The organism is Chromobacterium sp. IRSSSOUMB001 (assembly GCF_023507765.1).
GTDB lineage: Bacteria > Pseudomonadota > Gammaproteobacteria > Burkholderiales > Chromobacteriaceae > Chromobacterium > Chromobacterium haemolyticum.
On record NZ_JALCYU010000005.1, the window covers coordinates 112,799 to 170,469 of the forward strand.

At 64.7% G+C, this 57,671-nt stretch carries 47 protein-coding genes (2 of these 47 running past the window's edge); 15 read left to right on the forward strand and 32 right to left on the reverse strand.

The genetic code is table 11. The annotated features are described in order from the left end of the window. The 14 genes from MOV80_RS08195 to cmk all read right to left on the reverse strand — a co-directional run. Positions 1–9,865, reverse strand: the 5' portion of a protein-coding gene (locus MOV80_RS08195; protein ID WP_249604993.1) for a LysM peptidoglycan-binding domain-containing protein. 1,829 nt of this gene lie to the left of the window's left edge; 9,865 of the gene's 11,694 nt are visible here — the first part of the coding sequence; the start codon lies at positions 9,863–9,865; its stop codon lies off the left edge, out of view. A gap of 14 nt (positions 9,866–9,879) precedes the next feature. Further along, positions 9,880–13,422, reverse strand: a complete 3,543-nt coding sequence (locus MOV80_RS08200; RefSeq protein WP_249604994.1) for a hypothetical protein — start codon at positions 13,420–13,422, stop codon at positions 9,880–9,882. Then, on the reverse strand, positions 13,419–14,108 hold the full coding sequence (locus MOV80_RS08205; RefSeq protein ID WP_043590085.1) for a hypothetical protein: 690 nt from the start codon (positions 14,106–14,108) through the stop codon (positions 13,419–13,421). The genes MOV80_RS08200 and MOV80_RS08205 overlap by 4 nt, the downstream gene beginning before the upstream one ends. A 93-nt stretch (positions 14,109–14,201) precedes the next feature. Beyond that, complete coding sequence (locus tag MOV80_RS08210; RefSeq protein WP_043590086.1) at positions 14,202–14,903, reverse strand: hypothetical protein; 702 nt, start codon at positions 14,901–14,903, stop codon at positions 14,202–14,204. A gap of 385 nt (positions 14,904–15,288) precedes the next feature. Continuing rightward, on the reverse strand, positions 15,289–16,284 hold the full coding sequence (gene rfaD / locus MOV80_RS08215; RefSeq protein ID WP_081575495.1) for an ADP-glyceromanno-heptose 6-epimerase: 996 nt from the start codon (positions 16,282–16,284) through the stop codon (positions 15,289–15,291). Between the two features lie 54 nt (positions 16,285–16,338). Then, positions 16,339–16,917, reverse strand: a complete 579-nt coding sequence (locus MOV80_RS08220) for a DUF924 family protein (protein WP_043590089.1) — start codon at positions 16,915–16,917, stop codon at positions 16,339–16,341. Between the two features lie 36 nt (positions 16,918–16,953). Beyond that, positions 16,954–17,916: a D-glycero-beta-D-manno-heptose-7-phosphate kinase gene (rfaE1, locus tag MOV80_RS08225; RefSeq protein ID WP_052051925.1), complete on the reverse strand. Its 963-nt coding sequence runs from the start codon at positions 17,914–17,916 to the stop codon at positions 16,954–16,956. Between the two features lie 8 nt (positions 17,917–17,924). Then, positions 17,925–19,244: a UDP-glucose/GDP-mannose dehydrogenase family protein gene (locus MOV80_RS08230; protein WP_039756698.1), complete on the reverse strand. Its 1,320-nt coding sequence runs from the start codon at positions 19,242–19,244 to the stop codon at positions 17,925–17,927. A 3-nt stretch (positions 19,245–19,247) separates the two neighbouring features. Further along, positions 19,248–19,985: an orotidine-5'-phosphate decarboxylase gene (pyrF, locus tag MOV80_RS08235; RefSeq protein WP_019104283.1), complete on the reverse strand. Its 738-nt coding sequence runs from the start codon at positions 19,983–19,985 to the stop codon at positions 19,248–19,250. Positions 19,986–20,080: 95 nt separating this feature from the next. Then, complete coding sequence (lapB, locus tag MOV80_RS08240; protein ID WP_039756704.1) at positions 20,081–21,241, reverse strand: lipopolysaccharide assembly protein LapB; 1,161 nt, start codon at positions 21,239–21,241, stop codon at positions 20,081–20,083. 120 nt (positions 21,242–21,361) lie between these two features. After that, entirely contained in the window at positions 21,362–21,655 is a 294-nt protein-coding gene (locus tag MOV80_RS08245) for a LapA family protein (protein ID WP_019104285.1), read from the reverse strand. Between the two features lie 136 nt (positions 21,656–21,791). Further along, positions 21,792–22,106: an integration host factor subunit beta gene (locus MOV80_RS08250; protein WP_019104286.1), complete on the reverse strand. Its 315-nt coding sequence runs from the start codon at positions 22,104–22,106 to the stop codon at positions 21,792–21,794. Between the two features lie 7 nt (positions 22,107–22,113). Further along, complete coding sequence (gene rpsA, locus MOV80_RS08255) at positions 22,114–23,805, reverse strand: 30S ribosomal protein S1 (RefSeq protein WP_085951937.1); 1,692 nt, start codon at positions 23,803–23,805, stop codon at positions 22,114–22,116. Between the two features lie 92 nt (positions 23,806–23,897). After that, entirely contained in the window at positions 23,898–24,566 is a 669-nt protein-coding gene (gene cmk / locus MOV80_RS08260) for a (d)CMP kinase (protein WP_019104288.1), read from the reverse strand. Positions 24,567–24,797: 231 nt separating this feature from the next. Here cmk and aroA point away from each other — a divergent pair, with 231 nt between their 5' ends. Beyond that, a complete protein-coding gene (aroA, locus tag MOV80_RS08265) occupies positions 24,798–26,090 on the forward strand; it encodes a 3-phosphoshikimate 1-carboxyvinyltransferase (RefSeq protein WP_118268043.1) in 1,293 nt (430 codons plus the stop codon). A 118-nt stretch (positions 26,091–26,208) separates the two neighbouring features. Further along, positions 26,209–26,628: a nucleoside triphosphate pyrophosphohydrolase family protein gene (locus MOV80_RS08270; RefSeq protein ID WP_039756701.1), complete on the forward strand. Its 420-nt coding sequence runs from the start codon at positions 26,209–26,211 to the stop codon at positions 26,626–26,628. A 183-nt stretch (positions 26,629–26,811) separates the two neighbouring features. On the opposite strand, the gene MOV80_RS08275 is transcribed toward MOV80_RS08270, so the two are convergent. Further along, entirely contained in the window at positions 26,812–27,444 is a 633-nt protein-coding gene (locus tag MOV80_RS08275) for a methyltransferase domain-containing protein (RefSeq protein WP_081575490.1), read from the reverse strand. Positions 27,445–27,593: 149 nt separating this feature from the next. Beyond that, positions 27,594–28,223, reverse strand: coding sequence for a LysE family translocator (locus tag MOV80_RS08280; protein ID WP_019104292.1), 630 nt, complete (start codon positions 28,221–28,223; stop codon positions 27,594–27,596). A 208-nt stretch (positions 28,224–28,431) separates the two neighbouring features. Between MOV80_RS08280 and MOV80_RS08285 the strand changes: the two genes are divergently transcribed. Continuing rightward, positions 28,432–29,850, forward strand: coding sequence for a PLP-dependent aminotransferase family protein (locus tag MOV80_RS08285; RefSeq protein WP_249604995.1), 1,419 nt, complete (start codon positions 28,432–28,434; stop codon positions 29,848–29,850). A 1-nt stretch (position 29,851) separates the two neighbouring features. Here MOV80_RS08285 and MOV80_RS08290 read toward each other — a convergent pair whose 3' ends face one another. Beyond that, positions 29,852–30,796 (reverse strand): L,D-transpeptidase, encoded by a 945-nt coding sequence (locus tag MOV80_RS08290; protein ID WP_233423297.1) that lies wholly within the window; start codon positions 30,794–30,796, stop codon positions 29,852–29,854. A 322-nt stretch (positions 30,797–31,118) separates the two neighbouring features. Between MOV80_RS08290 and rlmD the strand changes: the two genes are divergently transcribed. Next, on the forward strand, positions 31,119–32,657 hold the full coding sequence (rlmD, locus tag MOV80_RS08295; RefSeq protein ID WP_019102536.1) for a 23S rRNA (uracil(1939)-C(5))-methyltransferase RlmD: 1,539 nt from the start codon (positions 31,119–31,121) through the stop codon (positions 32,655–32,657). Between the two features lie 258 nt (positions 32,658–32,915). Further along, positions 32,916–34,100: a nucleoside transporter C-terminal domain-containing protein gene (locus MOV80_RS08300; protein WP_043590100.1), complete on the forward strand. Its 1,185-nt coding sequence runs from the start codon at positions 32,916–32,918 to the stop codon at positions 34,098–34,100. A 42-nt stretch (positions 34,101–34,142) separates the two neighbouring features. On the opposite strand, the gene MOV80_RS08305 is transcribed toward MOV80_RS08300, so the two are convergent. Next, the gene (locus MOV80_RS08305; RefSeq protein WP_019103704.1) at positions 34,143–35,039 is read right to left on the reverse strand and encodes a LysR substrate-binding domain-containing protein; all 897 of its coding nucleotides are present in this window, start codon (positions 35,037–35,039) and stop codon (positions 34,143–34,145) included. A 96-nt stretch (positions 35,040–35,135) separates the two neighbouring features. On the opposite strand from MOV80_RS08305, the gene MOV80_RS08310 reads away from it, so the two are divergent. From MOV80_RS08310 to MOV80_RS08320, 3 genes are all read left to right on the forward strand, one after another. Then, complete coding sequence (locus MOV80_RS08310) at positions 35,136–36,326, forward strand: M20 aminoacylase family protein (RefSeq protein ID WP_081575487.1); 1,191 nt, start codon at positions 35,136–35,138, stop codon at positions 36,324–36,326. A gap of 79 nt (positions 36,327–36,405) precedes the next feature. After that, a complete protein-coding gene (locus MOV80_RS08315) occupies positions 36,406–37,584 on the forward strand; it encodes a porin (RefSeq protein ID WP_249604996.1) in 1,179 nt (392 codons plus the stop codon). 75 nt (positions 37,585–37,659) lie between these two features. Continuing rightward, positions 37,660–38,967, forward strand: a complete 1,308-nt coding sequence (locus tag MOV80_RS08320; protein WP_249604997.1) for an MFS transporter — start codon at positions 37,660–37,662, stop codon at positions 38,965–38,967. A 45-nt stretch (positions 38,968–39,012) separates the two neighbouring features. Here MOV80_RS08320 and MOV80_RS08325 read toward each other — a convergent pair whose 3' ends face one another. Then, positions 39,013–40,230, reverse strand: coding sequence for a 6-phosphofructokinase (locus MOV80_RS08325; RefSeq protein ID WP_081575508.1), 1,218 nt, complete (start codon positions 40,228–40,230; stop codon positions 39,013–39,015). Positions 40,231–40,530: 300 nt separating this feature from the next. On the opposite strand from MOV80_RS08325, the gene MOV80_RS08330 reads away from it, so the two are divergent. Continuing rightward, entirely contained in the window at positions 40,531–41,292 is a 762-nt protein-coding gene (locus MOV80_RS08330) for an alpha/beta hydrolase (protein WP_249604998.1), read from the forward strand. 42 nt (positions 41,293–41,334) lie between these two features. Here MOV80_RS08330 and MOV80_RS08335 read toward each other — a convergent pair whose 3' ends face one another. From MOV80_RS08335 to MOV80_RS08355, 5 genes are all read right to left on the reverse strand, one after another. After that, entirely contained in the window at positions 41,335–41,844 is a 510-nt protein-coding gene (locus MOV80_RS08335; RefSeq protein WP_085951928.1) for a GNAT family N-acetyltransferase, read from the reverse strand. A 63-nt stretch (positions 41,845–41,907) separates the two neighbouring features. Beyond that, the gene (locus MOV80_RS08340) at positions 41,908–42,660 is read right to left on the reverse strand and encodes a LytTR family DNA-binding domain-containing protein (protein ID WP_019103696.1); all 753 of its coding nucleotides are present in this window, start codon (positions 42,658–42,660) and stop codon (positions 41,908–41,910) included. 29 nt (positions 42,661–42,689) lie between these two features. Continuing rightward, complete coding sequence (locus tag MOV80_RS08345; RefSeq protein ID WP_019103695.1) at positions 42,690–43,595, reverse strand: histidine kinase; 906 nt, start codon at positions 43,593–43,595, stop codon at positions 42,690–42,692. Continuing rightward, positions 43,588–43,890 (reverse strand): hypothetical protein, encoded by a 303-nt coding sequence (locus MOV80_RS08350; RefSeq protein ID WP_019103694.1) that lies wholly within the window; start codon positions 43,888–43,890, stop codon positions 43,588–43,590. The genes MOV80_RS08345 and MOV80_RS08350 overlap by 8 nt, the downstream gene beginning before the upstream one ends. 154 nt (positions 43,891–44,044) lie before the next feature. Next, a complete protein-coding gene (locus MOV80_RS08355) occupies positions 44,045–45,757 on the reverse strand; it encodes an ATP-binding cassette domain-containing protein (protein ID WP_249604999.1) in 1,713 nt (570 codons plus the stop codon). Between the two features lie 509 nt (positions 45,758–46,266). On the opposite strand from MOV80_RS08355, the gene MOV80_RS08360 reads away from it, so the two are divergent. The 5 genes from MOV80_RS08360 (at position 46,267) to MOV80_RS08380 (ending at position 50,298) form a co-directional block, all read left to right on the forward strand. Continuing rightward, positions 46,267–46,995, forward strand: a complete 729-nt coding sequence (locus MOV80_RS08360) for an IclR family transcriptional regulator (protein ID WP_019103692.1) — start codon at positions 46,267–46,269, stop codon at positions 46,993–46,995. A gap of 25 nt (positions 46,996–47,020) precedes the next feature. Further along, complete coding sequence (gene hutG, locus MOV80_RS08365) at positions 47,021–47,962, forward strand: formimidoylglutamase (protein WP_043590103.1); 942 nt, start codon at positions 47,021–47,023, stop codon at positions 47,960–47,962. A 106-nt stretch (positions 47,963–48,068) separates the two neighbouring features. Continuing rightward, positions 48,069–49,274, forward strand: a complete 1,206-nt coding sequence (gltS, locus tag MOV80_RS08370; RefSeq protein WP_019103690.1) for a sodium/glutamate symporter — start codon at positions 48,069–48,071, stop codon at positions 49,272–49,274. A gap of 8 nt (positions 49,275–49,282) precedes the next feature. After that, complete coding sequence (locus MOV80_RS08375; protein WP_019103689.1) at positions 49,283–49,867, forward strand: HutD family protein; 585 nt, start codon at positions 49,283–49,285, stop codon at positions 49,865–49,867. A gap of 68 nt (positions 49,868–49,935) precedes the next feature. Next, positions 49,936–50,298, forward strand: coding sequence for a VOC family protein (locus MOV80_RS08380; RefSeq protein WP_019103688.1), 363 nt, complete (start codon positions 49,936–49,938; stop codon positions 50,296–50,298). 64 nt (positions 50,299–50,362) lie between these two features. Here the strand turns inward: MOV80_RS08380 and MOV80_RS08385 are convergent, their stop codons facing one another. From MOV80_RS08385 to MOV80_RS08395, 3 genes are all read right to left on the reverse strand, one after another. After that, positions 50,363–51,349, reverse strand: a complete 987-nt coding sequence (locus MOV80_RS08385) for a DUF1176 domain-containing protein (RefSeq protein ID WP_249605000.1) — start codon at positions 51,347–51,349, stop codon at positions 50,363–50,365. An 81-nt stretch (positions 51,350–51,430) separates the two neighbouring features. Further along, positions 51,431–51,802 (reverse strand): VOC family protein, encoded by a 372-nt coding sequence (locus tag MOV80_RS08390; RefSeq protein ID WP_107731973.1) that lies wholly within the window; start codon positions 51,800–51,802, stop codon positions 51,431–51,433. Positions 51,803–51,881: 79 nt separating this feature from the next. Continuing rightward, positions 51,882–53,291: an MFS transporter gene (locus MOV80_RS08395; protein ID WP_249605001.1), complete on the reverse strand. Its 1,410-nt coding sequence runs from the start codon at positions 53,289–53,291 to the stop codon at positions 51,882–51,884. A 154-nt stretch (positions 53,292–53,445) separates the two neighbouring features. Between MOV80_RS08395 and MOV80_RS08400 the strand changes: the two genes are divergently transcribed. Next, complete coding sequence (locus MOV80_RS08400; protein ID WP_161524058.1) at positions 53,446–54,360, forward strand: LysR family transcriptional regulator; 915 nt, start codon at positions 53,446–53,448, stop codon at positions 54,358–54,360. A gap of 12 nt (positions 54,361–54,372) precedes the next feature. Here MOV80_RS08400 and MOV80_RS08405 read toward each other — a convergent pair whose 3' ends face one another. The 5 genes from MOV80_RS08405 to MOV80_RS08425 form a co-directional block, all read right to left on the reverse strand. After that, entirely contained in the window at positions 54,373–55,152 is a 780-nt protein-coding gene (locus tag MOV80_RS08405) for a PhzF family phenazine biosynthesis protein (RefSeq protein WP_118268056.1), read from the reverse strand. Then, the gene (locus MOV80_RS08410) at positions 55,149–55,859 is read right to left on the reverse strand and encodes a PAS domain-containing protein (RefSeq protein WP_249605002.1); all 711 of its coding nucleotides are present in this window, start codon (positions 55,857–55,859) and stop codon (positions 55,149–55,151) included. Before MOV80_RS08410 ends, MOV80_RS08405 begins: the two co-directional genes overlap by 4 nt. Positions 55,860–55,870: 11 nt before the next feature. Then, the gene (locus MOV80_RS08415; protein ID WP_019101245.1) at positions 55,871–56,296 is read right to left on the reverse strand and encodes a DUF2000 domain-containing protein; all 426 of its coding nucleotides are present in this window, start codon (positions 56,294–56,296) and stop codon (positions 55,871–55,873) included. Continuing rightward, entirely contained in the window at positions 56,289–56,834 is a 546-nt protein-coding gene (locus MOV80_RS08420) for a GNAT family N-acetyltransferase (RefSeq protein ID WP_249605003.1), read from the reverse strand. The genes MOV80_RS08415 and MOV80_RS08420 overlap by 8 nt, the downstream gene beginning before the upstream one ends. Positions 56,835–57,003: 169 nt before the next feature. Then, positions 57,004–57,671, reverse strand: the 3' portion of a protein-coding gene (locus tag MOV80_RS08425; protein WP_081575470.1) for a GntG family PLP-dependent aldolase. It continues 352 nt past the right edge of the window; the window shows 668 of its 1,020 coding nt (coding positions 353–1,020); its start codon lies beyond the right edge, outside the window; its stop codon occupies positions 57,004–57,006.

The following is a 57,671-nucleotide window of genomic DNA, read 5'->3' on the forward strand; positions in this document are numbered from 1 at the left end:
GGAAGAAGGCTTCGCGAATCGCGTCCAGTTCCCTCTGGTCCGCGCTCTCGTCGCGGAACACCGGAATCATCGCGCTCTTCAAGGCTTGGGCCAGCGCTTCTTTCGCGTCCAGCAGTCCCTGCATCGCGTTGTTGCCGGTCAGGCTGCGCAAGATCTGCGCCGGCGCGACATAGGCCGGCGACAGCAATTGGTCAATGCGCGCCAACGAGGATTGCAGCCATTGATCCAGATCCACGTCGGTGAAAGCGCGCGGCTCGGCCGGGTCCTGCAGGCTGATCACCTTGCCCGTGCGGTAGGGAATGATGGCCGCGTCCAGCTTGGACGCCAATTGATTGGATACCGGCCTGGGCGCGAACTGCTTGGGTTGGCCCGGATTGAGCAGACGGTAGGAGATGCCCTGCGCGGCGTCCCGTCCCAACTGCACCGCCCACAAGGTCATGCCGGAGCCGCCGGTGAAGGCGTTGCGATCGCTGCCGGTGGCCACTTGGTAACGCGGCCCCTGCGGAGTGGACAGCGCTTGCTCGAAGCGGGCAGCAAACTGCTTGAGATCGCGCTGGGCGCTCGCCGCGGCCTGGTCGCCTTGCAGCGGGCCGGTGGACGGCGACAACAGCGTGCCCGCCTCGGCCACGCCGGACACCGCCGCCAGCGCGCCGCTGACCAACTGTGGTTTGCGGCTCAAGGTCAGGCTGGCGTCCAAGCGGAAGATCTGGTCGTCGTTGATCTGCCCGGACTGCAGCGGCGCGCTCAACTCCAACAGCGGCTGGAAGCCGGCGGCTCGCTCTTGGTGGCTGCCGCTGCTGTTGGGCAGCAAGCTGTTGAGCCAGGCGTAGATGTCCACCGCCCAATTGACCAGCGCAGCCTGCTGCGAGGGCTCCAACAACGCGGCCTCCGGGCAGACGCTGCTGCTCAGCTCGATGCCGAGGCCGTTGGGGTCTTGCAACTGATACAAGACCTTGGCGTAGATGGCGATGGCCTGTTCGATGCGCTGCCGACCGCCGGCGTCCAGCGCCTTGGCCGCGTCCAAATAGGGCTGCTGGTCAAAGGCCAGCGACACCTTGAGCCCCGCCTTGCCGTCTTGCAAGGTGGCGAACAGGTAGTCGTTGGCCACAGACGGCCATTGACCGATGCCCAACACGCTGTCGGTATAGCCGGTCAGCTGCGGCGGGAAGTTGTATACGCGCGCCTCGGCCGGCGGCGCGTCCAGGTCGCTGAGGATGCGGTTGCCAAACAAATCCAGCCAGGCCAGTTCGATTTGCAACAGACCGCCCACGCCCAGGTAGGGGCTGCCGCTCACCGCAGGCGAGGCCTGGCGCTGCACCGGCGGATGCCGGTACAAACCGGGATACGGCACGGTGCGGACATAACGCCACGGTTCGTCCTCGTTCGCGGCGCGCGGCGCGCGCACTTTGTCGGCAGGGCCGTTGCCGTCGATATTGCCCGGACCGGTGGCCACGCCGAAATTGCTCTCTTTGAAATCGTCGGTCAGGCTGTTGCGGTAGCCGAGCAAATTGAACAGATTGGCCAGATAGATCCAGCCCCAATCGGCGCCGTCGGCCCTGTCCGGCACCGGCGGCGCGGCCTTGCGCTCCAGTTCGATGCCGGCCACGCCGGCCTGAGTAGTGGCCGACACATCGAACGGCCCCAACTCGACCTCAAGCGCGGTTTGGGCCGGGAACAGGCCGGGCGTGCGCGCATTGGCTGCGGCCAAGCCGGCCAAGGGCGCCTGGAAATAGGCCGAGACATCGTCCAGCGTGGAGAACACAGCGCCGTTGGCGTAGCGCCGGCCCACGGTCACATCGACCTCGGGCAGACGCAAAGCGGTATAGCTGACCAACGGGCCGCTCCAGCTGGCGCGATACGGGTTGGCCTGCTTGATCGCGTCTTCGGTGGTGAAGAAATGCTCGGCGATGCGCGCCAGGTCCCCGCCCGGGGCCGCGCCAGTCGGCGCGACTTGATAAACGCCGCCATGCACGCGCAACACGGCGCCGTCGCGCAACGGCCGCCCGGCGTTAAGCCGGGCCAGACTATCGACCCGGCTGTAATAGCCGGCGGCGACGCCGTCCAGCGTGGCCGCGTCAGCCAACGGCGCGGTCTGTTCCCGCCGCAGCACCGCGGTCGCCACCAGCGCCGCGGCGCTGGCGTCGAAGGACTCATTGGTGGCCAGCACGTTCATCCAGTTGCCCACCGCCTGCCCTTCGCCCTCGTCCGCGGCAAACAGCGCCAGCACCGCCAGTTCGGCTTCGCCGCTGTCGTTGAACACATGGTCCGGCAAACCGGACAGCGTGCCGCCGGCTTGCAAACCCTGGCTGTAGCTGAGGAAAAAGCCCCCCTGACGGGTGATACTGGCTTCCCACAACAGCCGCAGAAAATCGTCCGGCGCGCCGATCAGATTGGGGAAGGCGTTCTCGGTGAGCGCCAGCGCGCGCAAGCCGTTCTGCGCCGGAGGACGGGTCTCGGTGGACAGATTGACCTTGGCGATGCCGGCCAGGCTGGCGGCCGGGTTTTCCATCTGCCAACCGGCCACCTCGCTGCCGGTGGCGGCAGGCCGGTACAGCACCAGCAGTTGGCTCAAGCCCGCGCTCGGCCCCTGCAATTGGCTGAGCACGCGCTCCAGCAACACGATTTCCTTGTCCGGCGCGCCGATGATTTCATACAGCCGCTGGCTGCTGGGATTGTTCGTCAGCGGCTGAGTGCGACGCACGCCGAAGGGGATCAGCATGCCAAAGCCGTAATTGAGCAAGGGCTGCTCGCTGACGCTGCCGGTGGCGGCGTCGGTGCGCGCCAGCTGCGGCGCGAAACGCGGCAACACGCCTTGCTCCAGCGGGGTGTTGATCAGCGAGTCCGGCAGGCTCCACAAACGCGGTTCGGCCACCTCCGGCGCGCGGGCCTGGCGCGGCAGCGCCACCGGCGCCGCGCACTGCCAGGGCTGGGAGCTGGACAGCGGGAAGCGCGAGGCCTGGGCCTCGGCGTCCAGCAATGGCCGGATCGCCCGCGTATCCGTGCGCAAAGGCTGCCCGGTGGCGGTGGCGCGCACTTTCACATAGCGCAGGTAATCGTCCTGGCTCACTTCGAAACTGGCGCTGGCGCTGCCCGGCGCGCCCAGGCTGAGCCAGGTTTCGGCGGCGCCTCGGCTCAGCGTGAAGCTGAACTTCGCCCCCTGCGCCGGGTCTTGCAGCGCGGGCAGCGGGAAGGCCTGCCCAGTCAACGCGAACAGACCCAGCTGCGCCGGGTAGTCGTAGCCGCCCTGACCGTTGGGCTTGACGAACAGGCCGGGCGATTTCGCCGTCAGGCCGGCGGTGGGCAGCCGCAAACCGTTGAGGTAGTAACGCGAAGCCATCGCGCCCAGGTTCTGGAACGCCAGCGTGCGCAGCGCTTCGTCGATCAACTCGCCCACCTGGAACTGCGCCAGTTCCGGGATGTTCAGATTGGGATCGCTGTCATGATCGAACAAACCGGCGGCCGCGCCGTTGGCGCCGGCCAGCAGATCCAGGCTCACGCCCAAGCGCGCGGAAATGCCGGCCAGAGTGTCTCCAGCGGCCACCGGCTGCGAGAAGGCCGGCAACGCCAGTATCGCCAGCGACGACAACAGGTCCGCGCGCCGCAGCACGTCGCTGCCTTGCAGTAGCGCGTCCAGCGATACGCCCAGCCCGGCGGCAATGCCGGTCAGCGAATCGCCGTCCTGGGTCAGGTAGACCTTATCGCCCAACACGATGCGTTGATTGGCGGCCAGGATGCGCGCCTCGTCGGCGTTGGCCCGCGCCAGTTGCTCGCCGTTGAAGCCGCCGCCAAACAAGGACTGCGCGGCTACTTGTTCGAAGCTGAGGCCGCCCGGCGTTTGCCAGCGCATGCCCTCCACCGTCAACGGCCGGGCCCCCGCCGCCAGCGGATGCTCTTGGTTGGCGACGAACAATTGTCCGGCGCTGAAAGCGTCGTCGCCGGACAGTTGGCCGGTGGCGTTGACCCAGTCGACGATCTCGGCCACCGTCTGCGCCGGCTGAATCACCAGCTTGAAGTTGCCCAGTCCATCGCGCAGCGCTTGCAAGGCCTGTCGCGCCAGCAGGCAGAAGTAATCGCCGAAGATGTAGCTGGCGATGGAGGCGCCGGTGCCGGACTGCATCCGGAGGGCCGCGGCCGTCGGCGCGCCGCCGCCTTCCACCTGTACCTGCAGTTGCTGGAAATACTGGCGCAGCAACAGCAGGTAGTCGGTCTGGCTGCTGTTGTATTGGCCGAACACGTAATCGTAGCCGGATGCGCCGGCGTAACTCGGCACATTCAGGCGCACGCCGGGAGGCGCCGGGAAGAACACGCCGTGGGCGTTGGCCGCCGCCGAAGCGGCGAAGCAGATCGTCGCCTGCCGCGCCAAGAAGGCCTCCACCTGATCGGCCGGAATCGGCAGCGGTTGATCCGGATTGGAAAAGTACTGCAGCGCCTGGTTTAGGAAGTCGGCGCTGACCACTTGCTGGTTGAGCTGGTCCGGGCTCATCGCGCCGCTCATGCCGGCGGCCAATACCCATTGCAGCACCCTCACGGCCAGGTCTTCAAAGCCGTCCTCGCCGCCATTGGCGGCCAACCTGGCGTTCAGCGCCGGGCGCTGGCGCGCGCGCGCCAGCGCGGCATGCGCCAGCCGGCCTTGCTCGGACCCGCCGTTGCGGGCCGCCGCCAAGGCGCCGCCGGCCTTGACCGGTTCCGGCGTGGCGAGGAAGAAAGCCGCCACATAGCATGGCAATTGCTCGGCCGCGGTCTTGGCCTGATCGCCGGCCACGGTCAGTACCGGCACGGTCCAACCCGTCAGTTGCAAGAGCTGCCCCGCTTGCAGATTGCCCCAGGCCGGCTGATAGCCGGCGGCGTTGGCGGCCAGCCGCGGGCCGGCTCCGCCGCTCTGCCCCAGCGCGCGGCGCAGCCGACGCGCTTCCAGTTCAGCCGCCGCGTGGCGCGCGGACAAACCGCCGGCCAAGGCCAGCGTCCGCATGCCGTTGCCAGGCAAGGTGCGGCCCCAGGGCGGATTGTTGCCGGCCGGGTTTTTCAGCACAAACGTGGCTTGCACCGAGGCCGAGAACGACAGGCCTATGGTGATGGTGAACAGGCCCAGATTGATCTTGACGTCTACGCTGACCTCCACCGAGGCGTTGGCGCTGATGGGGATGTCCTGATAGGCGATGTAGCTGAGCCGCACGTAGATCTTGATGGCGATATTGACGTCGGCGCGGATGATGGCGAAGTCTATGCTGCCGTACAAGCGGCCCTGCACCCCGGCGGTGCCGATCAGCGAGAAATAATAGCCGTCCTGCAATTGGTCGCGGCCCTGGCTGGGCGTGGCCTCGCGGTAAGGCAGCCAGCGCGCCAGCACGCCTTCGATCACACCGAACACCGTCAGGCTGAACCCGGCGCGCAAAATCCCCAGCTCTATGGATTTGCCCAGACCAAGCTGAGCGCCGAAGCCGAACACCAGCACCGGATTGAACCACCCCCGTTCCGACACCGGCACCAGATTGGTGGTGGCGCTGCTGAGCTTGCCGAAATAAAAGCCGGCCGAACCCAGCACCGGGATGCCCGGCGCCACGATCAGCTCTATGGTGAAGGAACGGGCGAAGTCCTGCCGCCACGGAAAACCGATGTCCACCTGGAAATCGCCGTTGGTGTACAGATTGATGCCAAACTCCGGCAGGGTGATCGTGGCCACCCCGATCTGGAATTTGCGCATCAGATTGGGCAAGGCGATATTGGCGGAATAGCAACCCACGGTTTCCGATACCTGGCGATAAAGTATCTGGAAATCCAGGCCGGCGAAAATCTTGGCCATCGGCCCGGCCAGCGCCACGCGCAGCGCGTACAGCGTGGGGTCGTTGAACACCATGGACAGCTGCAGCAGGTATTCGTCGGCCTCCTCGTCGGCCGCGGCCGCCTCGCGGGCGGTGATCAACTGCTGGCTGCCCTTGGCCGCCGGCGCTTCCTTGTCTTTCTGGGTTTTCAACACGCCGAAGTCGAAGGCGATGAACCAGGAGTTGTCGGGAGCGAACACCGGCTGCCCTTTGCCGCCCACCGGCACCTCCGGCGGGTTAGGCACTTCCAGGCTGCGCAGCTTGGCGATCACGCCTTGCACCGAGGTCTCCTCCACCAGGCCCGGCACGGTGACGTGCTGCCCCAGCGCCAGCAGACGCAGGTCCAGATACTTGTTGCCGCCGCCCGGAGGCGCCGGCGTGGTTTCCGGCTTGGAGGGGTCCCAGCTGAGCGCGTCGCCGGACTGCCAGACGAAACTGCCCTGCACGGTGATTTCCACCTTGGCGTCCTTGACCTGCGGATCGTATTTCAGTGCCACGCCCTTGAGCGTGAAGAAGCCGAAATCCACCGGGCCGATGCCGATATTGAAGCCCACCTGTTTCTTGCTGAAGTTGTACACCAGCTCAAGGCCGCTCAGGCTGAAGGAGTTGAGCACGTTCCAGGGCGCGGCCAGGCCGAACTCGGCGCCGGTGGCCCAAGACACGAAGGTCTCCACCATTTCGCCAATGGACTTGTTGTCCAGTTTGAAGGTGGCGACGGTGTCGCCCTGTTTGTCGGTCGTCACGGTGGCGAGCAGGGTCAGCCAGCGCAAGCTCAATTCCTGTTTGCCGGGAGCGAAGTTATAACTGACCCCCAGCTTGATGTTCCACAGGGTCAGGTCGGCGCCGATCTCGCCATAGGTGCCCGGCACCTGCGGCGGATCGTCGCCCTCGGTGTTCAGCGGAGCCAGCCCCAGCCGCTCGGCGGCCTTCTTGCCCAGATAGCCCAGCTTCAGCCGGCCGGTGACGCTGACGTCGGGCAAGGCGGAAATCGGCACCCAGACGCTTGCGGTGGCGGCGCTGAATTCAAAGGAAGTGGCTTTCTGCTTACCCCAGTCCAGTTGCAGCGTCAGCTTGCTCACGTCCGGGAACGACAAAACGGTGCGCCAATCCCGGCCCAGATACTGTTCAAGCAATTCATTAATGCTGAAAACGGTGTCGTCCTGCTGCTGGATGGAAAATGCCCAATCTCCGCCGCCGGCGTAGCTCGCGCCTATGCCCACCACCAAGGGATGAGCCATGTCCGGCAGCAAGGTGGTGTTGGCGGTGATATTGCCCTGGTTTTCCAGCTTGGCGCGGCTGACCGAGAAGCCGACGTTGTCCAGCTCGAACAGCGGCTTGCCGAAAAACTCGAAAGTCCAGGCCGGCTGGAACACAAGGTTCAGCGACACTTGCAGATTGTCGGCGGCCTGGGCGTAGTTGAACACGAAGCTGTCTATCACCGGCAACGACGGCAAGGTCAGATCAACGCCGGGCAGGAACAGCGACAGCAGGTCCTCCATGCGGATCACGCCGGACTCCAGCGTGCCGCGGAACTGCCAGTCCGGATATTGCACGCCCACCGCCACCACGCCGGCCTCTTCGCCGCTGCCAATGATGAAATTGCCGTTGGCGCTGGCGCGCACCTGGCGCGTGTTGACCGGGTCCACCAACGCCACCTGGGCCTCGATGTCGCTCAAGGCCACTTTGCCGACCAGCGGCACCGGCTTGGCGCTGTTGGCGCGGATGATGAAGCCAAGCGCGGACGCGTCCTCCTCCTTGCTGAGGTAGTACAGGTCCAGCTGACTGAGGCCGAGATCGGCCAGCACGTTCAGCGGCGGCGGCAGCACCGCCACCAGGTTGACCGTCGCCGCCATCTGGAAGGCGCGGTCTATGCTGGGATACGGCGCGTCGAACTTGACGGTGAGCAAGGCCTGTTCGCCGGCCGACGGCGCCAGCAATTGCAGCTCCGCGCCCAGCGGCTGGTAGCGGCCGCCCAGCGCGGCGGTGACCGGGATCTGGCCGTCGGAGCTGGACAGGCGCAGGAAGGAGCCGCTCATCTGTATCCACGGCACGCCGGGCAAGGACCAAGTGCCTTCGGCGGACAGTTCCAGATTCATCCGCAGCTGCTGCTCCGGCGCGTCGAAGATCACCGCGATGCGGTTGCTGATCTGCAGGCTGGCGAAGACGCCGGTCATGCCCTCCAAGCGGATGGAGGCGATGTCGTCTTCCTCGCCCTCGTGCTTGAACTGGGACACCTCCAGCCACAGGCTGGCGCTGAAGCCCTGCAACAGGGCCAGCACCGCCTCGTTGATATTGCCGCCAGCCAGGATGCCCGGCACCAAGTCCAGCCGCTTGGGCGGCTGGATCTCGCCGTCCTCGCCCAGCTTTTCCTTAAGCTCCAGATAAAGCGCGTTCAGCGGATTCTCGGCCGGTTCGTCGCCGCCCTCCTCGCCATCGGCGCGACGCGCCCGCCGCGCGGCCGCGGCTTGCAAGGCGTGCTCGGCCTGGTAAATGTTCATCAGATAGGCGACGGCGACATTGAGCTTGTCTGCGCTGGACGTGGCGTAGAACGCCTTCAGCTCGCGGAAATAACGCGGAATCGGATCGTCCGTCGCGGTCTGGGCGCACAGGCTTTGGATGAAGGCGCCGAGTTGCCGGCAGGGGTTGCCGCTCTGGTTGCCGGTGGGCCAGCTGTCCAGCGAGAAATTGAGCTGGTTGGCGGCGGCCGCCAGCTCGTTGATCGGCGGCGAGGCGCTGAACAGGCCTCGGTTGACGCTGGGGTACAAGGCCGGCTGCACGCCCAGGCCCTTGCGCGGCAAGGCCAGGAACGGACACCCCATATTGATCGCCGCCATCATGCTGTTGGCGCCCTCGAACAAGGACAGGGTATTGGTCTTGAACAGGGCGTAGTAGAACAAGGGCTGCGGCACCGGCCCCAACTGGATGAACAGAACCTGGTTGGGTTTGCCGACAATCGCGTTGACCGCGGCCTCCACCGCCGCCGTCGAAGTGGGATAGTTGAGCCAGCTGAAACGTTGCACCGCGTTCAGCGAAGCCATATAGCGGCGGCGCGCCTCATGCACCTGCCGCGCAGCCTGCCGCCGGCTGGCGTTTTTCGGGTCCGTGCCGGTCAGCACCACCACCTCGTCGCGGGTCATGTCCCCGCGCAGCAAGCCCGCCACCGCCTGCAACGGCGCCTCGCTCTCCGCGCTACCGAAGCGATTGAGGTTCAACACCACCACCGGCGCGGCCAGCCTGTGGTCGCCGTTGTCCTGGTAATCAAGCAGGCCCCCGCACAGAACCGCCGCAGCGGCTTCCGGGCTGCTGTTCACCACGTTTTGAGCGCTGGGCATGATGGCGTAGGACACCACCAGCCGCACTTGCTTGAGCAAGGCGTCGCCGGTCAGATAACGCAGGATCGCCGCGCGCGGATTATCCGCGTAATCCGCCCAGTCCGGCGCCGCATAGCTGGATTCCGGCACATAGGACACCCGGCGTCGGAAACTGGGATTGTTCAGCTCCGGCACTTGCAGCAAATCAATGGCCGGCCGCCTGGCGCCGACGAAATCTATTTTTTCCGCGTAATTGTAGTTATAGGGCTGCAACTGCAGAAAATACTCGACGTTCAGCCCGGTGGCGTAGTTGCCTGCGCTGTCGTCCACCGCTCCGGTGAAGCCGAACAGCGCCTTGTCCGCCGGCGGCGCTTGCGGATAAGCCTTCAGCTCCACCGTGGCCTGGTTCAGCTTGCCGCTGGGCTGATGCTCCAGTTCCGGCAACAACTCGTACAGCTTGGCCAGCGTGTCCTCGCCGCCCTGGTAATAGACTTCGGCCTTGCCGGCGTAGGCGTAAGTCAGCCCCGCCGCGGTCAAGGGATCGGTCAAGCGCCGCAACAGATTGACCGTGGCGGACTGGTTGCCGAAGCTGCCCCCGGTGCCCACCAATAGACGGATCGCGGCCTGCTGTTCCAGCAGGCTCCGGAACGCGTCGATCTGTTCCTTGTTGATCCGGGCGGAAGTATTGCGGCTGGCCGAGTTGGCGTTGTCGAACAGGGAGAAAGGCCACGTCATGATCGCGCCGTCCTTCAAGATTGAGACTGGTGGGTAAGCGCCGTCGGGTCGGCATCGGGGGCGGCGGCCGGAGGCGGCTGGTCCTGGTTGTAAATCGCGTACCATCCCAGACCGGTGGGCGTCTCCGCACCGGGGTTGCCGAAAAGAAAGAACGAGGTGGCCCCGTTGGGCGGAATGCGCAGCAAGCCCAAGAACTTGAGCGCGATCTCGTTGAGCAGCAGCAAATAGCCTTTCTGCTCGGCGTTGTACAACAGCCGGATCGCACCGATGGACAGCTTGATCACGGTTTGCAGGCTGAATAGCTCGCCGCCCGGCCCCGCGCCTGGCAAAGCCATCCCGACATGAGCCTGATAACCGGCGTCGCCGTCGGCCGCGCCGCTATCGTCGGCCCAGGCCAGCAACAAGGTCGTGTTGAGATTGACCTTGGACGCCAGCGCGCCCAAGGTGCCCAGGTTGACGCGCAGCGACAGGCCGTGCCAGGCGCGTTCGGCCACGCCTTGCAGGCCGTAGCTGGTCGCCACCGCCAAAAACCCCTTGGCCGCCGGCGTGCTGTCGGCCGCGCCGGACAAGAGGCCGTTCAATTCCAGTTGGAAATCGCGATACAGCCCCTGCGCTCGCGAGCGGCTAGCCGCCGGATTGAAGGACAGCTCGTTTTCCAGCATTGAGATCACGGTGGGCCCGCCATCCGGACCGCTCAGCGGGAAGGCGATGCGCAGGCCCAGGCCGCTGAAACGCAAACCTTGGCCAGCCACGGGCTCATCGCCGTCGGCACCGAAGGAAAACAGATCGAAAGGCGGCAGTTCCCCCGCCTCGTCCTTGAGCACGGCGAACTGCATGAAACCGGACATGTCCAGCCAGGACACCGCGCTGCCGCCCGCGCTCTCATCGCGCGTGGACAAGGCCGCGGTGGCGATCTCCACACTGGTGAGCACATTGTTGCGCAGCTTGAACAAGGCCGGCTGGGCGGAAGACAAGGAGTACACCGGCGCGCCGCCGTTGGTCTGGAAACCGCCTTGCAGCAACACGGCGTTGTAGATATTGGCTTGCCCCTGATCCTCGACCATGCTATCCACCCGGCTGCCGAACAATTGATTCAGCACCACCTGGGCCACGCTTTCAAAACGCTGCACCGCGGTGTTCTGGAACAAGGCCTTCAAGGTCAGCAGGCGGAATTCATAGGTGGCGTCGGCGTCCTGCGGCGGAATCGCATGCGCCTGCGGCTCGTCTTCGTAGTCCGGATCCAGGTAGTAGATCAACCCGAACAAGGAGCTGGAGTCGCTCTGGGTCACGGTCTTGCCGTCGATCTGGCTCAGTTCGACGCCGATATGATGTGCGGCGAAGGCCTCCGGCTGAGTCACCCCCGCCAACAAACCCAGCAACTCCGCCGGCACTTTCTCAATATCCACCCGCAGCAGCAGCACGCCCTGCCAGTTGGGGTCCCGGATGATGCGGCAGAAGTTCTGGAAATAGGGATTGTCCTGCTGCTTCAGCGCGCTGTCGAAGTATTCGCTCAGCCAATCGGCCAGCGGGGTCAACTGCGACGCGTCCGGCAGTCCATCCGGCCCCAGCGGCGCGGCGAACAGATTCTTCTGCGTCCATTGCGTCGGCCGGGTCACCAATTCAAGCAAGCTGCCGGGCACGCCCTTGACCACCATCACATTGCGATAGTCGCCATAGCGGTTGCCCTTGCCCACCGCCGCCTTGAAGCGCCAGCGATCGATCTCCAACTGGTTGTAGAAGCGGGACGGGCTGGCCGGCGGATCCTCAGGCATCACGCCGCTGGCCTCAACCCCCAACTGGAGGGGATTGGCCACCGGCAGAAACAGGTTGTCGGTCTGGAACGCCGCCTGCAAGGCGCTGGACGGCGCGGTAAAGCCCAGCTGCCATTGCGGCTGCCCGCCCGCCATGATCTGCGCCAGCAGCAGACGACTCCAGCCCCGCTCCGCGACGCGGGCGATGAAGCCTGCCGGCGTGGCCGCGTTGTAGCCGGCGACGTTGCGCGCCAAGTCCAGGCCCAGGCTGGCGCGCGCCGAGCGGGACGCCTGGGCGGAGGCGGCGTTGATGCGATTGCGCCGAGTGGGGCTGACGATCTGGCTCTCCAGCAACTCCATCTGGCCGGCCTGCAAATCTTGGTCCCCGGTCCCGGAGCGAAACGCCGCGAACGGCAATAGGGGGAAGCTCAGTTCACCGCTGTTGGGCAAGGCCAAGCCGGGGTCTTTGGGTTCCAGCAGATCGCCGCCGTCCGCTTTGGCCGCGTCCGGCAGGCCGAACAGATCAGCGCCCTTGGGCGCGGCAGCGTAGTGAGCGCTGGCGCCTTCGCCCTTGGCCGTCACCGTGCACCAAGAGGTGCGGAAGTCCCGATTCAGCAACAAGGCCAGCGGGTCCAAGGGCGGCCCCACCGGCGAGCTGGGCTCCAGGGGAAAAACCGGGGCATAGGCCGGCTGCCCGCCGCTGGCGCGCAAGTACGCAGCGCCGCTGACGAAGCCGATGTTTTCCGAACCGGACAAACCGGCCAGCAATTGCTGCGGCTGACCGTCCTCCGCTCCCACCACCCGCAGTTCGAAGTCCCCTACCGGCGCAAAGCTGTAACCCAGATACAGCGGCGTCCTGCCGGAGCCGGGATTGACCACCAGGCCCGCCGGCCGCCCCGCCGCCGCGTCCAGCACCGGACGCAGAGCCACCGTCATGCCGTAGACGGTGCGGTAGTAAGACACCAGATCCAGGCTGGCCCCGGCGGCGAACCAGAACACGGTGGGCGTCGCCGGCAAGGCATTGTTGGGATTGACCGGGTTGAACTGCGCGGTGAAAGCGAACAGGTCGGTGGGATTAGGCTCGCCGCCGTTCACCAGCGGCAGATAAGCGCTCAAGTCCTTCACCGGCTGGTCCGAGCCAGCGCTGTTCGCCGCCGGATTGGGCACCAGCAATTGGAAGCCGCAGGCGAAGTTGCGCGCCAAAGCCAGACGCGCGGTCTTGAAGCCGAACCTCCAACTACCCAGCGCCGCGCCGGCAAACGCCAGGCTGGCGCTGTAGTCGTCCTGATACAGGGCGGGCGCCATGCCGCCGCTCAAGGTGGCCGCCGCCGAGTTGCGGCCGGTCAATATCAAGGCGTCGCCGGACTCGGCCACAGTCAGTGCCGCGCCGGAGGCGATGGCGACGCCGATGCCGGCTCCGCCAGTCAGGCTTAGATCCAGGCCGTTGCTGGTGCGCCACCCGCCGCCGGAAGCGGAGAAAGACAAGATCCAACCCTGCTCCAAGGCCTGCTGCGCCTGATCCGCCCGCCTCAACCACAGCAAGGCGCGGCCGCCGATGACGGTGGCCAGAATCGCATCCAGCGCCGCGACGAAGGCGGCGGCCTTGTCGCCGCCCAGGTCCGGTTCGACGGCGCAGTAGACAAAGCTGCCGCCCAGCTCCGCATTCTCCAGCGCTTCCGACAGCGCCACCGGGCCGGCCGGCGCCTGCGCGCCGGCGGCCAGCAGCCAGGCCCACCAGCCGGCTCCGGCCTGGTTGGCCTGATCGATGTACAGCCGGCTGCCCGTCAGGCGCTCGAATGCGATCATGTCTTTTCTCCTTGATAAGCGCCTATCGTGAACGTCGTCGTCGCCGCCAGCGAGGTTCGCCCCTGCGGCAGCGCTTGCATGAAATAGCCAACCGCATAGCTGGTGTTGATGGTCAGTTTCAGACCATCCATCGCCAAATAGCCGGCGTCGTCGTCGCGCGGCACCGGCAGGCTGCGGATAGGATCGCCGCTGTAAGGCACGGTCGAGCCCTGCCAGATGCCCACCCAGTTTCCCGCGGCTTTGGGCTGATAAGCCGTCAGTACCTTGTACTTGAGTTGCAATACATTGCTGTCCACGTACACCGTCTGCAGCGACACGCTGTCATAGGCCCAGGCTTGCGGATTGTCCTGCTCGCCTGCGGGCAGGTAGACGCTGGCGCACACCGCCTGCGGCGCGCCCGCCACCGCGTAGGCGATGACATAGCCCTTGGGTTCGTAATCGAAATTCAGCACGCGGGTGGAAGTGGAACTATCGCTCAGCAAAGCGGCCTGCCCGGCCGGCGCTTTGTCCCACGGCACCTGATTGGCGCTGCTCTCCCAGGCGTACAAGCGGTTGTCGAAGGTCTGCGGCTGATTGGCGGTATTGGTGATGTAGTTGGCCAGCACGCCGTCCGGCATAGGCACGCCCACCACGGTGACGAAAACCTGGCGACCGGCATCGTTGCTCAGCAGCAGCAAATTCGACATGGACTCAGCGTGGTGCTTGATCGGGGGAAGCCTCCAACGGCCGGTGCGCCCCGGTGTTCCACTGGCGCGCCGGCCGCTTCAAGCGCAGGCGAATCAGGCCTTGCCGACGGTGAAGGTGGAGGTGGCGGCCAGCGAGGTGCGGCCGGACACTTGGTCCACCATGAAGTAGCCGATCGAATAGGTGGTGTTGATGGTCAGTTTGACATTGCTGAAAATCACGCTGCCGCTGTCGCCGCCCTGGGTGACGCTGACTTTCTTCAGCGGATCGCCGCTATAAGGCACGGTGGAACCCTGCCATAGCCCCAACCAGTTCTTATTGGTCACCGCGTCGTAAGATTGCAGCACTTGGTATTGCGCCTGCACCAGGTTGGTGCCGACATAGAGTGTTTTTACCGAATTGTTGGCGTACTGCCAGTCCTGCGGACTATCCAGCGAGCCTTGCGGCACATAAATGGTGGAGCACACCGCATTGGGGGTGGCAGCCACGGCGTAACCCAGGATGTAGCCCTTGTCTTCAAAAGCGAAATCGACGAATTGGGTGCTGGTGGAGCTGTCGGTGTCGATGGCGGTGTCGCCCGTCGGCGACTTGGCCCAAGGCACGATATTGCTGGTGCTTTCCCATACATAAATATGATTTCCGAATTTCTTCGGCTGGTTGGCGGTATTGGTCACGTAATTGACAATCGCGCCGGTTGCGGCAGGCACGCCGACAAAATGGATGGTCACGGTGGAGCCATCGTTTGCGGTCAGCAGCAGCTTGGTTTCAGCGTCCTTGAGATCCTTGAGATCGCCCATGATTTTCGACTTTCTACGATGCAAGGCAGCCGATGCGGCGCTTGCGATTGATCGGAACCTTAGCTCGCGACCGGACCGCCGCGCGATTGGATCGCGGGCGGTCAGGCCTGCTTCTTTTGATAGCATCCGACTCAATCCGACTCAAAAAATAAATTATTTGTCATTCATGGTGTTTTTGATCTAGAACTAAGCTGTTCTTGCCTTATCCGCTTATGACATTAAATTTAAAAACACATAAAAATCATTGCCTTAAAAAACAATAAGCAGGCACCTTCGCAACATCGGCCGCCCAAAACAAAACAGCCTCCCGTCAAAAATGACAGGAGGCTGTTTAAGTATCAAATCACATCAAGAAGCCCGGCCGCTCCACGGCGGACCCGCAGCGTCATTGCTTGATCAGCCAATCCACGTAACGGTCCACACCCTGCTCGACGCTAAACAATTCGGCGTCGTAGCCGGCGCTGCGCAGCTTGCCAATATCCGCTTGTGTAAAGCTCTGGTACTTGCCCTTGAGCGCATCAGGGAAATCGACGTATTCGACAATACCCTGAGCCACCATCTCGTCCAGGCTCAGCCCCGGCTGGCCCTCATGGCGGCGGCAGGCGTTGACGGTGGCCACCGCAACGTCGTTGAACGGCTGCGAACGGCCGGAACCCAGGTTGAAGATGCCGCTCTTTTCCGGGTGATCCAGGAAATATAGGTTGATCTTGGCCACGTCCTCCACCGACACGAAATCGCGGCTTTGCATGCCGTTGCCCCAACCGTCCCAGCCGCCGAACAGCTTGACCTTGCCATGCTCGCGGTACTGGTTGAAATGGTGGAAGGCCACCGAGGCCATGCGGCCCTTGTGCTGCTCGCGCGGACCGTAGACGTTGAAATAGCGGAAGCCCACCGCCTGCGCGCTCAGACCTTCCTTCATGCGTTGGCGCAGCACTTGGTCGAACAGGAATTTGGAGTAGCCGTAGACATTGAGCGGGCCTTCGTACTGGCGCTCTTCCTTGAACACGGTGCCCTTGCCGTAGGTGGCCGCGCTGGAAGCGTAGAGGAACTGGATTTCCTCGTGCTGACAGTAGTCGAACAGGGCCAGCGTGTACTGATAGTTGTTGTCCATCATGTACTTGCCGTCGTGGTTCATGGTGTCGGAACACGCGCCCTGGTGCAGGATGGCGGACAACTCGCCCTCGAACTCGCCTTCCAGCAATAGGGCCAGGAAGTCGTGCTTGTCCATGTAATGGGCGATTTCGCAATCCACCAGATTACGGAATTTGTCGCCGCTGGACAGATTATCCACGGCGATGATGTCGGTAACGCCGCGCTCGTTCAGCGCTTTGACCAGGTTGGAACCGATAAAACCGGCGGCGCCGGTAACGACGATAGTCATGTTTTCCTTTCCGCCGCCGGCCATCGCCCACGGCGCGAGAATAGGGGTGCGCGTTTAAAAACCGGCGCCGGGCTCAGCCAGATAGGTCCGCTCGTCCGGCGTATCCACCCGACCCAGCGCGGCATTGCGATGCGGGAAGCGCCCGAAGCGGACGATCACGTCCCGGTGACGATGCGCGTAATCAATGAAACGGGCCATGGCGGCATCCTCCGCCATGGTTTCAAACAAACGCACGGCTTCGTCCTGATCCGCCAGCGACTCGCTATGCTCAAACGGCAGATAAACAAAGGTGCGGGCGATCTGGGGCAGTTGCCGGTCCAGGCCCAACGCCACCATGCGGCGGGCCCAAGCCAGCGCCAAGCCATCGGTGGCGAAGGCCTCGGCGGAGCCGCGGAACAGGTTGCGCGGGAATTGATCGGTCAGAATCAGCCAGGCCAGGCCGCGCCGGGCGTCATCGGCGTCCGGCGGCAGTTCGCCTGCACGCGCCTGCCGCCATGTCTCCAGAAAGCGTTCGCGGATGACGCCGTCGAACACCTCGTCCTTATTGAACCAGGCGCTGCGCGGCACCGACAGGAAGCTGTCGTCGCTGCCGCCGAACCAGAACTCCAGAATGGCATCGGTATAGTGCTGCATGCGTTCTCCTTCAGGATCCAGCCTGACTGGACGGGATCACACGGCGAAAAGTTCGCGCTGGCTGCACACCGCGGTGCCCAGCTTGCCCACCACCACGCCGGCGGCGGCGTTGGCCAGGCTCATCGCCACCGGCAACGGCTGGCCGGCGGCCAGCCCCAGCCCCAGCGTGCCAATCACGGTGTCGCCGGCGCCGGATACATCGTACACCTCGCGCGCGAAGGTGGGCTGATGCACCACGCCCTCGTCGCGGAACAAGGTCATGCCCTCCTCGCTGCGCGTCACCAGCAAGGCGTCCAGCGACAAAGCCGCGCGCAAGGCCTGCGCCTTGGCGGTCAACTCGCTCTCGGAAGCCCAGCGGCCGGCCACTTGGCGGAATTCGCTGCGGTTCGGCGTCAGCAGCGTGGCGCCGGCGTATTTGCTGTAGTCGTCGCCCTTGGGGTCGATCAACACCGGCTTGCCGGCCTGGCGCGCCAGCTCGATCATCTTGCTGACGTGAGTCAGGCCGCCTTTGCCGTAGTCGGACAGAATCACCACATCATGACTGCCCAGGATCTGCTGATACTCTTCCAGCTTGCCCGCCAGGATCTCATGGCTAGGCGCGTCCTCGAAATCAAGACGGATCAGCTGTTGCTGCCTTGCCACCACGCGCAACTTGATGGTGGTGGCGATGCTCGGATCGCGCTTCAGAGAGGTGGAAATGCCGTCCGCCGCCAGCAGACGCTCCAGCGCGGAGGCGGCTTCGTCGTCGCCCACTACGGATAACAGGGTGGCCTGGCCGCCCAGGCCCGCGATATTGCGCGCCACGTTGGCGGCGCCGCCGGCGCGTTCTTCAATGCGCTCGATTTTGGCCACCGGCACCGGCGCTTCCGGCGAAATGCGGGTGGCGTCGCCAAACCAGTAACGGTCCAGCATCACATCGCCCACCACCAGAACTTTCGCTTGCGCCAGTTCGGCGGCCAGTTTGGAGCTGTCCAGCCCCAGGTCTTGCATCAAGCCCATGACAATCCTCAGCGGCCGATCGCGAAGTAATCGAAACCCTGCTCGCGCATCCAGGCCGGGTCGTACATATTGCGGCCGTCGAATACCAAGGGCTGCTTCAGCGCCCGCTTGACGGCGTCCAGGTCCGGTGCGCGGAACATCTTCCATTCTGTGACGATCAACAAGGCGTCCGCCTGCTGCAACGCCGTCATCATGTCGGCGGCGAAGCTCAGGCCGGCGATGTCGCCCATCACCCGCTGCGCTTCATGGGTCGCCACCGGATCGAAAGCCACCACTTCCGCGCCGCGGCGGCTCAGTTCCGCCGCGATCACGCGGCTGGGCGCTTCGCGCATATCGTCGGTGTTGGGCTTGAAGGCCAGGCCCCACATCGCAAAACGGCGGCCGCTCAGATCCTGGCCGAAACGCGCCAGCACCTTGTCCACCAGGCGCAGCTTCTGCAGATCGTTGGCTTCCTCCACCGCCGTCAGCACACGCAGCTCATGGCCGTTTTCCTTGGCGGTCTGCACCAGGGCCTTGACGTCCTTGGGGAAGCAGGAGCCGCCGTAGCCCACACCCGGATACAGGAAGTGGTAGCCGATGCGCGGATCGGAGCCCATGCCCAGCCGCACCTGCTCGATGTCTGCGCCCAGGCTCTCGGCCAGATTGGCCAGCTCGTTCATAAAGGAGATGCGCGTCGCCAGCATGGCGTTGGCCGCGTACTTGGTCAGCTCCGCGGAGCGCACGTCCATCAGCAACACGCGTTCGTGATTGCGCTGAAACGGCGCGTATAGCCGGCGCATCATCGCAGCCGCGCGTTCGTCGTCCACGCCGATCACCACGCGGTCCGGACGCATGAAGTCGTCTATGGCCGCGCCTTCCTTCAGGAACTCCGGGTTGGACACCACGCTGAATTCCAGCGCTTCGCCACGCTCGGCCAGGGTGTCCGCCACCGCGGCCTTGACCAGGTCCGCGGTGCCCACCGGCACGGTGGACTTGTCGACGATGACTTTATAATCCGTCATGTAACGGCCGATATTGCGCGCGGCGGCTAGCACGTATTGCAGATCGGCGGAGCCGTCCTCGTCCGGCGGGGTGCCGACGGCGATGAACTGCACGTCGCCAAAGGCCACAGACTCGGCGATGTCGGTGGTGAAGCTGAGCCGGCCGGCGGCCACATTGCGCCGCACCATGTCTTCAAGGCCGGGCTCGAAAATCGGAATGCCGCCCTGCTTCAGGATGGCGATCTTATTGGGATCCACATCCAGGCAGCACACGTGATAGCCGGTTTCCGCCAGACACGTGCCGGTCACCAAACCGACATACCCCGTACCGATAACTGTGATTTTCATATTTTATTGAGCCTGATAGTGCTGAATGTCTTGGTTGATGGCGCGCAACACGGCCAGCGGGTCGGCGGCGCGGGTGATGGGCCGGCCGATCACAAGATAGTCGGAACCCGCCGCCAACGCGGTCGTCGGGGTCATCACCCGGCGCTGATCGTCGGCAACGCTGTCCGCCAGGCGGATGCCCGGCGTCACCAGTTTGAAATCGCGGCCCAGCGCGGCTTTCAACTCTCCGGCTTCTTGAGCCGAGCACACCACGCCGTCCAGGCCGCAGTCGCGGGTCAGCGTAGCCAGCCGCAGCACGTGCTCTTGCGGTGAGGCTGCGATGCCGATTTCGGCCAGATCGGCGGCTTCCATGCTGGTCAGCACCGTCACCGCGATCAACAGCGGCCGTTGGCTGTACGGCGCCAGTGCCTCGCGCGCCGCTTCCATCATCCGGCGGCCGCCGGAGGCGTGCACATTGACCATCCAGACGCCGGCTTCCGCCGCCGCCTTGCAGGCATGGGCCACCGTGTTGGGAATATCATGGAACTTCAAATCCAGGAACACCTGAAACCCCCTGGCCGCCAGGCTTTCCACCAAGCTGCGGCCGGAGGACGTGAACAACTCCTTGCCCACCTTGAGCCGGCACTCGCTCGGGTCCAGACGGCTGGCGAAGCGCAAGGCGCTATCCGCGTCGGCAAAGTCCAGGGCTACGACGACAGGCGAAGTCGGCTGCAACTCGCCGGCTGCGATCAAAGGGTTCATGCTTGCTCCATTCTTGCCGCCGACTCTTGCCGGCGGTCTGCATTCAAATCAGCGCAGCCGCTCAGGGCGGCTGCTTAATCTTAAGCCATGTATTGTTACTGCGATTCCGAGCGGTTGGCGGTGAAGCCCTCCCACTCGCCGCAAGCCGGGCAATGCCAAAAGAAGGCGCGCGAGCGGAAGTTGCAGCATTTGCAGCGATGTACGCTCAGACGCTGCGCGTGCTTGAGCACCAGCGCGCGCGCCACTTCCGCGTCCATCCGCCCTTCCGGGCTCAACTCGTCCATCTGCGCCTCGATCAGCCTGTACACGCCGGAAAGGCTGGGGCGGGCATGCACGCCCTCTCGCGCCACTTCCAGCGCCTTCTCCTCGCCCTCGTAGGTGGCGATCTTCTGGTACAGCAGATCGGTCAGCTCCAATTGCGGGAAGGTCTTCTGATAGCCTCGCAGCAAGGCGATCCCTTCCAGCGGCTTGTCCATCCGCTCGTAGGCGTCGAACAAGCGCTCCGCGGCCATCGACAGGTATTCATAGTTTTGTTTCTCGATGTTCTGCCAGGCCGCGATCGCCGCTTCCACATGGCCTCCGGCGAACTCGATGTCGCCCAGGATCAGGCTGGCGCGCACGCATTTTCGGTTGGCGGCGAACGCCTCCTCCACGTAGCGGCGCGCCTGCTCGCTATTGGATTTGTACAGTTCGCCCTGAGCCAGTTCGCAATAGAACTGCGCCACTTCATGCTGGAAGGAGTGCGCGTCGCTGCGCAACTCCTTGGCGGTGGCGATGGCCTTGTGCCAATCGCGGTCCTGCTGGTAGATATCCAGCAGCTGGCGGCGCGCAGCCAGGCCCATATTGCCGTCCTGCAGCTTGATCAATATTTCTTCGGCTCGGTCCACCAGGCCGGCCTTGCGAAAATCCTGGGCCAGCTCGAAACGCACCGCGTCGCGGTGCTCGGCCGGCAGATCCGGCGCGTCCAGCATGCGCTGATGCAGGCGGATGGCGCGGTCGTTCTCGCCGCGCTTACGGTACAGTTTGCCCAAGGTGTGCTGCAACTCCAGCGCCGACCCTTGCTGGCGAGCCACTTCGGCCAGGGCCGAGGCCGCGATATCCGTCTTGTCCTCCACCAGCGCGTCCAGGCCGCGGAAAAAGCCGGTCGGCACCGCTTTCGCCTGTTTCAGCACCGTGCGCATGTCCACGCGCGCGGCAAACCAACCCAGGCCGAAAAAGGCCGGAAACAATAGCAACCACCACAAATCCAGTTCCAACAGCAATCCTTTCCGGACAAACAACAACAGCCGCTCCCGGGCGGCATCATCAAGAACGGCGAATGGAATCACAGCGGCGCCTAAACGCGGCGCCGGCTAGCTCCGCCGCTCGCGCTAGGCTTAATCGGCGATCGCGTCGCTGGGGTCGCTGATCACCTTGCTGGCGGGGGGACGGTTGCGTAATTCTTTTTTCAATTGAGACAGCTCTTTTCGGCTACGCAGATAATAGCCGAGCGTGGCGAGCAGACCCACCAGGGCGCCAACCACGAAAAACAACAGCAGAAACACAATCAGCGGCGCGGACCAGGACTGGCCGAAGAACAATTTGAATTCAACCGCATGGCTGTTTTGCACGGTGACCGCGATCAGGAATACCAACAGGGCCAATTCAACGATACGAAGCAGGTAACGCATGATCTCGCTCGATTTGTTTGCCGGAGTGCAAGTTTAAACGATAGCCCGGCGCAACCCAAGCTGGAATTTCAAGCCGCTCAAAGAAAAAGCGCCGCAAAAAGCGGCGCTTTGGATTCGCTAGACAGGGCTCATACGCCTAGGCTTCGCTCTGCTCCAACAGGGACAGGTCGACGCGTTCGCGCAATTCTTTGCCCGCCTTGAAATGCGGCACATATTTCTCAGGAACCGAGACGCTGGTGCCCGACTTGGGGTTGCGGCCAATCCGCGGCGGACGGTAGTTCAAATCGAAACTGCCGAAACCGCGGATTTCAATCCGGTTTCCCTGCGCCAGGTTATTGGCCATCGCATCCAAAATGGTTTTGACGGCCAACTCAGCGTCTTTGTAGACCAACTGAGAATTGCGCTCGGCGAGTCGTTCCGACAGCCTAGCGATCAGCTCAGATTTGGTCATGTCTCAATTACTCGTTGGAGCCGGACAGTTTTGCCTTCAGCAGGGCACCCAGATTGGTGGTGCCAGCGGAAGCGCTGTCAACGGACAGGCTCTTCAGAGCAACGTTGTCTTCCTGAGCGTCTTTAGCCTTGATGGACAGGCTGATATTGCGGGACTTGCGGTCCACGGCAATGATCACGGCTTCCACTTCCTCGCCGTCCTTCAGAACGGAGCGAGCGTCTTCCACGCGGTCGCGGGACAGTTCGGAAGCACGCAGGTAGCCTTCAACATCGGTGTCCAGAGTCACGACGGCGCCTTTGGCGTCAACGGACTTCACGGTGCCCTTAACCAGAGCGCCCTTGTCGTTCATCGCAACGAAGTTGTTGAACGGATCGCCTTCCATCTGCTTGATGCCCAGGGAGATGCGTTCTTTTTCAACGTCGATGGACAGAACAACGGCTTCAACCTCGTCGCCCTTCTTGAACTTGCGCACGGCTTCTTCGCCGGCTTCGTTCCAGGACAGGTCGGACAGGTGAACCAGGCCGTCGATGCCGCCCGGCAGGCCAACGAACACGCCGAAGTCGGTGATGGACTTGATCGCGCCCTTCAGCTTGTCGCCTTTGTGGAAGTTGTCGGCAAACTCGTTCCACGGGTTGGCCAGGCACTGCTTCATGCCCAGGGAGATACGACGACGGTCTTCGTCGATTTCCAGGATCATGACTTCCACTTCGTCGCCAACCTGAACAACCTTGGACGGGTGTACGTTCTTGTTGGTCCAGTCCATTTCGGACACGTGCACCAGGCCTTCGATGCCTTGTTCGATTTCCACGAACGCGCCGTAGTCGGTCAGGTTGGTCACCTTGCCGAACAGACGGGTGCCGGACGGGTAGCGGCGGGACAGGCCCACCCACGGATCTTCGCCCAGTTGCTTCAGACCCAGGGATACGCGGTTCTTCTCTTGGTCGAACTTCAGTACCTTGGCTTCCACTTCGTCGCCCACGGCCAGAACTTCGGACGGGTGCTTCACGCGGCGCCATGCCAGGTCGGTGATGTGCAGCAGGCCATCAATGCCGCCCAGGTCAACGAACGCACCGTAGTCGGTGATGTTCTTGACGATACCCTTGATGATGGCGCCCTCTTTCAGGGTTTCCAGCAGAGCTTTGCGCTCTTCGCCCAGGGTTTCTTCCAGCACGGAACGACGGGACACAACCACGTTGTTGCGCTTGCGATCCAGCTTGATGACCTTGAATTCGATCTGCTTGTTTTCGTACGGGGTGGTGTCTTTCACCGGACGCACGTCAACCAGGGAACCCGGCAGGAAGGCGCGGATGCCGTTGACCATAACGGTCAGGCCGCCTTTGACCTTGCCGCTGATCAGACCGGACAGGATCTTGCCGGTTTCCAGAGCCTCTTCCAGCTCCACCCAAGCGGCCAGGCGCTTGGCTTTTTCGCGGGACAGCTTGGTTTCGCCAAAGCCGTTTTCCAGCGCGTCGATGGCAACGGTAACGAAGTCGCCGATGGCCACTTCGACCACGCCTTGGTCGTTCTTGAATTCTTCAGCCGGGATCAGGGACTCGGACTTGAGGCCTGCGTTCACGGTTACAAAGTTGGAATCAACTGCCACCACTTCGGCAGTGATCACCTCGCCCACGCGCATGTCGTGAAGGGTCAGGCTTTCCTCAAACAGCTGAGCGAAGTTTTCCATGGAGAGGGTAGTCATCAAGCGTACTCTCGGTGCGCGCCTTGCGGCGTGCGGGTTAGGGTTGCACAACCGGGTTTATTGCCTTGCAGCATTTTCACCCGACAAAAAAATCATAGGCCGGAGACCTGTCTTTCCTCGAACCAGCGCAGAACCTGTGCGACCGCCTGGTCGATGGTCAGCTCCGTGGTGTCGAGCAAAAAGGCGTCCGGCTCCTGGCGCAGCGGCGCTACCGCCCGGGCGGCATCGCGCGCGTCCCGATCGATAATGTCCTGCAGAATCCGTGGGAGATTAGCAGAATCTCCCTTGCCGATCAACTGCTTATAGCGGCGATCGGCCCGCTCCTCGGCGCTGGCCGTCAAAAACACCTTCAAGGCGGCGGCGGGAAACACCACCGAACCCATGTCGCGGCCGTCCGTCACCAGGCCGGGCAATTGGCAGAAATCGCGCTGGCGCTGCAACAGCGCGGCGCGCACCGCCGGCAGCGCGCCCACCTTGGAGGCACCGATGCCAATTTCCTCACTGCGGATCGCCGCGCTGGCGTCGTTGCTCTCCAGCCACACAGCCCCATCGGCGAACTCCACCGGCAGCCCCGCGGCGGCGGCGGCCAGGCCAGGCTCGTCGTCCCAGGCTATGTTGTGGCGCTGCGCGAACAAGGCCAGCAGGCGGTAGAGCGAGCCCGAATCCAGATAATGAAAACCCAGCCGCGCGGCGACCAGGGCGGCGACGGTGCCCTTGCCCGAGGCGGACGGGCCGTCGATGGCGATGACAGGTGCGGTCATGTACAGACAATGTCCTTGCAGAAATTCTCGCAGGCCGCCTCGACGGGCAACCAGCCAAACTGGCGATTTTATCTCAAAGCCGCGGGCCGGCACAGCAAGATTCTACGGCTTGCGCGCCGTAGCCGCGCGGCAACGCGGGGTTTGCGCAAAGGCCTTGCTGGCGGTTACATTGTCCGACGGGCGCCGCGGCGCCCTCCGCCAATCCCAAAGAACACAAGATCCCGAACCGCCATGGAACAACTGCACCTCGCCCCCGTCCGACGCCTGTCCGGCGCCATCAAGCTACCCGGCTCCAAAAGCATCTCCAACCGCACCCTACTGCTGGCCGCGCTGGGCAGCGGGAGCACCTTGGTGCGCGACCTGCTGGATTCGGACGATATCCGTCACATGCTGGCGGCGCTGAAACTGCTGGGGGTGGAGATCGAGCAAATAGGCGACAGCCGCGATTTCCGCGTGCAGGGCGTGGGCGGCGAGTTTCCGGTCAAAAGCGCGGACCTGTTCCTCGGCAACGCCGGCACCGCTTTCCGCCCGCTGACCGCCGCGCTGGCGCTGATGCAGGGGAATTATCAACTCAGCGGCGTGCCGCGCATGCACGAGCGGCCGATCGGCGATCTGGTGGACGCGCTGCGCGTGGCAGGCGCCCAGATCCAATATCAGGGCCAGCCCGGCTATCCGCCGCTGGCCATCTCTCCGGCGCGGCTGGAAGCCGGCCGCCCGATTCCGGTCAAGGGCAATGTGTCCAGCCAGTTCCTCACCGCCCTGTTGATGGCGCTGCCGCTGACCGGGGAAACCGCGGTCATCGAAGTCAGCGGCGAGCTGATCTCCAAGCCTTATATCGAAATCACCCTCAACCTGATGGCCCGCTTCGGCGTGCGGGTTGAGCGCGACGGCTGGCGGCGCTTCACCATCCCCGGCGGACAGACTTACATCTCCCCGGGCGAAGTTCACGTGGAAGGCGACGCTTCCAGCGCGTCCTACTTCCTCGCCGCCGGCGCGCTGGCGGGCGGCCCGGTACGAGTGGAGGGCGTGGGCGCGGACAGCATTCAGGGCGACGTCAAGTTCGCCGACGCGCTGCGTCTGATGGGCGCCGAAGTCAACATGGGCCCCAACTGGATAGAGGCCAGCGCCAGTCTCCCGCTCAAGGCGATAGACGCCGACTTCAACCACATTCCGGACGCGGCGATGACCTTGGCGGTGGCCGCGCTGGCCGCCGACGGCACCAGCACGCTGCGCAATATCGAGAGCTGGCGCGTCAAGGAAACCGACCGTCTGAGCGCGATGGCCGCCGAGCTACGCAAAGTGGGCGCCGTGGTGGAGGAAGGCCAGGACTACATCCGCATCACCCCGCCTGCTTCCTTGACACCGAACGCCGAAATCGACACTTACGACGATCACCGGATGGCGATGTGCTTCTCGCTGGTCTCGCTGTTGGGCGCGCCGGTCACCATCAACGACCCCAAGTGCGTGGCCAAGACCTTCCCTGATTATTTTGACGCGTTGGCCGCGCTGCGCGGCCAGGAATAAACGCCGCAGCGCCCTGACCCAGCCCCGCCCCAGCGGGGCTTTGTTTTGTTCGTCGCTTGCGCCACGCCCACCGATAAAACACAATATATAGACCAAAAATACATAAAGTATCTACATCATGGAAAATTTCTTCGCTCTTCGCCGCCACTTCATGAGCCAGTTCGACATTCCCAGCCCGCAGCGACCGCAATGGCAGCCGCAACAATTGGCAATGTGGGAAACCATGCTGGACGAAGAACTGGCGGAGTTCCAACAGGCGCTGGCCGATTACAAACGCCAGGACGGCGACGAAGCGGAGCGCGCTCGGCGAATGGCGGAGTTGCTGGCCGAAGGCGTGGACGTGCTCAATGTGCTCAGCGGACTATTGATGTCGCAAGGCCTGCCGCTGGAGGACATGGCACGGGAAATCCACGCCGCCAATATGCGCAAATGCGTGGACGGCAAGATTGTGCGCCGCGAGGACGGCAAGGTGCTGAAGCCGGACGGCTGGCGGCCAGCCGACAAGGAAGGAGTGATACGCAGGGCGCTGGAGTCCTGAGAATCTGTTTACGATCTGCTGCGCGTTGGCGATACGACGTTGAAAACAACTTCGAAATGCTCATGTACCACTTGTACATTCCGCTTTCTCAGCCGTTTTCGCCTTGTCTCACCTTAGCTCGCGAGATCGTAAACAGGTTCTGAGAGCCCGATAAAGCCCGCTGCGCGTCGGCGGCAACGTCGCTCAGTGATCGCGCCGCGCGAACAACCTGGCGATGCCGTGGTAATGCGGCTGGCCATGGCCGACGTCCAGCGCATACTCCTCCTGATAAGCCAACAGGCTCAGCGCGGAAAACTGACGGCGCAGCTCTCCCGATTGGTAGTAATGCTTGACGTAGGAAGCCGTCTCGCTGGCCACCCGGCCCTGGGCGTCACAACCTGGATCGTCCACCATGAACACCGACACGAACAGATAGCCGCCCGGCTCCAACGCGGCGGTCATCTGGCGCGCCAACGCCTCGCCCTCGTCCGCGCTCAGGTGATCCAGCGAGGTATTGGCCACGATCAGCCGGTAACGCCCCGGCTCCAATTCCAGCCCGGCCAAATCCGCCACCCGCCCCCCCACGTTCAGCCTGCGCCCGTCCGCCGCCTCGCCCAGGCTCGCTATCGCTTCCGCGGAACCGTCCACCGCCGTCATCGCAAAGCCCCGCTGAGCCAGATACAAGGCGTTGCGGCCCTGACCGCAACCCAGGTCCAAGCCAGCCCCACCGCCCGCCACATGATATTTTTCCAGATACTGGACCAAAGACGGAGACGGCTTGTCCCCGTAGAAAGACGTGCTCGAACGATACACGCCGTCGAATCCCGCTGCTGTCATGATGCTGTCCCCGCTCTCGGCTACCCGCCAGATCAGCCCATCGCGGCCCGAATCTGTCGCTCGGGCTACCTGTACGATAGGCCACCTACCCTTTTGGACAGCATAGACAATGTCCGCAGCAAGAACATCACTATCAATTTAGTTATTCATCAGATCATTTGCGGCAGCGCATGCAGCGTTTGCGCCGGCAGCATTTCCAGCAGCAGCCAGATCGCCGTCACCGCCAGCATCGCCGCCATGCCGCAATTGAAAGCCCGCAAACGACGGGGCGAAGCCAGGAAACGGCGGGCAGCCACGCCGGAGCCCGCCCACAAGGCAATGCACGGCAGGCCGATGATGAAAGTCAGAGCCGCAAACAGCAGGCCGGCATGCCAGGCGTTCATCTTGGCCGGCAAAAACACCATCGCGATATTGAAGCCCATCAGCCACACCTTGGGATTCAACCAGTTGAACAGCACCCCGCCCCAAAAGCCCATCGGCGCGCCGCCGGCTTCCCCGCTAGCTGGCGCCGAGCGCGCCATGCCCCAAGACAGCCACAACAGGTAGAGACAACCAGCCATCGCCAGGTAAAGCTGCACCGAGGCGATGACGGAGATCAAGCTGCCCAGGAACACCGTCAACAAGCCCACCTGCACCGACAAGCCCAACGACATGCCCAGCAATGCCGGCACCGTGCGGGAAAAGCCATGATTGACCCCGGACGAGGCCAACACCAGATTGTTTGGCCCCGGCGTGATCGACATCACCAACAGATAAGTCACCAACGCAACAAAGTTCATTACGGCTCCAAGCCATAACCAGCAGCCGGACAATCCGGACGCGGTTTGTTTTCAATGGAGGCAATGATAACGCCGGGCCGGCATTGAATACAGATTCAGAAAAATTGAATTGGAACCATAACAGTTTTACAATTTTAAAACTGTTATGGTCGTTTTTACGGAAAATTGTACCGATGGCAATCTTCACATCTGTCAGCGAGGCCTTTGCATGAGCGACGAACCCCTATATCAGCAGCTAGTCAACGAGTGGATCACCCTGATTCAGACCGGCGTGGTGCAGCCCGGCGAACGGCTGCCCTCGGTACGCAAGGCCTGCGAAATGCACAAGGTCAGCCCGTCCACCATCCTGCTGACTTACCGCACCCTGGAGGACCGCGGTCTGATCGAGGCGCGGCCGCAATCCGGTTTCTACGTCAAATCCGCCGCCACCCTGCCCTTGCCGCGCATGCGTCGGCAAAGCGCCGCCCATCACGCCGGCGAAGTGGTGGACCAGATCGAAGCGGTGATGACGGCGCAAACCCGGGAAGATTTCATCGACCTGTCGCTGGCCAGCCCGCGCGGCAGCGACTTCTACCCCACCACCCGCTTCAAGCACATCATGGGACGGCTGCTTCGCCAGCATCCGGAGCTGACCACCGATTACCCCTTCCCGCCCGGCTCGGAACGCTTGCGCCGCCAGATTGCCCAACGCGCGGTCGGCTGGGGCTGCGTGCTGGCCGCCGAGGACCTGGTGATCACCAACGGCTGCACCGAGGCTCTGCAACTGGCGCTGCGCGCCTGCTGCAAGCCGGGCGACACCGTGGGGCTGGAATCGCCCACCTATTTCGCGCTGCTGCCCACGCTGAAAAACCTGGGCCTGAGCGTGATCGAGATCCCCACCCATCCGGCCGACGGTCTGTCATTGGACGCGCTGGAATTGCTGTTGTCGGAGAAACGGCTCAACGCCGTCGTGGCCATGCCCACCGTGCACAACCCGCTAGGCTGCACCATGCCGGCCGGAGCCAAACAAAGGCTGGCGGCGCTGGTCAACGAACACCAAGTGCCCTTGATCGAGGACGTGCCGCACGCCGACCTGCACTACGACGGCGCCCCGGACGCGGTCAAGGCCTACGACCGCGACGGCTGGGTTTTGCTGTGCTCCAGCTACAGCAAGACGCTGGCGCCGGGCTTTCGCATCGGCTGGATCGCGCCCGGGCGCTTTTTGCGCGAAGTGACGCGACTGAAGTTCGCCAGCTCGCTGGCCCAGCCGCGGCTATTGGAGGAAACGCTGGCGGAATACCTGGAAACCGGCGGCTACGACCACCACTTGCGGCTGATCCGCCGCCATTTCATGAGCCAGATGGAAAAGCTGCGCGGCACCGTCGCCAGTTGTTTTCCGGCACAGACGAGGGCCACCTCGCCTTCCGGCGGCTGCCTGCTGTGGGTGGAATTGCCCAGCGGAGTGGACACCATGGAACTGTTCCAGACGGCGCTGGCCGAGCGCATCACCGTCGCGCCCGGCACGCTGTACTCGGCCAAGGGCCGCTACCGCAATTGCGTGCGGCTGTCCTGCTGCTATCCGTGGAACCCGGCGTACGAACGCGCCTTGCGGCGCGTCGGGGAATTAGCGGGAGAGATGGCCGACTGAATCAGGCCGGCCGACCATTGCCGCGCGGCTGAGCGCGCACGGCGGCGCGCGAGGAGGAAGGTGCCGAGGACGGAGCGACCGCCGGCGCGTGCTGCGGCGCGGACGCCGGCGGCGCGGCCTGGGTCGGCAACGGGCCGCCTGGCTCGCGGCCGGCCGGTTCACGCGCAAACTGGGTGTCGTCGGCCTTGCCCGGCGACAACCAGCGCACCGCGGACAAGTCCCCGTCCACCTTGGCCTTGGCCACATCCTTGCAAGTCAGGCACACCGGCACGCCCTTGCGCGCCTTCAAAGCTTGATCCACCCGCGCGCCGTACACCACCGAGGATTTCTGCTTCTGCCAGGCCAGCAGCGTTTCGGCCAGCATCGGAAAAGAAGGATCATCCTGCTTGTAGTGGTTGCGGTAAGCAGTCAGCCACAGTTCGCCGGCGGCGTCCTGATTCAGCAATACGGTCTGATAAGCCACCGTGACCGCGTCGCCTCGGGTAACGGTTTTGGACAAGGACAAGGCGTCGTCGTTTTTCATACGCACGCAGCCATGGCTGCGGAAACCCGGCACCGAGCCGGGCGCGTTGGTGCCGTGGAAACCCAGGCCCAGCTTGGCCTCGCCGAAACGGATGAAGACCGGGCCCAACGGATTCTTGGGTCCCGGCGGCACCACGGTCTGCACTTCCTTGCCGCTGCGGCGCATTTCTTCCTGGATGGAGCGCGGCACATGCCAGGCCGGCGCCTTGTAAATGCCAGTAATGTCGAAGCTGCCGGTGGGGGTCTGGGTCAGCATCTTGCCCACCGCCACCGGATAGATTTTGGACAGCCTGCCGTCCTGGTACTGGAACAGCCGCGCCTGCGGCAGGTTCAGCACCAAGTGCAGGCCCGCGGGGTTGACCTGCACATCAGGCTCGGGAATCACCGCCGCGCCGACGCCCGTCGTCGCGCTCAATCCCAGCATACCCAACAGCCCAAAACATCGCTTCAACATACCGCACCATATTTGAAATCACTATTGTTCGATTCTAACAGAAAGCGGGAAAAAGCAAGATTCTGACTATTACCAAGTCCCTCGTCCCGCCTGGGTCGCCGCTGATATTGTAGGCTTTACGCCAGCATAGCCGGCTTTGACTCAAAGTTCCGGCCAGAGGCTTTCCGCAAAGGAAGGCCGCCGGGCTGGAGGTGGAAACCGGCGCGACGGCCGGCGCCGACAAAAAACCCCTGCGCGCCGCCGGATAATTTGAGAAAATCGCCGCTTTCCGTTTGATTTTCCAAGCAACACCATGACGCACAAACAGACTATCGCTCAGGTCGAATCGCTGGACCACGAAGGCCGGGGAGTCGCCCACGTCGACGGCAAGACCATCTTCATCGATGGCGCGCTGCCGTATGAAACCGTGGTCTACAGCGCCTATCGCAAGAAGTCGTCCTACGAAAACGCCAACACCAGCCAAGTGCTGAAGGAAAGCTTCCTGCGCACGCAGCCGCGCTGTCCGCATTACGGCACCTGCGGCGGCTGTTCGATGCAGCATGTGGAGTTCTCCGCCCAAGTGGCGGTCAAGCAAAGGGTGCTGGAAGACAATCTGGCCCGCATCGGCCGGGTCAAGCCGCAACAGGTGCTGACCCCCATCGCCGGCCCGGCCTGGCACTACCGCCACCGCGCGCGGATGTCGGCGCGGCTGGTGGAGAAGAAGGGCGGCGTGCTGGTGGGTTTCCACGAGAAGCGCTCCACCTACATTACCGATATGCGCGAGTGCCACATCCTGCCGCGCCACATCTCTGACCTGATCGTGCCGCTGCGCGAGATGATCTATAAACTGTCGATCAACAACCGCATGCCCCAGGTGGAGCTGGCGGTGGGCGACAAGGTGGACATCCTGGTGTTCCGCAATATGGAAGCCATCAACGACGCCGACCACGCCTTGTTGCGCGCCTTCTCCGACGCCCACGGCAGCAAGGAGCGGCCGCTGCAAATGTGGTTGCAGCCCAAGGGGCCGGACACCTGTTATCCGGTCTACCCGCTGGACGCGCCCAAGCTGACTTACAGCCTGCCGGAATACCGCGTGGAAATGCCCTACTACCCCACCGAGTTCACCCAGGTGAACCCCGAAATCAATGCGGTGATGGTGGCGCGCGCGCTGAAATTCCTGGACCCGCAGCCGGGCGAGCGCATCGCCGACATGTTCTGCGGCATCGGCAACTTCACCCTGCCCATCGCCCGCTCCGGCGCCAGCGTGCACGGCATGGAGGGTAGCCAACCCCTGGTCAAGCGCGCGGTGGAAAACGCCACCCACAACGGTCTACAGGACAAGGTCAGCTATGAAATGGCCAATTTGTTCGAAGTCACCGAGGAATCCTTCGCCGCGCTCGGCAAGTTCGACAAGATGCTGGTGGACCCGCCGCGCGACGGCGCGGTGCAGCTGTTGAAGGCCATCACCGAGGACACCGCGCCCAAGCGCATCGTCTACGTGTCCTGTAACCCGGCCACGCTGGCGCGCGACGCCAATGTGCTGGTGCACACCAAGGGTTACACGCTGAAGGCGGCCGGCATCATCAATATGTTCCCTCACACCGCCCATGTGGAATCCGTGGCCTGGTTCGAAAAGACCGGCCCGTGCAAGAGCCGCAGCGAAATCGCCGTGATCGAAGCCGCCGAGGAAGCCGAGCGCGAAGCGGTGAAGGCCGCCCAGCGCGCGGAGGCGGCGGCGGAAGCCGCCAAGAAAGAGCGGGAACTGGCGGAAAAGGCCGCGGCCAAGCAAGCGCGCCGCGATTATTATTTCGCCGAGCAAGCGCGCCGCGAAGCGGAACAGCAAGCGCAGTAGCGCGGAATGGAACAAGCCTCCGGCCATGGCCGGGGGCTTTATTTTTGCCGTCGCCGCGCAGCTTGTTTGATCAAACCGGCTGGTTTGCGATGGCGGATAAGCGCACAGTGGCGGGCGAATGCGTTTTACATGGAATCCTCAATAGCTTCATGTCAAAATTCGCCGTTCGCCTAATCAACAATACCAAGCACACACAGCGGGCACGCCCGCCAAACGTCGCCGTTCCTGCCTGAAGGACGGCCCATCAAGGCAATAGATATGCACATACTTCAATTCGTCTTCGGACTGCTGGTTGTCTTCCTGCTGACCCAAGTGGTGGCGCGCGACCGCAAAAACATCAAGATCCGCTACGTGCTGCAACTCATCGTGGTGGAGCTGGCTCTGGCCTATTTCCTGCTTCACTCCAGCTACGGCCTGACCCTGGTGGGCGGCGTGGCCGGCGTGTTCGACAAGCTGATGAGCTACGCCGGCGAAGGCACCAACTTCGTGTTTGGCGGCCTGCTCAATCAGGGCGAGTTCAGCTTCTTCCTCAAGGTGCTGATGCCCATCGTCTACATCTCGGTGCTGATCGGCATCCTGCAACACATCCGCGTGCTGCCCTGGGTGATACGCGGCATAGGCTGGGTGCTGGCCAAGATCAGCGGCATGGGCAAGATCGAATCCTTCAACGCCGTGGGCTCCATGATCGTGGGCCAATCCGAGAACTTCATCGCCTACAAGAACATCATCGGCAGCTTCTCGGAAAAGCGCATGTACACGCTGGCCGCCACCGCGATGTCCACGGTGTCGATGTCCATCGTCGGCTCCTATATGCAGATCATCCAACCGCGCTTCGTGGTCACCGCGCTGATCCTCAACCTGTTCAGCACCTTCGTCATCCTGTCGCTGATCAACCCCTACGACGCCAGCCGCGACGACGACGAGCTGATCAGCGCGGAAGCCGCCCACCGCATGTCCTTCTTCGAAATGCTGGGCGACTACATCATGGCCGGCTTCAAGATCGCCGTGATCGTCGGCGCGATGCTGATCGGCTTCATCGCGCTGATCACCACCGTCAACCACATCTTCGACGCTGTCTTCGGCGTCAACTTCCAGTACGTGCTGGGCTATGTGTTCTACCCCTTCGCCTGGCTGATGGGCATCCCGGCCGCCGACATCATGCCGGCCAGCAGCATCATGGCCACCAAATTGGTGACCAATGAATTCGTGGCGATGATGGAATTGAAAAAGCTCACCGCCCAGCTGTCGGAATACACCATCGGCGTGATCTCCATCTTCCTGGTGTCCTTCGCCAACTTCAGCTCCATCGGCATCATCGCCGGCGCGGTCAAGGGCCTGGACGAGGAGCGCGGCAATATGGTGTCCCGCTTCGGCCTGAAACTGGTGTACGGCTCCACCCTGGTCAGCATTCTGTCCGCGCTGATCGGCGGCCTGGTACTGTAAACCCCTCTCCCGCCAACGGGCCCGGCCAATGCCGGGCCTTTTTCATGCAAGCGCCGCGCGAATGCAGTCCATCATGCGCTCGGCCGCCCGGCTCATGATCGCCCCCTCCCGCTCCAAAAGCATCAAGGTCAAGCCCGGCGGACTCACCTCCAAATTCAGCTCCGAGAAGCGCTGAGCGGTCAAGGTGGCTCGCATACCCAGGGAAGACATTGGCACCACCACGTCCATCGCCATCAGCAAACCGCAAAAAAGCACATTGGATGTGCAGCAAGTGATGCGCTCCGGCGGCGGCAATCCCTCCTGCGCAAACAGCGACCGGACAAAGCGCGGATACATCCCGCTGGCGTCTGCGTGCATCCATTCCGCGCCTTGCAGCTCCGACAAACGGCGCGCCTGGCTCAGCGGGCTTTCGCTGCGCACCGCGAAGGTGGTGGCAAATTCGTAAAGCGGGGAGCTCAGCACATGGGCGCTCTCCGGCGGATCGACAAAAGCGCCCAGCGCGAAATCCAACTGGCCGCTGCGCAAGCCGTCCAACATTTGCACGGTGTCCAGCTCCAGGAAACTCACCTGCACATCCGGATGGAAGCGTCGAAAAGCAAGAAAGGCCGCCGGCAACAGCTCCAGCCCCGCCAATGGCGTCATCCCTATCCGCAAACTTCTCTCACGCCCAAAACGCAAGCGCTCCATCTCCTGCTGCGCCCGCTCCAGCTCTCGAATCACCAGCCGCGCATACCCCAGCAACAACTGGCCGGCGTCGGTCAGCGCCGCGCCTTGGGCGCTGCGCAGCAACAAGGGCACTCCTTGCTCCATTTCCAACTCGCGCAAGGCCTTGGTGATGGCGGGCTGACTGACGCACAAAACTCGCGCCGCCGCATTGATGCTGCCCTGGTCCGCCACGGCGGCCAAAGCTCGCAATTGATGTTGCTTCAACAGGCTCATGGCAATAACCCCTATTTATAACCATCAAGATTCGTGCTTATACACGCGAGAAAGTTTTGCTTAGGATCGAGTGCATTCCCCACTCAGGAGTTCGTCATGGCTCACGCATCCTCCCGTTTCATCCTCCCGGAAATCCTGCAACACAAAGACGCCTTCATCGACATCCGCCGTCAGATCCACGCCCATCCCGAGCTGGGCTTTGAGGAGCAACGAACCAGCGAACTGGTCGCCGCGCGGCTGCGCGAGTGGGGTTACCAAGTCACAAGCGGCATCGGCAAGACCGGCGTCGTTGGGCAATTGCGCGTTGGCGACGGCCCGCGCTCGCTGGGCATACGCGCGGACATGGATGCGCTGCCCATCCAGGAGGCCACGGGCTTGAGCTACGCCAGCCTCCATGCCGGCAAAATGCACGCCTGCGGCCACGACGGCCATACCGCCATCCTGCTGGCCGCGGCCCATTACCTGGCGCGCAGCCGCAAGTTCAACGGCACGCTAAACCTGATTTTCCAGCCGGCGGAAGAAGGCTTGGGCGGAGCGCTGGGCATGCTGGAGGACGGCCTGTTCCAACGCTTTCCCTGCGACGCCATCTTCGCGCTCCACAATGCTCCAGGCTTGCCCGTGGGCTGCTTCGCGCTGAAAGAAGGCCCCATGGCCGCGTCCTCCGACAGCGTGGACATCCGTCTTTCCGGCAAAGGCGCCCACGGCGCCATGCCTCATTTCGGCCGCGACCCCATCATTGCCGCCGCCGCCATCGCCATGGCCTTGCAAACACTGGTATCACGCGACATACCCGCCTCCGAAGCCGGGGTGGTCAGCATTGGCGCCCTGCATGCCGGCCATGCTCACAACGTGATTCCAGAGCATGCCGACCTGAAACTAAGCGTGCGGGCGCTCAGCCATGACACACGACACATCTTGCAGCAACGCCTGCACGAGCTGGTTCAGTTGCAAGCCCAGAGTCTGGGGGTTCGCGCCGACATCGACTATCGCCGCATCTCTCCAGTGCTGGTGAATACGCCACGGGAAACCGGGATGCTGGCGGATTTGATTCGAGAGCAGGCCGGCGCGGCAAGCCTGCACCAACCGCCGCAAGGCATGATGGGCAGCGAAGACTTTGCCTGGATGCTGGAAAAAGCGCCCGGCTGCTACGTACTGCTGGGCAACGGCGTCGACAGCCGCGGCGGCTGTATGGTGCACAACCCCGGCTATGACTTCAACGATGAAGCCTTGCCTATCGGCGCCTCGCTGTGGGCGCGGCTGACCGAAAGTTATCTGCGGGCCGGATAACAACCCCGCCTCCGGCGTCGGGGTCCCTATCGCTCCTGGCCGAGGCCGACGTAGCACACCCTAACCAGGGAGAAACGTGATGCCAAGACTTCCTCTGCTGCCGGGCCTGGCGGCAAGCTTGCTCCTGCCCATTGCCAGTGCGGAGCCCTTCCTGATCTCCCGTCTCTACGGCCTGCCCCAATATAACGGCATGCTGGAAAACGGCGGCGTGGCCATGTACGGCTCCATGGATCTGGGCATCAACTACCAGCAGGCCGGCGGCCATCGCAAATGGCAAGTGCAAAGCGGCGGCGAATGGACCTCCAAGATCGGCATCTTCGGTCGCGAATTGCTGGGCAATGGCTGGAAGGCGGAGTTCAATCTGGAGGCCGGCTTCAATGCCGGCACCGGCGAACCGCAATTACCCGGCGTGGTCTTCAACCGCGAATCCTGGCTGGGCCTGGAGGTTCCCGGCCTGGGCGCAGTGCGGCTGGGCCGGCAACTGGCCGCCGGCCTGCCGCTATTCGTCGATGTGTTTGGAGCGGTGGGCACCAATTCCGCCTACTCCTGGGCCGGCATGGGCGCGGTGCAAACCCCCGGCGGCTTGCAGTTCAATGGCGACCTTGGCGCCGGCTCCACCCAAGCGGAGCCCCGGGTCGGCAACGCCATTAAATGGATATCGCCGCGCTGGCGCGGTTTCAACATCGACGTACTGCACACCGCCGCCGAACACAGCGACCGCCCCGCGCTCTCCAACCGCGGCATGGTGCTGTCGCACATAAGCGGCCCCCGCTATCTGGCCGCCAGTTACAACCAGACCTGGCAGCCGCTGGGCCGCGACGGCCCGGACAACGTGCGCAACGACTTCTACGGCCTGGGCGCGGTCTACGACAGCGGCAGCCTGGTGCTGTCCAGTTCGTTCAAGCTGGACCTGCCGCGCCGCCGGGAAAACGGCATCGCCAGGGTCTACACCTTGGGCGCCATCGTGCCGTCCCAGCGTCACGTCTACCGCCTCTCCGTCGTCTACCGCGATACCTCCGGCGCGCTCAACGCGCAGCGGCAAGCGATGGACAGCTCCGCCCTAGGCCTGATGCTGGGCTACGACTACGACCTGTCCAAGCGCAGCGCGCTTTACCTGCGCGCCGGCGGCATTCGCAATTACGGCGGCTCCACCCTCATGCTCAACGGCCAGCCGCTTCCCGCCGATCCAGCCGGCAACCCCGTCACCGGCGCCAGCCCTATAGGCTTCTCCATCGGGATGTTTCACAACTACTTTTAGACACGATGTCGTCAGCACGGCCATGCGTAAGCGAATCACACGGCTTGAAAATAAAACACCAAAGGAGAGCAATAGATGAATAAAGCCGAAACCACTCACGGCGCGCCCCCCAATTCCGCCGTTTCAACGCGCGAGCGCGGTCATTCACCGCGCCGCACCATCATTGCCGTCTCGCTGGGCAACTGGCTGGAGTTGTACGACTTTACCGTCTTCAGCTTCTTCGCCGTGCTGATCGGCAAGCTGTTTTTTCCATCCAGCAGCCAGTACGGCTCCTTGCTGATGGCGCTGGCCACCTTTGGCATCGGCTTCGTGATGCGACCGCTGGGCAGCGTGGTGATCGGCCGGCTGGCGGACCGAAAAGGCCGCAAGCCGGCGTTGACATTGACCATCTGGCTCATGGCGGCCGGCACCTCGCTGATAGGCCTGGCGCCCACCTACGCCGACATCGGACCCGTCGCCCCGCTGCTGATCGTCGTCGGCCGCCTGCTGCAGGGCTTTTCCGCCGGCGGCGAAGTCGGCGCCGCCACCAGTTTCTTGATGGAGTCAGGCCCCAGCCGGCGGCGCGGCTTTATGGTGAGTTGGCAAATGGCCAGCCAGGGCGCGGCCGTGCTGGCCGGCGCGCTCAGCGGCGCACTGCTGAACCACTTTCTCAGCCAGGAGGCGTTGGAAAGCTGGGGGTGGCGCTTGCCCTTTCTGTTAGGGCTGTTGATAGCCCCGGTCGGTCTGTACATCCGCCGCCATCTGGATGAAACCCATCACCAGGACGCGGCGCCGCAACAAAGCCTGGGTTCCTTGATCCGCGCCCAGCGCCGCACGCTGCTGCTGGGCGGGCTGCTCATTCTGGGCGGAACCGCCAATATGTATATCGTGGCGCACTATATGCCGTCCTACATGATCAAGGTGCTGGGCCTGCCGCCGGCCAACGCGCTGATCGCCGGCTGCAGCGCCGGCTTGGCCCTCATGCTGCTGTCCCCTCTGGCCGGCCGCTTGGCCGACCGCTTGCGCCGACGCAAACCGCTGCTGCTTGGCGTCAACCTGCTCAGCCTGCTAGCGGTGTGGCCCTGCTTCGCCTTGATCCAGGCCCACCCCGGCCTGCCCAGCGCTCTACTCACCATCGTCCTGCTCACCAGCTTGCTGACGCTCAGCGGCCCGGCGGGCCTCCTGTTGATCATGGAAGCCTTTCCGCGCCGCAATCGGGCCACGGGGCTAGCCATCATCTACGCCAGCGGCGTCACCCTGTTCGGCGGCTTCGCCCAATTCATCGTCACCTGGCTGATCAGCGTCAGCGGCAGCGCGCTGGCGCCTTCCTGGTATCTGATGTTTTGCACCAGTATCAGTTTGCTGGCTCTGCTCGCCTTCCACGAGCATGAGCGGAGGGATTGAACGCCAGCAAAAACCCGGCTTCCACCGGGTTTTTCTCAATCACGCTCACACTTTGGGCCAAGCGATGGGCCGGTAGTCCGGCAATCCGTCCTTGAACGGCGGAATCCGCTCTCCCTCCATCAAGGGGCGCACATAATCGAGAAAGGCCGGCGTCACGCTGAAACCGTCGGCGCCGATGTACTCCGGCGGCAGCCGCTTCTCCTGATCCCCCACCACCGCCAGCGGCACCTCCTCCACATCCCAGCAATAGGGATGGTTCTGGATGCGCTTGATGCCGGCCATCACCCCGCTTTTGCCGGCCAACAGCCACTCCACCGCCCGCTCGCCCATGATATAGGCCTGGCGCACATCCATGCTGGACCCCAAGTGGCCGCCGGCTCGCTGCAGATAATCCACCTGCGCCACATGCGCGGAAATGCCGCGTTCGCGCAACAGCAGCTGGGCGATCCAGTGACCGGCGCCGCCCAATTGCTCATGGCCGTAGACCTCGGACTTCTTGGCTTCGGCGACAAAGCGGCCGTCGGCGTCGGTGATGCCCTCCGCCACAGCGATCGCGCATTGACCGAAGCGCGCCAACCTGTCGTCCACCGCGGCGAGGAAACGCTCGGCGTCGAAAGCCACCTCCGGCAGCAGCAGCAAGTGCGGCGCTTCGCGTTCGTTGCGCGCCGCCGCCGCGCAGGCCGCCGCCAGCCAGCCGGTGTGACGGCCCATGGTTTCCATGATGAACACCCGGCCCCAGCCCATGCTGGTCATATCCAGGCCCACTTCACGCATCGCGCTGGCCAGGAATTTGGCGGAGGAGCCGTAGCCGGGACTGTTGTCTGTGCCCACCAGATCGTTGTCTATGGTTTTGGGAATGCCCACCACCTTGAGCGGGTAGCCCATGTGGCGTTCAAATTCCGCCAGCCGTTCGGCGCAGCCCAACGAGCCGTTGCCGCCGTTGACCAGCAGATAATGGATGTCGTGCCGGGCCAGCACCTCGCGCAGCCGTCTCCAGTCGTCGCCGGCCTCGGCGAAGCTCCCTATCATCCGCCGGCTGACGCCGAAGCTGCCGCCGGGCATGAAGGCCAGTTGGGCGATGGCCTCGTCCGATACCGCGTCGGTATCGCACAAACGGTCCTCCAGCAAGCCGGCCAGACCGTCGAAAGCGCCGTACATCGACAGGCCGCGCTTGCGCGCGGTTTCAATCGCGCCCTGCGCGGAAGCGTTCAACACCGCAGTCGGACCGCCCGACTGCAAATATACGGCACGGGGTTTGGACATCATCGCCACCTGGAGAAATGGAGAATCAAACGGCGCGGCGCGCGGCCGGGCCGGGAATACCACAAACATACCACTGGCCGGAAAGCCGCCTCAAGCGGGACGGCGCCGCCATTCTCCATTTCCTTGACCAACGGCAAATCCACGCGCAAGTTGCCGCCGCGCTACAGACGGCGGGCAGGCCCCGCTTCCTTTGGCGCTGGAAAATTCGATTTCATAATGACTTTCAGGAACTGAATTAATTTTTCTCTTACAAAAACTACTGGATAGACTATTTTTCGGCGACCGCCGCCGGCTTACGTCATGACCACCCTGCCCCCAAAGCTTATCGCCGCCATCGACGGCGTCCCCATGGAGTACATCGCCGTCGGCGACGCGACGCCGCCCATCGTGTTGATCAACGATGCCGGCGCGCCGATGGAAAGCTGGTACAAAGTGCTTCCGGGGCTGGAAGCGCTCAGCGGCGTGTTCGCCTACAACCGCTGCGGCATCGGCAACAGCGGCAACACTCGCGAAGCTCAGACCAGCGCCGCGATGATGGAAACCTTGCGCGCGCTGCTGTTCAAGGCCGGCCTGACCCCGCCCTATGTGCTGGTGGCCCATGCGCTGGGCGGCCTGATCGCCAATCTGTTCGCCCGCAGCTACGCCGGCGAAGTGGCCGCCGCCGTATTGCTGGACGCCGCGGCGCCGGAAGGCATCAACGCGCTGGACGCGCGCCTGGGACGGCTGGGCCAGTTGATGCGCCGGGCCTTGGACTTGGCTCAGGACCGCGACACCCTGAACGAAACCGGGCACCTCAGACGCAGCGCGGAGCAGATCGCCGAAGCGCCGCCCTTCCCCGACATCCCCCTGTGCGTGATCAGCGGCGGCGCGCCAAGCTTGTCCTGGCTAACCCCCAGAGCGGTGCTGGACGCGCGCGCCGAAGGCCAGCGCCGGCTGGCGGCATTGTCGCCGCGCGGCCGCCACGTCATCGCCGTCCGCAGCGGCCATTTTCCACAGCTCTCCGAGCCAGAGCGGGTTGTCTCCGCGGTGCGCGACGCGCTGGCCGCCATCGCCGCAAGCTGAAAACCGCACCGTGGCCGCCTCTGCGAGCGGTCCGTCAACGCGTCACAAACACTTGAAGTAATAAGCGGTGGGATGCAGCCGCCCGTCCGGGCTGACGGCGTAATCCGGGATCTCCCCGCTCTTGCTCCAGCCCAGTTTGCGGTAGACCTCTTCCGCGTCGGAGCCGGCCTCGGTATCCAATACCAACAGGCGGATGCCCTGTTTGTGTGCATGATCTTCCAGCGTCGCCATCAATTGGCGCGCCACGCCGCGGCCGCGGCAAGCGGAATGCACCAGCAGTTTCTGCACCTCGGCGCGGTGGCGGCCATTGCCGCGCTGGCAAGGCGCCAACTGCACGCAGCCCAACAACGCCTCGCCCTCCTCCGCCAGCCATAATTGCAAGCCCGCGCCCAGCAGCGCGTCCACCTGCGCCCAATACGCGGCGGCCTCCGATACCCGCAAGGGCGCGAGAAAACCCACTGAAGCGCCGCCGGCCACGCTGTCCGCCAACAAAGCGCTTAAGCGCGAGTAATCGCCGGCCGCCAGCGCCGGCGCGAGTCTGATGCGCATCATTTCGGTCTCCCATTGAATCATGGGCATGGACAAGCAGCTTTCATGCCGGCTGCGACGGCCCGTTCACATGCGCTGGAATAGATGGGCGTAGCTGCGGCTGACTTCCAGCGGCTCCGCATAGCCGCGCAATTGCAGCAACAGGCCGCGCTGGCCGTCGTCGCGCTTGATCTGTTCGATGGCGTCCACCCGCACCAGGGTGGAGCGGTGAATCTGCCAGAATTCGTCCGGGTCCAGCGCCTGCAACAGCTCCTTGATCGGCATGCGGATCAAGGCCTCGCAACCGGCGGTCTGCACCCGGGTATATTTTTCGTCGGACTGAAAGAACAAGACCTCGCCGGTGCTGATCATGCGCAGGCCGTTGCCCACCGAGGCTTTGATCCAGCGGAGGTAGTCCGGCCGCGCCAGTTGGCGGCTCAGTTGCTGCAAGGACGCCTGCCAGTGCGTGGGCAGCGCCAATTGCCGCTGCTCCCAGCGCTGACGCGTGCGCAGCAGCCTCTCGTCCTCCACCGGCTTGAGCAGATAGTCCACCGCGCCTTCCTCGAAGGCCTTGATCGCGTACTGATCGTAGGCGGTGACAAACACCACCGGACACAGCCCGTCGATTTCCATCGCGGCGGCGATGCCGTTCTGCACCGGCATGGTGATATCCAGGAAGGCGAGGTCGGGCCGGTGCTCGCGCACCCGTTCCACCGCCTCGGCGCCGTCATGGGCCTCCGCCGCTATCCTCAACTCCGGCCACACTCTCTGCAAGGCCATGCGCAGCTGCTCCCGCATCAGGCGCTCGTCGTCGGCGATCACCGCGCTTAGTTTCGTCATCAATCGCTGTCCTCCGTCAGGCTAGCCGCTCACACCAGCGCGAACGGCAGGGCTATGGTGGCGCGGGTGCCGCCCTCCGGCAACACTTCCAGCTGCAATTGCGCGCGCTCGCCGTGCAGCATGGCCAGCCGTTCACGGATATTGCTCAAACCCATGCCCTGCCCCGGCTGCTCCGGAAAACCGACGCCGCTGTCGCTCACCGTCACTAATAATTCGCCGGTCAGCACCTTCGCCCCAATGACGATGTCGCCGCCCTCGGCCTTGGGCTCCAGGCCGTGCTTGATGGCGTTTTCCACCAGGGTTTGCAGCATCATCACCGGAAAGCGCGCGTCCAGCAGCGACTCCGGCACCTCCAGCCTCACCCGCAGCCGGTCCTCCATGCGCAACTGCATGATGTCCAGGTAAGCGCGCGACAGCTCCAGTTGCTGGCCAAGACTGGTTTCCGCCGGAGAATCCCGCCATTCCGGCAGCGAGGAGCGCAGGTAGCGGATCAGCGCCTTCTGCATCAGCAAGGCGCGCTCCGGCGCGGTTTCCATCAATTGGCATACCGAGGACAAAGTGTTGAACAGGAAGTGCGGCTCGATCTGCGCCTGCAGCGCTCCCATCCGCGCTTCCGCCAACTGGCGTTGCAGCGCCTCCACCTCGGCCAGTTCCTCCGCCTGCTGGCTGCGAACCACCGCCTCGTCCGCGCGCAGCTCCGCCCGACGCTTGCCGCCGGCCACGATCTTGACGACGCAGACAGCCACGCCCAGGAAAAAGGCCAGTACCGGCACTCCGATGATGCCGCCCATGATCAGCCCCAGGAAGCAGATCAGCAGCAGCCGCCCCCAGCCTACGATGGCCAGCCAATCGAAAAACAGCCACCAGTAGATGGAGGCCTTGTGGCTGACGAGGTCAATGCCCGCCAGCGCCTCCGCATGTCTTTGCCTATCCATGATACGCCCCCCGGTCTTGCTTCATTTCTTCCTCGGTCCTCTCCGTCAGCGCCGCCGGCTTCGACGGTTTCGGCGCAACGCAGGCCTTGACCAGGAAAGACATCAGTATCAAAAAAACCACGGCACCGCTCAACGCCAGCACGCCGCTTAAAATCAAGGCCAGCAGCGAGATCAGCGCCAGCCGCCCCCAGCCGAGCCCGGCCAGCCAGTCTACATAAAGCCGCCAGTAAATGGCGATCTTGTGCTTGACGCCGCTCAGTCCGTCCAAAGCTTCCGCGTGTTTTTCCCGGTCCATGTCTAGCTCCTAGTGATGCGTTGTGGTTAACGCTGCTCACTGTAGCCAGCCCCAAACGCGGCCGATAGCGGCTTGCGACGAAACGCCTAGGGCGATGGACGAAACGGCCGAACGGGCGACGAACGGGCGGCGTTTTTAACGCCGCCCGTCCGGCTTACAAACCCAACTCCCGCTCCAGCGCCCCCATCTCCCGCCGCCATTCCCGCTGCAAATGCGGCTTCTGATGCTTGGGCTTGCGTGCCAGGTCCGCGCTCAGCAGCGCCTCCAGCTGATACAAACGTTCCAGCTGCCGCTCCGCGCCGTTCGCCGCGGGCGTGTCGCCGGCCTCAAGCGGCGACTCTACCACGGCCGTGACGGCCGACGGGGTGAACAGCTGGGCGTAGGCGCTGGCGGCGTCCGGCCACTCTCGCAGCCGGCCGTCGCTGACCACCCAGAAGCGGTTGCACGATTGCTCGATCAGCTCGCGGTCGTGCGACACCAAGAGGAAGCCGCCGGCGAAACCGGCCAGTTCTTCCGCCAGCTCGCGCTTGCCGTCCAGATCCAGATGGTTGGTCGGCTCGTCCAGCCACAACAAGTGATAGCTGGCCAGCGACAAGGCCAGGAACAGCAGCCGCGCGCGCTCGCCGCCGCTGAGGGTGGCCACGGTCTGGCCATGGCGCGCATAGGCGAAACCGGCGGAGATCAGCGCCTGGCGCCGCTCCGCGTCGCTCAGCGGCGCGAACGGATACAGCGCGTCCGACAAGGAGGCGAGGTCGTCCAACTGATGCAGCGACTGATCGTAATAAGCGATGCGCGCCGCCGGGTGCGGCCGCCAGCCGGCGGCCTCGCCCTGCAGCCAGTCCCGCCAGCACTGGCGCAGCAAGGAGGACTTGCCGGCGCCGTTGGCGCCGAGCAGGGCGACTTTGTCGCCGCTGCGCAGGCTCAGCTCGTCGGCCTCGAACAAGACCGGCAGGCCCGGCGCGGCACGCACTTGCAAGCCTTCGAAGGCTTGCAGCCGGTCCGCCGCCAACGCTTGGCCCTGCAGCCGCAAACGCCACGGGCTGCCGCGGCTGACGAAGGCTTGCTCCTCCCTCAGCCGCTCCACCCGCTTCTGCATGGACTTGGCCTTGCGCACCAACTTCTCGTTGTCGTGCTCGCGGCCCCAGATCGCCAGCCGCTTGCTGCTGGCGTTCAGGCGGTCGATCTCCTTCTGCTCGCCGGCATGGCGCGCGCGAGCGGCGGCATCGGCCTCCGCCAGCGCGGCCCGCGCCCGGCTGCACGGCAGCTCGAAACGGTACAGGCGCTGGTCGCGCAGAATCCAGCTGTGCGAAGTCACCGCGTCCAACAGTCGCGCGTCATGGGACACCAGGATGAAACCGCCCTGCCAGCGGCGCAGAAAGTCTTCCAGCCACAGCAAGGACGGCAGGTCCAGATGGTTGCTGGGTTCGTCCAGCAACAGCAGATTGGGCTGGCGCAGCACCGCCCGCCCCAACAACAGCCGAGTATGCTGGCCGCCGCTGAGGCTGGCCGCCGGGGTATCGGCCGCGGCCGACAATTCCAGCTCGTCCAGCAGGCTGTCCACCCGCCAGTGCTGCTCCGGCTGGCGATCCACCGCCTCCAGCAGCGCCGCGCGCGCGCTTAAAGCCGCCAGCCGCGCCGGCAGATGTTGCTCCACATATTGCAGCCGACACAGGCCTGCGTATTGCACCTCGCCGGCGTTGGCCTCGCGCTGGCCGGCCAGCACGTCAAGCAGACTGCTCTTGCCGCAGCCGTTATGGCCCAGCAGGCCGATTCGGTCGCCCAGTTTTACAGTAAAGGAAAGGTCCTGGAACAGCGGGCCGTGGCCGGCGTCCAGTTGCAAGGATTGCGCGGAAATCAGGGTTGTCATGCTCTTGCTCTCGTTTCATTGGGACGCGAAAGTCCCTGTCAACAGGAGCGCTGGCGACAACATGGGAGTCGGCTAAAGACTCGGCGAGTAAAACTCGAAGTGAAGAGTGGCTTTGCTCCGACCCGGTTATCGCAGCGCGATGGAACTCGGGCAAGAGCCGGCAAATGTGCCATACAAGCGAGCCAACATTTCTGGGCGCGCAAACTGAACCATATTTACCTCCTTTCTTTAATGATGGCGCGGAACCATTCCACAGTCGGCGCGTTCCGCGTTGTCGCCGCCTCGCCAAGAGGAGACGGCCTCTCTTTATCCATGACGGATACAGGCTTGCAGTGTAAACCATGCGCCGCCGCGCGCGCCAGCCGCCCCCAACTCCCTTCCGCCCCCTATTTCCCGCAATACGGGAATGAAAAGCAAGAATTTGCGATGAATTACCGCCATATGGGAAACCCGGCTTTTTAGCGGCGGTCGCAACAGATAAGGTTAGAAAATCCTAATAAAGACCGGATATGACCACCCTCAGTTCTTCCTCCGATCGTCTGCTGCAAACCCTGCAACTGGTGGCGGCCTCGCCCCAGCCGCTGAGCGCCAAGGACATGGCGCGGCGGCTGGCCTTGCCGCCGTCCACGCTCTATCGCCAACTGACCCACTTGAGCCAGTGGGGCCTGCTGCAGGCGGGCGAGGACGGAGCCTATCACGCCGGCCCGCTAGGCCTGCAACTGGCGATGGGGTTTCAACAGCACAACACGCTGGCGGCGCAGGCCCGCCCGGAGATGCAGCGGCTGGCGCGGCTGAGCAATGAAACCGTGGCCTTGATGGTGGCCACCCGCCAGCAGGTGATTTGCATCGAGATGATGGAAAGCCAGCAGGCGCTGCGCTGCGCCTTCGCCGCCGGCAAGGGGCAGCCGCTGGCGCGCGGAGCGTCGGCGCTGGCCTTGTTGGCCTTCATGCCGGCAGCGCAAAGCCAGGCCTCCCTGGACAGCATGCTGCCGCCGGAGGAACACGAAACCTTGCGCCAGACGCTGGCCGAGGTGCGCCGCCAAGGCTACGCCACCAGCGACAGCGCCATCGACCCCGGCATCTGGGGCGTCAGCGCCCCCTTGCTGCAGGGCCGCCGCAAGCTACTGGGCGCCTTGACGCTGATGGCGCCCTCCGGACGCGCCCAACGCCGCGCCCAGTTGGTGGAGCAAACCCGGCAGGCCGCGCGCAAGATCAGCGCTTACCTGGGCTGCGACTGAGCGGCCCGACACCGAAAGAGCAAGCATGACGCTACATACTCCTCCCGCGGCCTGGAGCGGCCGCACCGACGCCGAAGGCGAACTGGCTCGCCGCTGGCATCAACGCGTGCGCCCATGGCAACCCGGCGTCGCCGCCGGCTTCGCCCTGCTGGGCTTTGCCTGCGATGCCGGCGTGCGCCGCAACCAGGGCCGTCCGGGCGCGGCCGCCGCGCCGCGCGCCATCCGCCGGGCGCTGGCCAATCTGGCCTGGCATCAGCAGCAAACCGCCTACGACGCCGGCGACGTCCATTGCTTGGACGACGAACTGGAAGCCGCTCAGGCCGAATTGGGCCGACAGGTGGCCGGCCTCTTGGACGCCGGCCAGTTCCCCATCGTGCTGGGCGGCGGCCACGAGGTGGCTTACGGCAGCTTTCTTGGGCTGGCCCGTCACCTGGAAACCGCCGGGCGCGCGCCGCGCATTGGCATCGTCAACATCGACGCTCACTTGGACCTGCGCCAAAGCCCGCGCGCCTCCTCCGGCACCCCCTTCGCCCAGATCGCCGCCGACTGCGAGCAACGCGGCTGGTCCTTCCATTACTTGTGCGCCGGCGTGGCGGAAACCGCCAATACCGCCGCGCTGTTCTCCACTGCCAGGCAATTGGACGCCCAACTGCTGTTCGACGAAGAGTTGCAACCGTGGCGGCTGGAACAGCCGCTGCAAACGCTGCGAGACTTCATCGCGCCCTGCGACGACCTGTACCTGACCATAGACCTGGACGCGCTGCCCGCGTCGCAAGCGCCCGGCGTCAGCGCGCCGGCGGCGCTGGGCGTGCCCTTGGCCACGCTGGAAACGCTGATCGACGTCATCCGCGCCAGCGGCAAACTGCGGCTGGCCGATATCGCGGAGCTGAACCCGGAGCTGGATCAGGATCAACTGACCGCCCGCACCGCGGCGCGGCTGATACACCGGCTGACGCGGCCGCTCTGAAACCGGTTCCGCAAGCTGTTTAACGCCTCGCGCGTCAGCGCGGGACTCGCTAGACGGAACAAGCCGCGGCACAGCGGCGAACCGCACTTTTGCAAAGGAGAAACCCATGCAGCAATGGAAACTGGATTTGATCGCCACCACCGCGCTGGCGGTGCTGGCCCTGCTGGCCGGCTACCGGCTCAAGCGCCATGTGCGCTTCTTCGAACGCTTTTGCATCCCCGCGCCGGTGATAGGCGGCTTCGCCGTCTCCATCGTCGTCCTGCTGCTGCGCGAGAGCGGCATCGCCGCGGTCAGTTTCGACACCACGCTGCAAACCCCGTTCATGGTGGCCTTCTTCACCACGGTGGGCATAGGCGGCAGCCTGGCGCTGCTGCGCACCGGCGGCAGCACCTTGCTGATCTATCTGGGCATCTGTTGGGCGCTGGCGGTGTTCCAGAACGTGTTCGGCGCCGGCGCGGCTGCCCTGTTCGGCCTGGACCCGACGCTGGGCGTGATGGCGGGCGGGGTGTCGCTGGAAGGCGGCCACGGCGCGGCGGCGGCCTTCGGTCCGATGGCGGAACAACTGGGCACTCGCGGCGCCACCGCGGTGGCGCTGGCCTCCGCCACCTTCGGCCTGATCGCCGGCGGCGTGCTGGGCGGGCCGCTGGCCAGCTGGCTGATCCGCCGTTACCAATTGCCCATCCAGCCCAGCAGCGGCCCCGCTCCAACGCCGGCCTATCACGATCACGAAGCCAGCGTCACCGTGAATAGCGATTCGCTGATCGCGGCCATGGGCCTGGTGCTGGCGCTGATGACCGCCGGCACGCTGCTCGCCCGGCAAGTGGAACAACGCTGGGACTTCGTGCTGCCCGCCTATGTCGGCGCCATGTTCGCCGCCATCGTGTTCCGCAATCTGAACGACCGCGCGCGGCTGCTGCGGCTCAACAGCGCCGCCATCGACGCCATCGCGGACATTTCTCTGGGCGTCTTCCTGACCATGGCGATGATGAGTTTGAAGATCTGGGAGCTGTACGACCTGGCCCTGCCGCTCCTGGGCGTGCTGTCCTTGCAGGTGGTCGCGCTGACGGCGATCAGCGTCTTCATCGCCTTCCGCCTGCTGGGCAAGAATTACGACGCGGCGGTGATGTGCGCCGGCCTGATGGGACACGGCCTGGGCGCCACGCCCAACGCGGTGGCCAATATGAGCGCGGTATGCCAGAAACACGGCGCCACCTCGTACAAGGCCTTCCTGATCATCCCGCTGTGCGGCGCGGTACTGATAGACTTGGTGGCGATTCCCTTCCACGCCTGGATCATCAACTACCTGCATTGAGGCCCGCCATGACGCTCATCCGCCTGCAAGACTGCCCGCCCAGCCCGTGGAAAAACGGCGGCGGCAGCACCCGGCAATTGCTGGTCTCCCCGGCCGGGGCCGGCCTCGACGACTTCGACTACCGCGTCAGCCTGGCCAGCGTGGCCAGCGACGGGCCGTTCTCGCGCTTCGACGGCGTGGACCGGCAGCTGCTGATCCTGCAAGGCGCGGGGCTGGAACTGAAACTGGACGGCCGAGACAGCCTGCGGCTGACGCCCGGCGACGCGCCGCTGGCCTTCGCCGGCGAAACCCCGGCGCAAAGCCGGCTGCTGGACGGCCCGCTGACCGATTTCAACGTGATGACGCGGCGCGGCCGCTACCGTTCGCGACTGGACCATCTGACAGTGGACGGCGAGCTGGAACTGCGTTCCGACGCCGAGCTGACCTTGCTGCTGACGCTGGAGGACGGCGCGCAACTGCTGCAAGACGGCCGGCCGCGGCCGCTGGCGGCCTGGGATGCCGCCGTCGCCCGGCGCGGCGAGACACTGCGGCTGCACGCCGCGCGTCCCGTCGCGCTGTGGCGGGTGGAGTTGGCGGCGGTCGGTCCGGTCTGATCCCGCCTATAATCACTTAGGCCGTTGAAATAGGCCGATAGGCTATTTAATCCCCTAAGGAGATTTCCATGGCATCACCCATTTCCTATGTCGAGATCGGCGCCGGAGACGCCCGCGCCGTCGGGGCCTTCTTCGCCGAACTGTTCGGCTGGAGCTTCCACCCGATGGGCACGGACGGCGGCGGCTGGTTTCAGGCCGGCTCGATCAAAGCCGGCTTGCACGGGGGCGAAACCGCGCCCCGGATCGATCTGTTTTTCCAGGTGCCCAATCTGGCCGCGGCCGTTGAGCGGGTGCGGGCCTTGGGCGGCCAAGTCGACGGAGAGATTGCGGAGGAGCCGGGCTTCGGCAAATTCGCTCAATGCCACGCGCCCGGCGGCCTGAGCTTCGGCCTCCATCAGCCCGAGGCCTCCTCCGCGGCGTCCACACGCTAAGGACGGACATCGGCGCTCCCGCGCTCTTGCGGGGCGCCGTTGGCCACGGCGGGCCCAAGCCCGCCTATTTCTGCCGCGTCACCCAACTGCGCAGCGACACGCCGCCGGGAATGCCGCGGCACTGCGGCGCCTCGTCGGCGTGCATCAGTTCGAAGCCGCTGCCGGTCCAGGCCCAGGAGGCGCTGACGTTGCAATCGCCTATGCCCCGCCCCTTGGCGTAGCTGCTGAGCACGCCCTGATTGAATTCGGCGTTCATTAAATAGGCGGCGTCGCCGTCGGCCAGCTTGGCCAGCTCCGGCCGATACGGCGGCTTGTCCCGGGCTATCCACACGCTGAAACCGCCCTGATAAGCGCCGCGGCCGCATTCGCGCAGCACCAGCACCTTGTCGGCGCTCAAGCGGTGAACGTCTATCCCCGGGTTCTCCGCGTCCGGCATGTCCTCCCAGCAGCCGCGCTCGCGCACCGCTTTGAGAATGGGCGCGGCCAGCGCGGCGTCGCCGGGCCGGGCCGCCGCCGGCACGGGTTTCAGCAAAGGCGCCGGCAAGGCCGGCGGCACCGAGGACTCCGGCTTCGCGCCCTTCCTCACCAGCGCGCCCGGCGTGCCCAGGCGGCCCTGGGCCTCGTCCATCTTCAGCAAGGCGGCCTTGAGGCCGGCCAGCGATAGCGTCCATTCCAGCTTGCCGTCGCTCAGGCTGATCTCGTCCGCGTTGAGCATGCGCGGCAGCAGCTGCGCCATCTGCGCGGCGCTCAAGCTCTGCTCGGTTTTCAAGCCGCCCAGTTTGAAATCGCCCAGCCGCAAGGTCAGCGGCCCTACCTTGCCGTCGTCGGCGTCCGCCGCGATCAACTCTCCGGTCAGCGGCGCATTGGGGCCGCCGTCGCGCTTGAGCAGCAGGCTGACCGGATTGTCGCCGTCCGCGGCCTGGGTGCCGTTGGCCTCGCAATGGCGGGTGTTGTCGCAGGCCACCGCCCAGTCCTTGTAGCTGTCCACCTTGGCCCAGGCCGCGGCGGGCAAGCTCAACGCCGCCAAGGCGGCCATGATGTGTATTCGCATGATTACCCTTAGTTTTATTTCAGGCCGGCCGCGCGGCAGCGAGGCCAGACCACCAAAGCGCAGCAGGCATGACGCAAACGCTCAATCCCGCTGGCACACCCGGATCCGGTGCCCGTCCGGGTCTTGCGCCAAGAAAGTGCGGCCGAAGACTTCGGTGCTGGGCCGCTCAGCGATACGCAGATCGGGGTCGTTCCGCCAAGCGTGGTACAGCTGGTCCACCGCCTCGCCGGATGCCAGCATGATACCGGTTTCGACGAATCTCGGAACATCGGCATAAGGTGCAGCCCCGCCGCTCCACAAGGCGAACAGCGCCTCGCCGCCGGCGCTGAAGGCGACGTAGCGCGGGCTGACGAACACCGGATCGGCGGCGAACAAACGGCGGTACAGCGCGGTGGAGCGCTGGATATCCGTCACATACAGCAATTGCAGATTGGGTTGGGGGGCCAAGGTCATGGCTTGTTCCTTTTCACTGAAATGCGGCTTGCGCCGTGGAAAAGAACCAGTCTGCCTGCCCCCTGCTGACAACGTGACGTCAGCAGGGGACGGCTTTTCCGCGCGCGCGCGCCGACGCCAGCAGCGCGGCCAGCATCAGCGCCGCCGCCAGACCGAAGGCGACGCGTGTGCCGGCGGCCACTTGCGGCGGCGCGGCGACGGCGATGTCCGCGGCGCCGCTGGCCGCGGCGAACACCGCCCCCATCAAGGACGCGCCGCTGATCAAGCCCAGATTGCGCGACAGATTGAGCAGGCCGGACACCAGGCCGCGCTGCCGCGCCGCCGCGCCGGTCAGCGCCTGGGTGTTGTTGGCCGCCTGGAACAAGGCGTAGGCGGCAGTGATCAGCGCCAGCGGCAATAGATAGCCGGCCAGGCCCAGGCTGGACGGCAGCAGAGCCAGCGCCAGCGCGCCGGCGCCTATGCCCGCCAGACCGGCGCGCGCCATGGCTTCCGCGCCGTGGCGGTCCACCAGCCGCCCGGCCGGCACGCCGCTCAAGGCCGCCACCAACGGCCCCGCCGACATCGCCAGGCCGACGCCAGCGGCGTCCAGCCCCAGGCCGCGCGCCAGGTGGAACGGGCCCACCACCAGGGTGGCCATCAGCACCGTGGACACCAGCGCATTGCAAAACAGGCCGGCGGCCAGCGCCGGATCGCACAACAAGACCAAGTTCAACATCGGCGCGGCGGCCCTGGACTCGGTCCGGACAAAAGCCGCGCAGCCGACGGCGGCCACCAGCAGCAAGACGGCGTTGAGCGCGCCGAAATGGCCGCGAGAATGGTCAAGCTTCAGGGTCACGGCCAGCGCGTAGGCGGCCAGGGTCAGCGCCAGCCAGCCGCTGCCGACAATGTCGAAACCGGCGCGCTCGGCAACGGAGCCGCGCGCCTCCGGCAACGCGCGCCAGGCCAGCGCGAAAACCAGCGCTCCCAACGGGAGCATGAGCCAGAACATCGCGCGCCAACCGAAGCCCGCGATCAGCGCGCCGCCCAGCGACGGCCCCAGCGCGGTGCCGACGGCGGACATGGCACCCAACAGTCCCATCGCCCGTCCCACTTTGTCGCTTGGCGCGATGTCGGCGACAAAAGCCATGCTCAGGGCCAGCATCAACGCCGCGCCGACGCCCTGCAAAGCGCGTCCGGCGATCAGCGCCCAAAACGCCGTGGCCGCGCCGCATCCGGCCGAGGCCGCGACGAACAGGCAGATGCCCGCCAACAACGCGCGTCGACGACCAAATTGATCTCCCAGCCGGCCTGCGTTGACGCTGGCCAGCGTGATCAGCAGCAGATAAGCCAACACTACCCATTGCGCCTGCTGGAAACTAACCCGGAAAGCAGCGGCCAGCGCCGGCAGGCCGACATTGGCGACGCTGCCGCCCAGAGACGCCAGCAGGATGGCCAGCGCCAGGCCAGCCAACGCGACGACGGAAGAAGAAGAGGATGGAGAAACAGGCATGACGGCGACTCCCAACCGCGTCCGGCCCCGAAACGCCGGGGCCGTCGACACGGACTCGACACAGGCTACGCCGCCGCCATAGCGGGCGGAAGACGCATGGTTTGCACTGAATAGTTGCGTTTGACGCCATGTATCCTTGTGCTAAGGTGAGGCCATGCCCATGCCCGACCTCAATCTGCTGATCACCCTGGACGCGCTGCTGAGCGAAGGCAGCGTGGCCCGCGCCGCGCGGCGCCTGCGGCTCAGCCCCTCCGCGATGAGCCGCGCGCTGGCGCGGCTGCGCGACGTCACCGGCGACCCGCTGCTGGTGCGCGCCGGCCGCGGCCTGACGCCGACGCCGCGCGCGTTAGAACTGCGCGAACGGGTGCACGCGCTGGTGCTGGACGCGGAAAGCGCGCTGCGCCCGGCCGGGACGCTGCGGCTGGACAGTTTGCAACGCAGCTTCACGCTGCGCTGCAGCGACGGTTTCGCCGAGAACTTCGGCCCGCGGCTATTGGAGCGGCTGCAAGGCGAGGCGCCGGGCGTGCGGCTGCACTTTCTGCCCAAGCACGACAAGGACAACGCGCCGCTGCGCGACGGCGCGGTGGATCTGGACACTGGAGTGGTGGGCCACGAAGCCGGGCCGGAGTTGCGGGTACGCATGCTGTTCCGCGACCGCTTCGTCGGCGCGGTGCGCGCCGGCCACCCGCTGGCGACCGGCGCCATCGACGCCGCCCGCTACGCCGCCGGCCGCCATGTGATGGTGGCCCGCCGCGGCGGACTGCTTGGGCCGGTGGATGAAGCGCTGAGCGCGCAAGGTCTGAGCCGCGATGTCGCGGTTACCGTGGGCGGCTTCGCCACCGCGCTGGCGCTGGCCAGCGCCAGCGACCTGATCGCCACCGTGCCGGAACGTCACACCGGCCGTCTGCGCGCCGGCCTACACAGTTTCGCGTTGCCGCTGACGGTGGCGGAGATCACCATCTCCATGATCTGGCATCCTCGGCTGGACGCGGACCCTGCGCAGCAATGGCTGCGCGCCTGCGTCAAGGCGGTGTGCGACGAGCAGTTGGCGGCGGAAGCCGCCGTGTGAAACACGCCGTGCCTAAATGTAAATCTCGCCCTTCAGATACAGCCTCGCCTGCCCCAGCAAAGCCACTTCCTCGCCTTCCACCCGACACTCCAGGCTGCCGCGGCGCGCGCCGCCCTGGCGCGCCAGCAGCCGGGTCTTGCCCAGTACCCCGGCCCAATACGGGGCTAGCCAGCAGTGCGCCGAGCCTGTAACCGGATCTTCGTCGACCCCCACGCCGGGCCCAAACCAGCGGCTGACAAAATCGCAGTCCTCGCCGCGCGCGGTAACCGCCACCCCGCGCTTGGGAAAACCACGCAGCCGCTGAAAATCCGGGCGCAGTTCCGCCAGCCTCGCCGCGTCGTCCAACACCACGATGTAGTCGTCGGCGGCCAGCACCTGGCCGGCGTCCAGGCCCAGCGCCGCCAGCAGGCCGGCCGGCTCGGCGCAGGGCCGCGGCGTCACCGCCGGGAAGCGCAGCTCGATGCGCTCGCCATCGCGCCGCGCGCTCAGCTCGCCGCTGCGGGTCTGGAAAGCGATGCGCTCGCCGCGCCAGCCCAGCTCATGGAACAAGACCCAGGCGCTGGCCAGCGTGGCGTGGCCGCACAAGTCCACCTCGGTGGCGGGCGTGAACCAGCGCAACGCCATCCGCTCGCCATCCGCCACTAGGAAGGCGGTTTCGGACAGATTGTTTTCCATGGCGATGGCTTGCAGCGTGGCGTCCGGCAGCCAGGCCGGCAACGGGCACACCGCCGCCGGGTTGCCGTGGAATACCGCATCGCAGAACGCGTCCACCTGATAGATTGGAAGCTTCATGTCTCGTCCCCCTTCCCCGCGCCGCGAATTTCGTCCAGATAGTTGTAGATGGTGTAGCGGCTGACGCCCAAGGCCTCGGCCGCGCGCTCCACCCCGCCTTTGACGATGAACAGACCCTGCTCCAGCATCTGCGCCACCGCCTGTTTCTTGTCCGCCTTCTTCATCCGCGCCAGCGGCTTGCCGTCCAGTGCTTGAGCGATGATGTCCCGCATCGCCTCGTCCATGGCCGGCGGCTCCGGCGCTGTCCGCGGCGGCGGCGGCGCGCGGCTCACCAGCGTCTGCAGGCAGGCCAGCGCCGCTTCAAGCTGGCTGCGATCGCTGTTCAGACACAGCGCGGCGAAGGGTTCGCCGGCGGTGGTCTTGAAAACGGCGCTGGCGGAGAGCAGCCGCCGGCCGTCGCGGCTCAGCGTGTGGTAGCCGGACACCAACGCCGGCTCGGCCCCGCCCTGACGCATGGCCTGCTCGATGGCGGCAAAGCCCCGGTCCCCGGCCGGGCCACCCAGAATGGCGTCGCCTAGCCGGCGGCCGGACACATGGCCGTTCTCGATGGAAACGATGGAACATTCCGGCCGGCTCAGATCATGCAGCACCACTTCTGTGTGCGCGTCCACCATGGTGCCCGCCAACTTGACCACGGCGCTCAGCGCACGCAACACGGCCTGTTTTTCCGCCTGGGCCGAATCGGTCTCCCGCTTCGAGTCTTCCATGCAAGCTCCCGTCAACGGTAAAGGCTGAACTTGCGCGTCAGCGCCCCCAACTCCGCCTCGGAGCCGCACAAGGCCACGCCCCAGTATTCCAGCGCGGCCGCCGGGGTGGCCGCGGTGCGGCGCAGCTGTTCTGCGCTGCCGCCCTCTCCCATGGTGTCGGTGAAATCCACGCAGGCCACGCCCGCCTCGGCCGCGGCCTGACGCAGCTGGGCCAATTTGGAGGAGTTGTCGGCGCGCAGCACAATGAAGGGGTCGGCCGAGATCGCCGGGTGCACGCCACCATCGGCGTCCACATAATCCACGTGGTTTATCGCCGCGTCGGCGCGCCGCAGCCGGCAGGCCAGGGCCAGCGCCAGATGGCCCAACACATTCATCGCCCGGCCCGGCTCCAGCCGCTTGTGGATCACCGCCACGTATTTGCGTTCCGCCTCACTCATCGCCGCCCTCCTCCGCCTCATGCTCGGCGCGCAAGATGGCGTAATTGGCCAGCGACAGATAGCGGCCGTCTTTCCATTCGCACTCGCGGCTGACGCCTTCCAGGGTAAAGCCCGCGTTTTGCAACAGCTTGCGAGAGCCCAGATTGTCCACCTCCACTTGCGCGTAAACGCGGTTGAGCGGGAAGCGACGATAGGCCAGCCCCAGAAAACCGCGCAGGGCTTCTTGCATATAGCCGCGCCCCCAGTGTTCCGGCAGCAGCCAATAACCCAGTTCGCCGCAATGGTGCTGCTCAGACCAAGAGCTGATGCCCACCGCACCCAAGAAGCGCCGGCCCTCCAGCGTTTCCAGCGCCAGCCACAAACCGCTGCCGTCGGCGCGGATATCGTCGAACCAGCGCATCTGCGCGCGGCAGTCCTCCTCGCTGGCGTAATGGATGCCGTAATGCTTGATCACCTCCGGGTGCGACAGCCCGTAAAACACATTGGGCAAATTCTCGGCGCGAAATTCACGCAGCGCCAGCCGCTCCAATTGCAACATCGTTTCCCTTTCATGCCAGCGGCCCAAGCGCGAATCTCTCCGGGCTTGGGCCGCTTAAATTCAACAATATGTTGAAATTTACATTTTTAGTTGAAACATTGCAAGAGCGGCTCCACACCGTACACCGCGTCGCGCAGACTGGCCGGGAAGCCACGATGTCGGCGGCCGATCACAGGCTGGCGCGAATGATGTCCGCCGCCCGCTCCAGCTCCCGCCGCGTCACCAGGCTGCTGCAAGTGAAGCGCAGCAGGTCCGGCTTCCAAGCCAGCGCCATCACGCCCCGCGCCGCCAGCCGCGCCGCAACGCCCTTGGCGTCCGTCGCCTCGATGAACACCATATTGGTCTCCACCGGGTATTTCAGCCGCGCCGCCTCGCCCAGCCTGCGCCCTAGCCATTCGGCATTATCATTGTCCTGCTGCGTCACTCGCTGCCAGTGCCCCATCTTGTCCAGCGCCACGCCGGCCATCAAGCCAGACTGATGCAGACAGCCGCCATGCCATTTTCGGAATACCCTGGCGGCCTCTATTTTTTCCGCCGGGCCGGCCAGGATGGAGCCGAACGGCGCGCCCACGCCCTTGGAGAAGCAAAAGTTCAGCATGTCCGCCGGCCGCACGTAGCGCGCCGGCGGCATATCCAGCCGGGTGCAGGCGTTGAGCACCCGCGCGCCGTCCAGGTACAGGCTCAGGTCCATTTCGTCGCACAGCGCGCGCATGCGCCTCATCTCTTCCACCGGATAAACAATGCCGCCGTAGCTGTTAATGCTGCTTTCTATCGCCACCACCTTGGGCGCAGCATAGAGCTTGGACCAGCGCGCCTTGGCCTGGATGGCGATGCGCG

Excerpts from the sequence above, each read along its gene's own strand:
- MOV80_RS08355 (WP_249604999.1), bottom strand. The coding sequence starts at position 45,757 with ATGACAACCCTGATTTCCGCGCAATCCTTGCAACTGGACGCCGGCCAC.
- MOV80_RS08340 (WP_019103696.1), bottom strand. The coding sequence starts at position 42,660 with ATGACGAAACTAAGCGCGGTGATCGCCGACGACGAGCGCCTGATGCGG.
- rfaD (WP_081575495.1), bottom strand. The coding sequence starts at position 16,284 with ATGACTATCGTCGTTACCGGCGCCGCCGGTTTTATCGGTTCCAACCTG.
- MOV80_RS08210 (WP_043590086.1), bottom strand. The coding sequence starts at position 14,903 with ATGGGCGATCTCAAGGATCTCAAGGACGCTGAAACCAAGCTGCTGCTG.
- MOV80_RS08205 (WP_043590085.1), bottom strand. The coding sequence starts at position 14,108 with ATGTCGAATTTGCTGCTGCTGAGCAACGATGCCGGTCGCCAGGTTTTC.
- rpsA (WP_085951937.1), bottom strand. The coding sequence starts at position 23,805 with ATGACTACCCTCTCCATGGAAAACTTCGCTCAGCTGTTTGAGGAAAGC.
- gltS (WP_019103690.1), top strand. The coding sequence starts at position 48,069 with ATGCAGCAATGGAAACTGGATTTGATCGCCACCACCGCGCTGGCGGTG.
- rfaE1 (WP_052051925.1), bottom strand. The coding sequence starts at position 17,916 with ATGGGCTTGATGCAAGACCTGGGGCTGGACAGCTCCAAACTGGCCGCC.
- MOV80_RS08375 (WP_019103689.1), top strand. The coding sequence starts at position 49,283 with ATGACGCTCATCCGCCTGCAAGACTGCCCGCCCAGCCCGTGGAAAAAC.
- MOV80_RS08285 (WP_249604995.1), top strand. The coding sequence starts at position 28,432 with ATGAGCGACGAACCCCTATATCAGCAGCTAGTCAACGAGTGGATCACC.
- MOV80_RS08410 (WP_249605002.1), bottom strand. The coding sequence starts at position 55,859 with ATGGAAGACTCGAAGCGGGAGACCGATTCGGCCCAGGCGGAAAAACAG.
- MOV80_RS08200 (WP_249604994.1), bottom strand. The coding sequence starts at position 13,422 with ATGATCGCATTCGAGCGCCTGACGGGCAGCCGGCTGTACATCGATCAG.
- MOV80_RS08345 (WP_019103695.1), bottom strand. The coding sequence starts at position 43,595 with ATGGATAGGCAAAGACATGCGGAGGCGCTGGCGGGCATTGACCTCGTC.
- hutG (WP_043590103.1), top strand. The coding sequence starts at position 47,021 with ATGACGCTACATACTCCTCCCGCGGCCTGGAGCGGCCGCACCGACGCC.
- MOV80_RS08415 (WP_019101245.1), bottom strand. The coding sequence starts at position 56,296 with ATGAGTGAGGCGGAACGCAAATACGTGGCGGTGATCCACAAGCGGCTG.
- MOV80_RS08310 (WP_081575487.1), top strand. The coding sequence starts at position 35,136 with ATGGCTCACGCATCCTCCCGTTTCATCCTCCCGGAAATCCTGCAACAC.
- MOV80_RS08405 (WP_118268056.1), bottom strand. The coding sequence starts at position 55,152 with ATGAAGCTTCCAATCTATCAGGTGGACGCGTTCTGCGATGCGGTATTC.
- MOV80_RS08270 (WP_039756701.1), top strand. The coding sequence starts at position 26,209 with ATGGAAAATTTCTTCGCTCTTCGCCGCCACTTCATGAGCCAGTTCGAC.
- MOV80_RS08330 (WP_249604998.1), top strand. The coding sequence starts at position 40,531 with ATGACCACCCTGCCCCCAAAGCTTATCGCCGCCATCGACGGCGTCCCC.
- MOV80_RS08350 (WP_019103694.1), bottom strand. The coding sequence starts at position 43,890 with ATGGACCGGGAAAAACACGCGGAAGCTTTGGACGGACTGAGCGGCGTC.
- MOV80_RS08245 (WP_019104285.1), bottom strand. The coding sequence starts at position 21,655 with ATGCGTTACCTGCTTCGTATCGTTGAATTGGCCCTGTTGGTATTCCTG.
- MOV80_RS08395 (WP_249605001.1), bottom strand. The coding sequence starts at position 53,291 with ATGCCTGTTTCTCCATCCTCTTCTTCTTCCGTCGTCGCGTTGGCTGGC.
- MOV80_RS08335 (WP_085951928.1), bottom strand. The coding sequence starts at position 41,844 with ATGATGCGCATCAGACTCGCGCCGGCGCTGGCGGCCGGCGATTACTCG.
- MOV80_RS08290 (WP_233423297.1), bottom strand. The coding sequence starts at position 30,796 with ATGCTGGGATTGAGCGCGACGACGGGCGTCGGCGCGGCGGTGATTCCC.
- MOV80_RS08400 (WP_161524058.1), top strand. The coding sequence starts at position 53,446 with ATGCCCATGCCCGACCTCAATCTGCTGATCACCCTGGACGCGCTGCTG.
- MOV80_RS08360 (WP_019103692.1), top strand. The coding sequence starts at position 46,267 with ATGACCACCCTCAGTTCTTCCTCCGATCGTCTGCTGCAAACCCTGCAA.
- MOV80_RS08280 (WP_019104292.1), bottom strand. The coding sequence starts at position 28,223 with ATGAACTTTGTTGCGTTGGTGACTTATCTGTTGGTGATGTCGATCACG.
- MOV80_RS08320 (WP_249604997.1), top strand. The coding sequence starts at position 37,660 with ATGAATAAAGCCGAAACCACTCACGGCGCGCCCCCCAATTCCGCCGTT.
- aroA (WP_118268043.1), top strand. The coding sequence starts at position 24,798 with ATGGAACAACTGCACCTCGCCCCCGTCCGACGCCTGTCCGGCGCCATC.
- MOV80_RS08220 (WP_043590089.1), bottom strand. The coding sequence starts at position 16,917 with ATGCAGCACTATACCGATGCCATTCTGGAGTTCTGGTTCGGCGGCAGC.
- MOV80_RS08315 (WP_249604996.1), top strand. The coding sequence starts at position 36,406 with ATGCCAAGACTTCCTCTGCTGCCGGGCCTGGCGGCAAGCTTGCTCCTG.
- MOV80_RS08300 (WP_043590100.1), top strand. The coding sequence starts at position 32,916 with ATGCACATACTTCAATTCGTCTTCGGACTGCTGGTTGTCTTCCTGCTG.
- MOV80_RS08305 (WP_019103704.1), bottom strand. The coding sequence starts at position 35,039 with ATGAGCCTGTTGAAGCAACATCAATTGCGAGCTTTGGCCGCCGTGGCG.
- MOV80_RS08250 (WP_019104286.1), bottom strand. The coding sequence starts at position 22,106 with ATGACCAAATCTGAGCTGATCGCTAGGCTGTCGGAACGACTCGCCGAG.
- MOV80_RS08420 (WP_249605003.1), bottom strand. The coding sequence starts at position 56,834 with ATGTTGCAATTGGAGCGGCTGGCGCTGCGTGAATTTCGCGCCGAGAAT.
- pyrF (WP_019104283.1), bottom strand. The coding sequence starts at position 19,985 with ATGAACCCTTTGATCGCAGCCGGCGAGTTGCAGCCGACTTCGCCTGTC.
- MOV80_RS08385 (WP_249605000.1), bottom strand. The coding sequence starts at position 51,349 with ATGCGAATACACATCATGGCCGCCTTGGCGGCGTTGAGCTTGCCCGCC.
- MOV80_RS08275 (WP_081575490.1), bottom strand. The coding sequence starts at position 27,444 with ATGACAGCAGCGGGATTCGACGGCGTGTATCGTTCGAGCACGTCTTTC.
- MOV80_RS08325 (WP_081575508.1), bottom strand. The coding sequence starts at position 40,230 with ATGTCCAAACCCCGTGCCGTATATTTGCAGTCGGGCGGTCCGACTGCG.
- rlmD (WP_019102536.1), top strand. The coding sequence starts at position 31,119 with ATGACGCACAAACAGACTATCGCTCAGGTCGAATCGCTGGACCACGAA.
- MOV80_RS08380 (WP_019103688.1), top strand. The coding sequence starts at position 49,936 with ATGGCATCACCCATTTCCTATGTCGAGATCGGCGCCGGAGACGCCCGC.
- MOV80_RS08390 (WP_107731973.1), bottom strand. The coding sequence starts at position 51,802 with ATGACCTTGGCCCCCCAACCCAATCTGCAATTGCTGTATGTGACGGAT.
- MOV80_RS08230 (WP_039756698.1), bottom strand. The coding sequence starts at position 19,244 with ATGAAAATCACAGTTATCGGTACGGGGTATGTCGGTTTGGTGACCGGC.
- cmk (WP_019104288.1), bottom strand. The coding sequence starts at position 24,566 with ATGACCGCACCTGTCATCGCCATCGACGGCCCGTCCGCCTCGGGCAAG.